This is a genomic window from Algibacter marinivivus (assembly GCF_003143755.1).
Lineage (GTDB): Bacteria > Bacteroidota > Bacteroidia > Flavobacteriales > Flavobacteriaceae > Algibacter_B > Algibacter_B marinivivus.
In genome coordinates this window covers 1-57,671 of the sequence record NZ_QFRI01000003.1, presented here as the reverse complement: position 1 = coordinate 57,671, position 57,671 = coordinate 1, and the positions used below count along the sequence as shown (strand labels likewise).

Annotated in this window: 47 protein-coding genes (1 of these 47 running past the window's edge); 28 read left to right on the top strand and 19 right to left on the bottom strand. The window is 31.3% G+C overall.

Features of this window, described 5'->3' with window-relative positions:
* From DIS18_RS11860 to tsaD, 8 genes are all read right to left on the bottom strand, one after another.
* A protein-coding gene (locus tag DIS18_RS11860) for a class I SAM-dependent methyltransferase (protein WP_109353298.1) crosses the window boundary here: on the bottom strand, positions 1 to 241 show its start. 938 nt of this gene lie to the left of the window's left edge; the window shows 241 of its 1,179 coding nt (coding positions 1-241); it begins with the start codon at positions 239 to 241; the stop codon falls past the left edge of the window.
* Between the two features lie 8 nt (positions 242 to 249).
* Entirely contained in the window at positions 250 to 1,338 is a 1,089-nt protein-coding gene (locus DIS18_RS11855) for an AI-2E family transporter (RefSeq protein WP_109353297.1), read from the bottom strand.
* 21 nt (positions 1,339 to 1,359) lie between these two features.
* On the bottom strand, positions 1,360 to 1,860 hold the full coding sequence (locus DIS18_RS11850; protein WP_109353296.1) for a TrmH family RNA methyltransferase: 501 nt from the start codon (positions 1,858 to 1,860) through the stop codon (positions 1,360 to 1,362).
* Between the two features lie 37 nt (positions 1,861 to 1,897).
* On the bottom strand, positions 1,898 to 2,236 hold the full coding sequence (locus DIS18_RS11845; protein ID WP_109353295.1) for a hypothetical protein: 339 nt from the start codon (positions 2,234 to 2,236) through the stop codon (positions 1,898 to 1,900).
* A gap of 6 nt (positions 2,237 to 2,242) precedes the next feature.
* Positions 2,243 to 2,884, bottom strand: coding sequence for a DUF4159 domain-containing protein (locus DIS18_RS11840; RefSeq protein WP_109353515.1), 642 nt, complete (start codon positions 2,882 to 2,884; stop codon positions 2,243 to 2,245).
* A gap of 7 nt (positions 2,885 to 2,891) precedes the next feature.
* Positions 2,892 to 3,596 carry a 16S rRNA (uracil(1498)-N(3))-methyltransferase gene (locus tag DIS18_RS11835; RefSeq protein ID WP_109353294.1) on the bottom strand — a complete coding sequence of 235 codons (705 nt, stop codon included), beginning with the start codon at positions 3,594 to 3,596 and terminating at the stop codon, positions 2,892 to 2,894.
* Positions 3,596 to 4,234, bottom strand: a complete 639-nt coding sequence (locus DIS18_RS11830; protein ID WP_109353293.1) for a peptidylprolyl isomerase — start codon at positions 4,232 to 4,234, stop codon at positions 3,596 to 3,598. Before DIS18_RS11830 ends, DIS18_RS11835 begins: the two co-directional genes overlap by 1 nt.
* A 553-nt stretch (positions 4,235 to 4,787) precedes the next feature.
* Positions 4,788 to 5,810: a tRNA (adenosine(37)-N6)-threonylcarbamoyltransferase complex transferase subunit TsaD gene (gene tsaD, locus DIS18_RS11820; RefSeq protein ID WP_109353291.1), complete on the bottom strand. Its 1,023-nt coding sequence runs from the start codon at positions 5,808 to 5,810 to the stop codon at positions 4,788 to 4,790.
* Between the two features lie 254 nt (positions 5,811 to 6,064).
* Between tsaD and DIS18_RS11815 the strand changes: the two genes are divergently transcribed.
* The 5 genes from DIS18_RS11815 to DIS18_RS11795 all read left to right on the top strand — a co-directional run bounded on the left by DIS18_RS11815 (position 6,065) and on the right by DIS18_RS11795 (position 15,090).
* On the top strand, positions 6,065 to 10,453 hold the full coding sequence (locus DIS18_RS11815) for a translocation/assembly module TamB domain-containing protein (protein ID WP_109353290.1): 4,389 nt from the start codon (positions 6,065 to 6,067) through the stop codon (positions 10,451 to 10,453).
* Positions 10,454 to 10,598: 145 nt separating this feature from the next.
* Entirely contained in the window at positions 10,599 to 11,585 is a 987-nt protein-coding gene (gene pfkA / locus DIS18_RS11810; RefSeq protein ID WP_109353289.1) for a 6-phosphofructokinase, read from the top strand.
* 17 nt (positions 11,586 to 11,602) lie between these two features.
* Positions 11,603 to 12,607, top strand: a complete 1,005-nt coding sequence (gap, locus tag DIS18_RS11805) for a type I glyceraldehyde-3-phosphate dehydrogenase (RefSeq protein WP_109353288.1) — start codon at positions 11,603 to 11,605, stop codon at positions 12,605 to 12,607.
* A 69-nt stretch (positions 12,608 to 12,676) separates the two neighbouring features.
* Positions 12,677 to 13,537, top strand: a complete 861-nt coding sequence (locus tag DIS18_RS11800; protein WP_109353287.1) for an N-acetylglucosamine kinase — start codon at positions 12,677 to 12,679, stop codon at positions 13,535 to 13,537.
* A gap of 176 nt (positions 13,538 to 13,713) precedes the next feature.
* Positions 13,714 to 15,090, top strand: coding sequence for a response regulator (locus DIS18_RS11795; protein WP_181364046.1), 1,377 nt, complete (start codon positions 13,714 to 13,716; stop codon positions 15,088 to 15,090).
* A 14-nt stretch (positions 15,091 to 15,104) separates the two neighbouring features.
* Here the strand turns inward: DIS18_RS11795 and DIS18_RS11790 are convergent, their stop codons facing one another.
* Both DIS18_RS11790 and DIS18_RS11785 read right to left on the bottom strand, forming a co-directional pair.
* On the bottom strand, positions 15,105 to 15,485 hold the full coding sequence (locus DIS18_RS11790; protein ID WP_109353285.1) for a RidA family protein: 381 nt from the start codon (positions 15,483 to 15,485) through the stop codon (positions 15,105 to 15,107).
* Between the two features lie 53 nt (positions 15,486 to 15,538).
* The gene (locus DIS18_RS11785) at positions 15,539 to 18,301 is read right to left on the bottom strand and encodes a putative LPS assembly protein LptD (protein ID WP_109353284.1); all 2,763 of its coding nucleotides are present in this window, start codon (positions 18,299 to 18,301) and stop codon (positions 15,539 to 15,541) included.
* Between the two features lie 170 nt (positions 18,302 to 18,471).
* Between DIS18_RS11785 and DIS18_RS11780 the strand changes: the two genes are divergently transcribed.
* The 8 genes from DIS18_RS11780 to bshA all read left to right on the top strand — a co-directional run bounded on the left by DIS18_RS11780 (position 18,472) and on the right by bshA (position 28,327).
* A complete protein-coding gene (locus DIS18_RS11780; protein ID WP_109353283.1) occupies positions 18,472 to 19,599 on the top strand; it encodes an N-acetylmuramoyl-L-alanine amidase family protein in 1,128 nt (375 codons plus the stop codon).
* A 49-nt stretch (positions 19,600 to 19,648) separates the two neighbouring features.
* The gene (locus tag DIS18_RS11775) at positions 19,649 to 20,590 is read left to right on the top strand and encodes an MlaD family protein (RefSeq protein WP_109353282.1); all 942 of its coding nucleotides are present in this window, start codon (positions 19,649 to 19,651) and stop codon (positions 20,588 to 20,590) included.
* 16 nt (positions 20,591 to 20,606) lie between these two features.
* The gene (locus DIS18_RS11770; protein WP_109353281.1) at positions 20,607 to 21,920 is read left to right on the top strand and encodes a 4Fe-4S dicluster domain-containing protein; all 1,314 of its coding nucleotides are present in this window, start codon (positions 20,607 to 20,609) and stop codon (positions 21,918 to 21,920) included.
* A gap of 151 nt (positions 21,921 to 22,071) precedes the next feature.
* A complete protein-coding gene (locus DIS18_RS11765; protein WP_109353280.1) occupies positions 22,072 to 22,863 on the top strand; it encodes a (Fe-S)-binding protein in 792 nt (263 codons plus the stop codon).
* A gap of 10 nt (positions 22,864 to 22,873) precedes the next feature.
* Positions 22,874 to 23,533 carry a hypothetical protein gene (locus tag DIS18_RS11760; RefSeq protein ID WP_109353279.1) on the top strand — a complete coding sequence of 220 codons (660 nt, stop codon included), beginning with the start codon at positions 22,874 to 22,876 and terminating at the stop codon, positions 23,531 to 23,533.
* Between the two features lie 8 nt (positions 23,534 to 23,541).
* On the top strand, positions 23,542 to 24,027 hold the full coding sequence (locus DIS18_RS11755) for an ABC transporter ATPase (protein ID WP_109353278.1): 486 nt from the start codon (positions 23,542 to 23,544) through the stop codon (positions 24,025 to 24,027).
* Between the two features lie 126 nt (positions 24,028 to 24,153).
* Positions 24,154 to 27,111 (top strand): serine hydrolase domain-containing protein, encoded by a 2,958-nt coding sequence (locus DIS18_RS11750; protein ID WP_109353277.1) that lies wholly within the window; start codon positions 24,154 to 24,156, stop codon positions 27,109 to 27,111.
* Positions 27,112 to 27,190: 79 nt separating this feature from the next.
* Positions 27,191 to 28,327: an N-acetyl-alpha-D-glucosaminyl L-malate synthase BshA gene (gene bshA, locus DIS18_RS11745; RefSeq protein WP_109353276.1), complete on the top strand. Its 1,137-nt coding sequence runs from the start codon at positions 27,191 to 27,193 to the stop codon at positions 28,325 to 28,327.
* A 67-nt stretch (positions 28,328 to 28,394) separates the two neighbouring features.
* On the opposite strand, the gene DIS18_RS11740 is transcribed toward bshA, so the two are convergent.
* The gene (locus tag DIS18_RS11740) at positions 28,395 to 28,886 is read right to left on the bottom strand and encodes a hypothetical protein (protein WP_109353275.1); all 492 of its coding nucleotides are present in this window, start codon (positions 28,884 to 28,886) and stop codon (positions 28,395 to 28,397) included.
* 139 nt (positions 28,887 to 29,025) lie between these two features.
* On the opposite strand from DIS18_RS11740, the gene DIS18_RS11735 reads away from it, so the two are divergent.
* Positions 29,026 to 31,941 (top strand): FAD-binding and (Fe-S)-binding domain-containing protein, encoded by a 2,916-nt coding sequence (locus DIS18_RS11735; RefSeq protein WP_109353274.1) that lies wholly within the window; start codon positions 29,026 to 29,028, stop codon positions 31,939 to 31,941.
* Between the two features lie 243 nt (positions 31,942 to 32,184).
* On the top strand, positions 32,185 to 33,246 hold the full coding sequence (aroC, locus tag DIS18_RS11730; RefSeq protein WP_109353273.1) for a chorismate synthase: 1,062 nt from the start codon (positions 32,185 to 32,187) through the stop codon (positions 33,244 to 33,246).
* 117 nt (positions 33,247 to 33,363) lie between these two features.
* On the opposite strand, the gene DIS18_RS11725 is transcribed toward aroC, so the two are convergent.
* On the bottom strand, positions 33,364 to 34,242 hold the full coding sequence (locus DIS18_RS11725; RefSeq protein WP_109353272.1) for a lysophospholipid acyltransferase family protein: 879 nt from the start codon (positions 34,240 to 34,242) through the stop codon (positions 33,364 to 33,366).
* 107 nt (positions 34,243 to 34,349) lie between these two features.
* Here DIS18_RS11725 and DIS18_RS11720 point away from each other — a divergent pair, with 107 nt between their 5' ends.
* The 5 genes from DIS18_RS11720 to cmk all read left to right on the top strand — a co-directional run bounded on the left by DIS18_RS11720 (position 34,350) and on the right by cmk (position 40,067).
* The gene (locus DIS18_RS11720) at positions 34,350 to 35,000 is read left to right on the top strand and encodes a rhomboid family intramembrane serine protease (RefSeq protein ID WP_109353271.1); all 651 of its coding nucleotides are present in this window, start codon (positions 34,350 to 34,352) and stop codon (positions 34,998 to 35,000) included.
* Positions 35,001 to 35,180: 180 nt separating this feature from the next.
* Positions 35,181 to 37,631 carry an endopeptidase La gene (gene lon, locus DIS18_RS11715; protein ID WP_109353270.1) on the top strand — a complete coding sequence of 817 codons (2,451 nt, stop codon included), beginning with the start codon at positions 35,181 to 35,183 and terminating at the stop codon, positions 37,629 to 37,631.
* Complete coding sequence (locus DIS18_RS11710; RefSeq protein WP_181364045.1) at positions 37,615 to 38,139, top strand: LysM peptidoglycan-binding domain-containing protein; 525 nt, start codon at positions 37,615 to 37,617, stop codon at positions 38,137 to 38,139. The genes lon and DIS18_RS11710 overlap by 17 nt, the downstream gene beginning before the upstream one ends.
* A gap of 74 nt (positions 38,140 to 38,213) precedes the next feature.
* Positions 38,214 to 39,233 carry a type IX secretion system protein PorQ gene (porQ, locus tag DIS18_RS11705; RefSeq protein WP_109353268.1) on the top strand — a complete coding sequence of 340 codons (1,020 nt, stop codon included), beginning with the start codon at positions 38,214 to 38,216 and terminating at the stop codon, positions 39,231 to 39,233.
* 138 nt (positions 39,234 to 39,371) lie between these two features.
* On the top strand, positions 39,372 to 40,067 hold the full coding sequence (gene cmk, locus DIS18_RS11700; protein ID WP_109353267.1) for a (d)CMP kinase: 696 nt from the start codon (positions 39,372 to 39,374) through the stop codon (positions 40,065 to 40,067).
* Between the two features lie 81 nt (positions 40,068 to 40,148).
* Here the strand turns inward: cmk and DIS18_RS11695 are convergent, their stop codons facing one another.
* Positions 40,149 to 40,526: a LysM peptidoglycan-binding domain-containing protein gene (locus DIS18_RS11695; RefSeq protein WP_181364044.1), complete on the bottom strand. Its 378-nt coding sequence runs from the start codon at positions 40,524 to 40,526 to the stop codon at positions 40,149 to 40,151.
* A 331-nt stretch (positions 40,527 to 40,857) separates the two neighbouring features.
* Here DIS18_RS11695 and rpsA point away from each other — a divergent pair, with 331 nt between their 5' ends.
* The 6 genes from rpsA to DIS18_RS11665 all read left to right on the top strand — a co-directional run bounded on the left by rpsA (position 40,858) and on the right by DIS18_RS11665 (position 46,291).
* Positions 40,858 to 42,705 (top strand): 30S ribosomal protein S1, encoded by a 1,848-nt coding sequence (gene rpsA / locus DIS18_RS11690; protein WP_109353265.1) that lies wholly within the window; start codon positions 40,858 to 40,860, stop codon positions 42,703 to 42,705.
* 301 nt (positions 42,706 to 43,006) lie between these two features.
* A complete protein-coding gene (pyrR, locus tag DIS18_RS11685) occupies positions 43,007 to 43,546 on the top strand; it encodes a bifunctional pyr operon transcriptional regulator/uracil phosphoribosyltransferase PyrR (protein WP_109353264.1) in 540 nt (179 codons plus the stop codon).
* 8 nt (positions 43,547 to 43,554) lie between these two features.
* Positions 43,555 to 44,484, top strand: coding sequence for an aspartate carbamoyltransferase catalytic subunit (locus DIS18_RS11680; RefSeq protein WP_109353263.1), 930 nt, complete (start codon positions 43,555 to 43,557; stop codon positions 44,482 to 44,484).
* 3 nt (positions 44,485 to 44,487) lie between these two features.
* A complete protein-coding gene (locus tag DIS18_RS11675) occupies positions 44,488 to 44,820 on the top strand; it encodes a ribonuclease Z (protein ID WP_109353262.1) in 333 nt (110 codons plus the stop codon).
* 2 nt (positions 44,821 to 44,822) lie between these two features.
* A complete protein-coding gene (locus tag DIS18_RS11670) occupies positions 44,823 to 45,293 on the top strand; it encodes a DUF3291 domain-containing protein (RefSeq protein ID WP_109353261.1) in 471 nt (156 codons plus the stop codon).
* Between the two features lie 92 nt (positions 45,294 to 45,385).
* Positions 45,386 to 46,291 carry a ribonuclease Z gene (locus DIS18_RS11665; protein ID WP_109353260.1) on the top strand — a complete coding sequence of 302 codons (906 nt, stop codon included), beginning with the start codon at positions 45,386 to 45,388 and terminating at the stop codon, positions 46,289 to 46,291.
* On the opposite strand, the gene DIS18_RS11660 is transcribed toward DIS18_RS11665, so the two are convergent.
* Both DIS18_RS11660 and DIS18_RS11655 read right to left on the bottom strand, forming a co-directional pair.
* Positions 46,288 to 46,701 carry a hypothetical protein gene (locus tag DIS18_RS11660; RefSeq protein WP_109353259.1) on the bottom strand — a complete coding sequence of 138 codons (414 nt, stop codon included), beginning with the start codon at positions 46,699 to 46,701 and terminating at the stop codon, positions 46,288 to 46,290. The two genes, DIS18_RS11665 and DIS18_RS11660, sit on opposite strands and share 4 nt — an antisense overlap.
* 212 nt (positions 46,702 to 46,913) lie before the next feature.
* On the bottom strand, positions 46,914 to 47,342 hold the full coding sequence (locus DIS18_RS11655) for an SRPBCC family protein (protein ID WP_109353258.1): 429 nt from the start codon (positions 47,340 to 47,342) through the stop codon (positions 46,914 to 46,916).
* Positions 47,343 to 47,416: 74 nt separating this feature from the next.
* Here DIS18_RS11655 and pdxH point away from each other — a divergent pair, with 74 nt between their 5' ends.
* Positions 47,417 to 48,064 carry a pyridoxamine 5'-phosphate oxidase gene (gene pdxH, locus DIS18_RS11650; RefSeq protein WP_109353257.1) on the top strand — a complete coding sequence of 216 codons (648 nt, stop codon included), beginning with the start codon at positions 47,417 to 47,419 and terminating at the stop codon, positions 48,062 to 48,064.
* A gap of 166 nt (positions 48,065 to 48,230) precedes the next feature.
* The gene (locus DIS18_RS11645; RefSeq protein WP_109353256.1) at positions 48,231 to 48,725 is read left to right on the top strand and encodes a CAP domain-containing protein; all 495 of its coding nucleotides are present in this window, start codon (positions 48,231 to 48,233) and stop codon (positions 48,723 to 48,725) included.
* Between the two features lie 1,046 nt (positions 48,726 to 49,771).
* Here the strand turns inward: DIS18_RS11645 and DIS18_RS11635 are convergent.
* The 4 genes from DIS18_RS11635 to DIS18_RS11620 form a co-directional block, all read right to left on the bottom strand.
* Positions 49,772 to 51,709, bottom strand: coding sequence for an OmpA family protein (locus tag DIS18_RS11635; RefSeq protein WP_109353255.1), 1,938 nt, complete (start codon positions 51,707 to 51,709; stop codon positions 49,772 to 49,774).
* A gap of 68 nt (positions 51,710 to 51,777) precedes the next feature.
* Positions 51,778 to 53,745: an OmpA family protein gene (locus tag DIS18_RS11630; RefSeq protein ID WP_245925689.1), complete on the bottom strand. Its 1,968-nt coding sequence runs from the start codon at positions 53,743 to 53,745 to the stop codon at positions 51,778 to 51,780.
* A 13-nt stretch (positions 53,746 to 53,758) separates the two neighbouring features.
* Positions 53,759 to 54,685, bottom strand: a complete 927-nt coding sequence (locus DIS18_RS11625; RefSeq protein WP_109353253.1) for a PorP/SprF family type IX secretion system membrane protein — start codon at positions 54,683 to 54,685, stop codon at positions 53,759 to 53,761.
* An 11-nt stretch (positions 54,686 to 54,696) separates the two neighbouring features.
* Positions 54,697 to 57,671: HYR-like domain-containing protein (locus DIS18_RS11620; protein WP_146191824.1), on the bottom strand; the 2,975-nt coding region annotated here is incomplete at its 5' end.

Genomic DNA, 57,671 nt, shown 5'->3' with positions numbered 1-57,671 from the left:
TTGCTGTTACTTCAGAAGAGGTTTGTTCAATATTTAATTTGTTTGGGTAGTAAATATTTTTAGTTAAAAACCAAGTAGAGAGCTTCGTTTTGCTTCTTTTTTTAGCTTCAATCTGCTCTATAATTGTTTTACTTTCAATGTTTGGAAACGTAAAGCCTTTTAGTAATAATGAATTTAAGTCAGAGTTTATATTTGTGTTTATAAAATCCTGTATTTCAGTATGTAATATGTTTTTATTCAAATTAAAACTTAAAGGTCTTTGGTAAGCTTTTTAACAATCTTGTTTTCAGATAAAAAGGCTTTTAAAATAACTTTTATAGCTGTGTAAGCCGGAACCGCTATAATTAAACCAATAACACCAAATAAAATACCAGTAATTAAAATAACTAAGAAAATTTCTAGAGGATGAGACTTAACACTTTTTGAGAAGATTATAGGCTGACTTCCAAAATTATCAACTAACTGTCCAATCATAAATACTATAAAAACCCAGAAGGTTTTAGGCAAAATAACGTCGCTAAATGACTCTCCTAAGTTACTTGTCATCGTTAATGTTAACATTAAAAAAGCACCAACTAGAGGACCTACATAAGGGATTAGATTTAAAAGAGCACATAAAAATGCTATAACGACTGCATTTTCAACACCAATAATAAGTAACCCAATCATATAAATTATGAATAGAATGAGTATTTGAAATATAAGACCAACAAAATATCTAGATAATAAATCTTTGATTTTTGTAGAAGATGTTTTCCAACGTGATTCTTTATTATCGGGAATAAACGTAAGTACTCCGCTTTCAAATAATTTGCTGTCTTTTAAGAAGAAAAAGGATATAAATAAAACTGAAAATAAAGCAATACTAAAACTTCCTAGACCACTAATAACGGAGTTTAAAAAATCTGGAATTAACGAAAAATCTATTTTTGAAAGTAGGTTAGAGTCTTTTAAAGACTGTTCTACATCAATCTGATGTAAATCAAAATAGGTAATTATTTCTGAGTAGAGGTTTTCAATATTAGTTTGAAGTTCTTCAATATTTAAAAGTGATAAATTTTGTCCTTGTTTAATTATAAGAGGAATAAACAAACCTACCAATCCTATAAAGATCCCCAAAAGCAATACCATAGTAACAATAACTGCAATGGTGTTCTTGAACTTTAATCGGCGTTCTAAGAATAAAACAATCGGTCTTCCGATTAAAGAAATTACAGCAGCAATGGCCACATAACCAATAACTGCTTGAATTTGATATAAAAAGTAAAGCAATACCGCAATCCCGATAATAATACCAAGCGCTTTTAAAATACCGTTTGAAATGGTGTTCGAATTCATAGAGTAAATATATAAAACAGTTTACAAAAGCTGCTTTGTAATTTCATATAAAGCAATATTAGTGGCTTGTACCACATTCATGCTGCTATTTTGTCCAAACATCTCAATGTGGATAATTGCGTTTGAAGTTTTTAAAATGTTTTCAGAAACTCCAAAATTCTCATCACCAATAATTAATGCAAGGGGTTTTTCTTTTGAAAATTGAACCTTGTGAATTGGTTGACTAGAATCAGTGATTTCTAATGAAATAATTTGGTAGTTTTTGCTTTTTAAATCTTCAATAATTTCTGAAGCTTTACGATTCATTTCGTAATCTACAATCTTTTCTGTGGCTCTTGACGTTTTAGCCATTTTTCTGCCTAACTGAATGTTTTCACCACAAAGAATTAATTTTTCAATTCCAAAAGCATCAGAAATTCTAAATAAACTACCAATATTTGGTGCGTTCGTTACATTATCGCAAATTAATGTGATAGGAAATTTTTGTTTATTGAAGTTAGTATTGTAGTGGGTTAATTGCAACTATATTAAATTAATGTTTATTATTGAGTATTTGTATCTAATCTCGAATAAGTACTTTATTAAATGCACTTGCTTTTTTTTCTTCACTCATCCAAATTGCAATAGGTATTGCTCCACTTAATGTAGAAACAAACCCAAAGTCCCAAAGTAGAATAGTTACTATTACTGCTAATGCTAATCCACCCAATATAATAAAGTAATTAGGCGAAGCGTGTAATCTATTTATATGCCTTTTTGTGTGATTTCCACAATGCTTGCATCTTTCGTTAATTTCTAACCCAACCTCCTGTTTTAAATCAAAACGATTATTTGATTCAACTTTTATTGAATTTAGTTTTTTACAAGATGGCGTACTACAATAGTAATTTAGTTTCATATAAGTTTAATTTTCAAAAGCATATTTAACAATATTGGCACCCATTTTCAGTGCTTTTTCTCTAACATCAGCAGGGTCGTTATGCACTTCAGCATCTTCCCAACCATCTCCTAAATCGCTTTCATAAGTAAACAACAATATTAATCTGTCACCATTAAAAACGCCAAAAGCTTGTGGGCGTTTACCATCATGCTCGTGTATTTTTGGTAATCCGTTTGGAAATTTATAAACTGTATTAAAAATTGCGTGACTATTTGGTAGCTCTACTAAATCCTTATCAGGGAATACTTTTTTCAATTCTTTTTTTATATAAGGTTCCATACCGTAATTATCATCTATATGTAAAAAGCCTCCAGACATTAAATAGTTGCGTAAATTTTCAACATCAGTTTCGCTAAAAAAAACATTGCCATGTCCTGTCATGTGTAACATTGGAAACTGAAAAATATCAGAACTTCCCGTTTCAACAGTTTGTGGTTTTCGGTTTATCTTGGTGTTTATATTCTCATTACAATATTTAATAAGGTTTGGAAGGGCAGTAGGGTTTCCGTACCAATCTCCACCACCTTTGTATTTTAAAACTGCCAAATCCTGTGCATATAAGTTAAAAACTAAAAGTGAAAAGATAAAAGTGAAAAATAATTTCATAGAAATTTTACTCATTAGTGTAAGCGACGGAATGACATGCAACAATAGCCGCAGTTTCTGTGCGCAATCTAGTTTCACCCAAAGTTACAGGAATAAAATTGTTTTCAAGTGCTTTAGCTATTTCTTTAACAGAAAAATCACCTTCTGGTCCAATTAAAATGGTAATATCGGTATTGGGTTTTAATTGTTGTTTTAATGATTTCTTATTGGTTTTCTCACAATGTGCTATAAATAATTCACCTTGAAAACCTTTATTGATAAAGTCTTGAAACGATATAGCATCATTTAATTTTGGCAAATAACAGCTTAAAGATTGCTTCATAGCCGATTGCAAAATACGCTCAAAACGTTCTGGTTTAATTACTTTTCGCTCGCTATGATCACAAATAATAGGGGTAATGCTATCTATACCAATTTCGGTAGCCTTTTCTAAAAACCACTCGTAGCGGTCATTCATTTTTGTAGGCGCAACGGCTAAATGTAAGTTGTAGTTTCGCTTAGATTGCAGTTCTTTTGAAATAATTTTTGCTGTACACTTATTGATGTTTGGCACTGAGATTTCAGCAGTAAATAACCAACCTTTACCATTTGTAATGTGTAATGTATCACCAATATTTTTACGAAGTACTTTTACAATGTGTTTACTTTCTTCTCTTTCAAAAGTAAAGTCTGTAGTGTTCTCGTTTATATTTTGATTGTAAAAAAGTTGCATTATTCTTTAGCTTCAACAATTTTCAAGACTTCAATTTCTGAAATTTCTTTTGCTTCATGTGTTTTCAATACCACATAATACCATTTTTCAGACGCGATATCAACTGTAAAGATATCATTCAAACTGTGATTTTCACTTAAAACTTCATTTTCAAAATCAGAATGCATTTCTCCTTTCAAAAACCAACCTAAATCTCCACCTTTATTAGCATTTCCGTCCATAGAATATTGTTTCGCTAAAAAATCAAATGGAGCGCCATTGTTATATTGAGCTATAATTTTGTCTCTCAAATTGTTTATGCTTTCTAAACTTAGTTCTGAACCATCTAAATAGATATAAGCAACTCTATGATACGTTTTTTTAGTTTTGTTTATTACTTTATAAAACGTTTTTTCAAACTCTCTTTCATTTATTTTAGTGCCACCAACACTAAGTTTAAATAGCGCTTTAGCTAAGACCGTTTTATGCTTCTCTTCATTAAAGGTGATTAATTTATTCTTTTTAGATTTTTTAGTTTCTAAATAGGTTTCAACTTGCTCAGAGGTTTCAATGACTAAAAGTTCTTCTTCGGTTGAAGTTTGAGCTGATAAAATAGAGGTTAATCCTAGACATAATAAAGCGAGTAATTTTTTGTGCATATTAAAGTTTTAAATTTAATTTCAAATTTAAAAGGAATAGTGAGCTGTATGAAGAAAGCTGAAATAAGTTTTTAAGAAGGTGTTGTTTATAACTTTGTTTTTTTTGCAAAACATTTTATTGAACTGATAATTGAGTTGAAAAATAAAATCGGTTGAGCCAATAAAGCAGAACAGCCAATAATAAATAGAAAATGATCAATAGAATTTTCATATTCAAATAGAGGAAAGTCTTTGTTTTTTCCAAATAAAAACATAGGACTTAAAAAATATAGTATAACGCAGCTAATAGTTATTAAAGTGTGAATTGTTGTTAAATGTTTAAAAAGCAAAATTCTAAACACATAGTGTATGTAATATATTAAGCCTATAAATGCTAATGCATATGCAATTAAAATATTGAATTCAATATTTGAGATAACAAAATAATCCTTATGTATGTTGAGTACTAAGTTTAAATTATGGATTTTGGTAAATAAGGTGTAACTTACTAAAACAGTTAACACTGCAGCTGCCCAAAAATATAGATAAGTTTTTGTCTGTAATTGATGCATATTTAAATCTTCAATCGTGCACTAGCCACAACATCTTGCTCTGCAAAATCACCTTCTAAATACTTTAAATAGCCAACAATAGCAATCATAGCAGCGTTATCTGTGGTAAATTCAAATTTAGGAATATAGGTAGTCCAACCAAATTTTTGTTCACCATCTTTAAGCGCATTTCTAATACCTGAATTTGCCGAAACACCACCACCAATAGCAATATGCTTAATCCCAGTTTGTTTAGTTGCTAATTTCAGTTTATCAATCAAAATACCAATAATTGTGTATTGAATTGATGCACAAATATCATTCAGATTTTCCTCTATAAAATTTGGGTTAGCTTTCACTTCTCGCTGAATAAAATAAAGTACAGCTGTTTTAAAACCAGAAAAGCTAAAGTTTAAACCATCCACTTTGGGTTTAGTAAATTGAAATGCTTTAGGGTTTCCAAGAGCAGCACGTCTGTCAATTTCAGGTCCTGCAGGATAGCCTAAACCTAAAATCTTTCCACTTTTATCAAAAGCTTCACCAACGGCATCATCGATGGTTTCGCCTATAACAGTCATGTCAAAATAATTTTCGACTTTTACTATTTGTGTGTGTCCACCAGAAATGGTCATAGCTAAAAAAGGAAATGGTGGTTTTTCAAACCCATCTTCATCAATAAAATGTGCTAAAATATGCCCTTGCATGTGGTTCACATCAATTAAAGGAATATTTAAACCATAAGCTAAAGATTTTGCAAAAGATGTTCCTACTAGTAAACTTCCCATTAATCCTGGGCCTTTAGTAAACGCTATGGCATTCAGTTGCTCTTTTTTAATACCAGCTTTTTCTATAGCTTGATGTACCACTGGGACTATGTTTTGCTGATGAGCTCTAGAGGCTAATTCTGGAACAACACCACCATATGCTTCGTGTATTTTTTGGCTAGCTACAACATTGCTTAAAATCCTTCCGTTGTATATTACAGAAGCTGCTGTATCATCGCAAGAAGACTCAATTCCGAGAATGTAAATATTTTGTGAAGACATTAATAAATTTTAGGCACAATAATTGTTAATTTTGAAAACGAATAAACATCTCAAACGTTACTTTTACTCGTAATTACAAAACTACTCATTTATTTTACAATAGAGGAGTAAGAAAGTAAATGTAGTTTACCTTGGACAGATATTTTTAAATAAGTGTCATCTAAGGAAAAGTAGTTTATTCTATTATAAGTTATATCTTTAAGGACATCAAAAAATTTCTAAAAATACTATCAAAAATAGTAGGGATTCTACTATTGTTATTCATCATTTTGGTGTTGGTGCTTTCCATTCCTGCTGTTCAAACAAGTCTTGGTAAATATGCAACTAAGCGACTTAATGAAGATTTTAAAACTAATATTAACATAGATAAAGTTAGTTTGCAGTTTAATGGCGATGTAGAAATTAAGAATATTTACATTGAAGATTATAAAAAAGACACGCTAATTAGTATTCAAGAATTAAATACTTCAATTTTAAGCTTTAGAAATTTATACAATGGAAATTTAGTTTTTGGAGATATAGATATTGAAAATCTCATTTTTAATATTAAAACTTATAAAGGCTCTAAGGATACTAATCTAGATGTTTTTGTTGATAGATTTGAAGATGATAATCCAAGGACAGGGAAAAGTAGTTTTTTATTGTCATCAAGTGATGTCTCGATTTACGATGGATTATTTATGCTTTCTGATGAAAATAAGGAAACAGAAAAAGTACTTCATTTTAACGATTTGAATATTAATGCTACCAACTTTCTTATAAATGGTAGTGATGTAAGTGCAAGAATAAATACACTTTCTTTTAAAGACAGCAGAGGGGTGGAAGTAAAAAATATGATGACAAATTTTGCATATACTTTACAGGATATGACTTTTGCTAACCTTCAAATAAAAACCCCTGGTTCTACTTTAAAGGGGGATTTGAAATTTTCATATGAACGCGAAGATTTACAATATTTTGTTGATAAAGTAAAGGTTGATGCTAGTTTTAGAGATTCTAATGTTTTGCTAGATGAACTTAATACATTTTATAATGAATTTGGTATTAACCAATCTGCAAAATTTAGTGCAGATTTATCAGGAACTTTAAACGATTTACATGCTGAAAACTTAAAATTAAATTCAAATTACAGAACAAGAGTTTACGGCGATATAAATTTTAAAAACTTATTTAGTAAAGCAGCAGATGATTTTTATATGAATGGTGATTTTAGTAATTTATCATCAACATACAAAGATTTAAAAGCCTTATTGCCTAATGTTCTTGGTGCTGCTATTCCAACGTCTTTTGATAGATTAGGTTATTTTACAATAAGAGGTAATTCGCAAGTTACTTCAACTAAAGTATTAGCTGATATTGAAATTGATACGGAGTTAGGTTTTGTAGATTCTAATTTAGAAATCACTAAGATTAATGATATTGATAACGCAGATTATAAGGGTAAAGTTATTTTTGAAACCTTCGATTTTGGTGTCTTTTTGAATGATCCAAAAGTAGGTGTTGCTTCTTTAGATTTTGATGTGAATGGAAAAGGGTTTACAGCTGAAAAAATTAATACCCAAGTTAAAGGTGAAGTTTTTGAATTGGTTTATAATGATTACAATTATAATCATGTAAAAGTAGCTGGTAACGTTAAGAATAGAATTTTTGATGGAAATCTGAATGTTAACGATAAAAACCTTCAACTTAATTTTACGGGACTAATTGACTTTTCTGAAGCTATTAGAAAATATGATTTTGAAGCAGTAGTTGATTATGCAAACCTAAATACACTTAATTTCGTCAAGAAAGACAGTATCTCTATTTTTAAGAGTAAAGTTAAGATGAATATGAATAGTAGTAGTCTTGATGATGCGCACGGTAAAATATCATTTAGGAATACTACCTATAAAAATGAAAACGATACCTATAAGTTTAATAGGTTTGATGTGTCTTCTAGATTTGAAGATGATATTCGTTATGTAGAATTTAATTCTCCAGATATTATTGAAGGTGAATTAAAAGGACGCTTTTTTCTTAAAGATTTAAAGAAATTATTTGAAAATTCTATTGGGCATATCTATACCAATTATATCCCACATGAAGTAGATACAAATCAAAGCATCGATTTTAATTTTAGAATATATAATAAAATTGTAGAAGTTGTTTTTCCTGAAGTTGAGTTAGGGAAAAACACATTTATAAGAGGTCGGGTTGAAAGTGCAGAAGAAAATTTTAAACTCACTTTTAAATCGCCTAAAATTAAATACCTAGAAAACTTTGCAAATAATATAGAGTTGCAAGTTGATAATAGTAACCCACTATTTAATACTTATGTTGAAATAGATAGCTTAAATACCAAATATTACGATGTTTCAAAGTTTAATTTAATAAACGTAACAGTAAATGATACGTTATTTATGCGTTCAGAATTTAATGGAGGCAAGCGTAATAATGATATTTATAATTTAAGTTTTTTTCATACCATAAATAAAGAGAATGAATCAGTTATTGGCTTTAAACAATCTGATATCACAATAAAAGATAATAAATGGTTGATTAATGAAAATCAAGATAAATTTCATAAAATTTCTTTTGATAAAAAACTTACTAAATTTAATATTGATAAGTTTAGAGTAAATCATAAAAATGAAGAGATAAAACTCTCAGGCTTTATAAAAGACTCTACTCAAAAAGATATTAAGTTAAATTTCACAAATGTAGATTTAGCTAAAATATTGCCAGATATAGATAGCTTATCTCTTGCAGGAAATGTAAATGGTAAGCTCGATTTACTTCAAAAAAACGGGAGTTATCTTCCAAATTCAACGATAGTTATAGATGATTTCGAGGTTAATGATTTTCCTTTAGGTTCCTTTGATGCTACTATAACAGGAAACGAATCACTCACAAATTATAAAGTAGATGCTAATATTAAAAATGATATCACAAGATCTTTTAGTGCTAAGGGAGATATCTCAGTTTCTGGAAGGCAATCTAAAATTGATGTGACTTTAGATTTTAATGCGTTTAATTTGTTTCCTTTAAATCCACTATTAGATGGGGTTTTATCTGATATAAGAGGTGAAGCCAATGGGAATGTAAAAGTTGTAGGAGACCTTAATAGGCCCAATATAAATGGGGAATTACTTCTTAAAAGTGGTGGTTTGGGTATTCCATATCTTAATGTAGATTATGATTTTAATACGAATGCATCGGTTACTTTAAAAAATCAAACGTTCATATTTAATAGCATCAGATTAACAGATACAAAATTTAATTCAAAAGGAATATTAGATGGTACTTTAAGTCATGTTAATTTCTCTAATTGGAGTTTAGGATTAAATATTGAAACACCTCGTTTACTAGTTTTAGATACCAAAGAAACTGAAGAATCATTGTATTATGGAACTGGATTTATTGGAGGAAGAGCAAGTATATCAGGACCTACAGAACAGCTTGTTATAAATGTTGTTGGCGAAACTAAAAGGGGTACGGTTTTTAAAATTCCATTAAGCGATGCTGAATCATTTGGTGATAACACCTATATACATTTTATCACCAAAGAAGAAAAAGAGGCTAGAAAAAAAGGAAAAGAAGTTGTATTTGAAGAAATAAAAGGTCTAGAACTAGATTTTGATTTAGATGTTACAGAAGATGCTGAGGTAGAAATTATTATTGACAAAAATACGGGGCATTCATTAAAAGGACGAGGAAGAGGAGGCCTTTTAGTAGAAATAAATACAAATGGTAAGTTTGATATGTGGGGTGATTTTGCTGTATTTGAGGGTGTTTATAATTTTGCTTATGGGGGCTTAATACAAAAACAATTTATTGTACAACCTGGTGGGACAATAGCTTGGGAAGGTGATCCATTAAAAGCACAAATTGATATGTTAGCTATATATAAAACACAAGCTAACCCTTCGCCATTACTTGATAACCCAATAAATAGAAGTATACCTGTTGAATTAAATATTGCTATCACAGGAGATTTAGAACAACCAAAACCTGAATTTAGTTTTGATTTTCCTAATGTGAATTCTACAATTAAGTCTGAGCTTAACTATCGTTTAGAATCTAAAGATGAACGTGATCAACAAGCTTTATTTTTAGTATCCACAGGATCGTTTTCCAGTGGACTTAATGATTTAAATGCCTCTGGAACAATTGCGGAACGACTAAATGGAATAATCAATGGTATTTTCACATCAGGTGATAGTAAAGTCAATGTAGGTTTAAATTATGAAGCAGGTCAAAACAGGCCAGATTATCAGACTGATGATAGGTTTGGTGTAACGTTGCAAACCCAAATAAGCGACCGTGTTTTGATAAATGGAAAAGTTGGGGTTCCTGTTGGAGGAGCAACAGAAACAGTAATAGCTGGTGATGTGGAAATTGATTTTTTATTGAATGAAGAAGGAACGCTTACAGCCAAAGTATTTAATAGAGAAAATAGTATCAGAAATTTTGGTGAAGCTATAGGTTATACACAAGGAATAGGGCTTTCCTATAATGTAGATTTTGATACTTTTAAAGAGCTCATAAATAAACTTTTTAAAAAGAAGGATAAGGAGGAAAAAGTATTAGAAGAAACTACAGAAAATGAAGACGAAAAATCCACTCCAGAATTCATTTCATTTAAGTCTTCATCAAAAAAATAGTCACTTTTTTACTCTGTTTTTCACAGTATTAACTTTTTTTTATCAACTAAAACGTTATAGTTTTAGTAGAGTGATTAATTTACTTCAAATGCTATAGATATATGGGTTTTGTTTAGTAGTTTTACCTTATTAAACTAAGAAATTAATGTCTAAAGCAATAAAAAAAATAGCAGTTTTAACATCTGGAGGAGATTCTCCAGGGATGAATGCCGCTATACGTTCTGTAGTTAGATCGTGTGCTTACCATAACGTTGAATGTGTTGGAGTTTACAGAGGCTATGAAGGCCTTATGGAAGGGGATTTCAAACAAATGGGGGCCAGAAGTGTAAAGGGAATTATAAATAAAGGCGGAACAATACTTAAATCTGCTAGATCCAAAGAATTTAGAACTAAAGAAGGAAGAGTTAAAGCACATCAAGCTTTAGTGGATGCCGGAATTGGAGGTTTAGTTGTTGTAGGTGGAGATGGTTCTTTTACTGGAGCACTTATATTTAATCAGGAGTTTGGCTTCCCAGTAATGGGTATCCCTGGTACTATAGATAACGATATATTTGGTACTTCTCACACACTTGGATTTGATACAGCACTAAATACGGTAGTAGAAGCTATTGATAAAATTAGAGATACAGCAAGTTCACATAATAGATTGTTTTTTATTGAAGTTATGGGGCGTGATGTTGGTCATATTGCATTGAATGCAGGAATAGCTGGTGGTGCTGAAGAGATTTTAATACCTGAAGAAGATTTAGGTCTTGATAGATTAGTTGAATCTTTGCGTAGAAGTAGAAAATCAGGAAAATCTTCGAGTATTGTAATAGTTGCTGAAGGTGATAAAATTGGAAAAAACATTTTTGAATTAAAAGACTATGTCGATCAAAACATGGATGGGTACGATGTAAGAGTATCAGTTCTAGGTCATATGCAACGCGGAGGAGCACCTTCATGTTTTGATAGAGTATTAGCCAGTAGAATGGGTGTAAAAGCTGTTGAATCTATGTTAAATGGTCAAACCAATTATATGGTTGGCTTACTAAACGGAAAAATGGAGCTTACACCATTAGATAATGCAATTAAAGGAAAAACAAAAATAAATTTAGAATTATTGCGTGTCTCAGATATCATGAGCACTTAACATTTATAAACACGATTATGTCAAAATTAAAAATTGGAATTAACGGATTTGGAAGAATAGGTAGAATTGCTTTTAGAGTAGCAGCTTCTAGATCAAATGATATTGAAGTAGTAGGGATTAATGATTTATTAGATGTAGATCATTTAGCATACTTATTAAAGTTCGATTCTGTTCACGGACAGTTTGATGGTACCATTGATACAAAAGATGGGAACTTAATTGTAAACGGAAACACAATAAGAGTAACTGCTGAGCGTAACCCAGAAGATTTAAAATGGGATGCTGTAGGAGCAGATGTTGTTTTAGACTGTACAGGTATCTTTACAACTTTAGACAAAGCACAAGCACATATTACTGCTGGGGCTAAAAAGGTTGCAATTTCTGCACCTTCTGCTGATGCGCCAATGTTTGTAATGGGTGTTAATCATGATAAAATTACAGCAAGCGATACTATTGTTTCTAATGCATCTTGTACTACTAACTGTTTAGCACCATTAGCTAAAGTAATTAATGATAAATTCGGAATTGCTGAAGGTTTAATGACAACAGTTCACGCTGCTACAGCAACTCAATCAACTGTAGATGGTGTTTCCAAAAAAGATTACAGACTAGGAAGAGCTTCTTTAAATAATATTGTACCAGCTTCAACTGGAGCAGCTAAAGCTGTTGGTAAAGTAATTCCTGAATTAAATGGTAAATTAACAGGTATGGCTTTTAGAATACCTACTGTTGATGTATCTGTAGTAGATTTAACTTGTCGTTTAGAGAATCCAGCTTCTTGGGATGAGATTAAAGGCGCTTTAAAAGATGCTTCTGAAAATGAATTAAATGGTGTTTTAGGATATACTGAAGAAGGTGTGGTATCACAGGATTTTGTATCTGAACCAAAAACTAGTACTTTCGATGCTAATGCAAGTATGGCATTAAATGATGGTTTCATCAAATTAGTATCTTGGTATGATAATGAGTTTGGTTATTCAACTAAATTAGTTGATTTAGCTCAACATATTGGTTCATTATAATAAATTATTAATATATTCCACAGTATTATTCTTATAGAGTAATGCTGTGGATTTTTTATATATAAACTTATGATTTTAATTGTTGATAGTGGTTCTACAAAATCAGATTGGTTAGCTGTAGATAATAATGGGAATAAATTAATGGATAAAATCCGAACAAAAGGCCTTAATCCAGCTATTCTATCTGAAAAAAAACTGCATAAAATAATTAAAAAAAGCACAGAATTAAAGGCTCATAAAAACGAAGTAACTCATGTGTTTTTCTATGGTGCTGGTTGTGGTACTGATAATGCCAGAGAGTTGTTAAGTGGGGTTTTAAGTCAGATATTTACTAATGCACATATAGAAGTAAATGAAGATACTTTAGCTGCAGTTTATGCTACAATAAACCATCCTAAAGAAGCCGCTGTAGTTTGTATTTTAGGTACTGGCTCTAACTGTAGTTATTATGATGGTGAAACGTTGCATCAACGTGTTATTTCATTAGGCTATACTTTGATGGATGACGCTTCTGGAAATTATTATGGAAAACAATTAATTAAAGATTACTATTTTAATCATATGCCAGAAAATGTTAGAATTGCTTTTGGAGCAAAATACAATATGGAGGCAGACTTTATAAAATATAATTTATATAAACAACCCAGTCCTAATGCTTATTTAGCAAACTTTGCTGAGTTTATGTTTTTGCATAAAGATTCAGAATATACTATAAACCTTATTAAAGATGGTATTAGAGTTTTTGCAAAAAACATGATTTTTCAATATCGGGAAGAACTTAAAACTGTTCCAGTTCATTTTGCTGGATCTATAGCTTTCTTTGCTCAAAAAGAAATAAAAGAAGTAGCTGATGAAATGGGATTTAAGGTTGGTAATTTTGAAAGACGTCCAATTGACGGATTAGTCCCTTTCCATACCAAAGATTTATAGTTAAAAATTAATATACTGATTATAAAAGTGGGACTTCCCACTTTTTTTGTTTGTAAACAAGTTGTAAGTATAATTTATAAACCTAATACTTTTGTTAATTAATATTATTATAGATAAGTTTGTTAAAAGCTCTCTATAGAATGAAGATCATCCCAAAATCTATTAAAAATATGAAAATGAAGAAGAAATTATCCTTTTTCATTTTTGTATCTATAGCTGCTATATTAATTATTGGATACTTCTTTTTAGAGAAAAAAATATATGCTGAAAGCGCTGCTGTTTTTCTGTTCATATTAGCTATTATTCAAGTTTTTGTTTTACAATTTTTTCTTAAAAACCAGCTAAAGAATGAGCTTATTAAAACTAACTTAAGACTAAGGGTTAACGAATTAAAAGAAAGTCTAGAGACAGCTGAAGAATTTGCAAATCATAATTCTATTTATTTATCTAACATGAGTTATGAAGTTAGAACGCCTTTAAATACCGTTTTAGGTATGCTTAACATGCTAAAACAAACTGAATTAGATAGTGACCAAACTGCTCAAGTTGAAATTGCTGAATATTCTTCAAAACATCTATTACAGTTGGTAAATATGGTTACTGATAATGCAGAAGTAAATAATTCTGATATTAAACTTGATTTAATAACTGTTGATTTGAAATCAGAATTATCTAAACTCTTTAAAGTGTTTGAATATCAAGCTTGGGAAAAAGGTTTAGATTTTGAATATAAATTTATATCTGAAGAAAAAGGTAAATTTTTAGTATTGGGAGACGCGTCTAAGATTCAGCAAGTTTTGATTAATTTAATAAACAACGCTATCAAATTCACTAACGCAGGAAAAATATCAATTATTGTTGATCAATCAGTTGGTATTGATAATGATCAAATTATAACATTTTATATCAAGGACACAGGAGTTGGTATGAAACCTAATGATGCTAAACATATTTTTAATAACCCAGAGCATGCTTATAATAATTCTATTTTGAAACATTATAGAGGTGCAGGCATGGGACTTTCAATTTCTCATAAATTAGTAGATGCCATGGGTGGCGAGTTAAAATTAGAAAGTAAAGAAAATGAAGGCTCTACATTCTATTTTAGTTTGCAGTTAAAAAAGACACTAAATATTAAACCTGTTGAAGAAGTTCAGCAACCTATATTATCTGAAAAATTTAATGTATTAGTGGCTGAGGATAATCGAATGAATCAAAAAGTTATAAAGTTCTTGCTTGAAAGACAAGGCGCCGATTGTACTTTTGCAAAAAATGGTTTAGAAGCTGTTGACCTCTATAAAATTCTAGATTTTGATATGATTTTCATGGATATATACATGCCAGATATGGATGGATATGAAGCCACAAAATTTATTAAAGAAACTGAAAAGTATTTAGCTCAAAAAACACCCATAATTGGGGTTTCAGCAAGTGCTTTTGAAAAAGATATTGAAAAGGCTAAACGTGCTGGTATTGATGGTTTTTTAACTAAACCTCTTGATGTTGAAAAACTAAAAGACTTACTCGTTAAGTTTTCAAAAATAAACTCTTAGGGGTTGGTTTTTTACTAATTCACTGCAATTATACTAATTTCAACATTTACATTTTTTGGTAATCTTGCAACTTGCACAGTTTCTCTAGCAGGAGCATTTTCATCATTAAAATAACTACCATATACTTCATTTATTAAACTAAAATCACCCATATTACTAATAAAAATTGTTGATTTTATTACATGTTCAAAAGTCATGTTAGCAGCTTTTAATACAGCTTGTAGATTCTGCATTACTTGTTTTGTTTCAGATTTAATATTATCTAAAACTAATTCGTTAGTATCAGGGTTTATAGCTATTTGTCCTGAAGTGTATAATGTGTTACCATTTAAAATGGCTTGATTATATGGTCCGATTGGAGCTGGAGCATTCTTGGTAGTTATTACTTTTTTCATTTGATTGAAGTTTAAATGTTTTTATAAAAAGTTGAGAAACAAAAAAATCTATATTATAATTGAATATCTGGTTGTCTACGTTTCTCGTATTTAAGATCCTTAAGTATACTAGATTTTATACCAATAAAGAAATTCCAAGAACTTCTTGTGCTAAATGGAACCCAACTAAAATTCATTCGCCAACTTAACAAGTCGCGTTCAAAACGTAACTGGGTATAGGTGAATCCAGCATTTTTTAAGTCATAACCAGAAGAGCCACCTATAGACCACTTGGGCGATAACTCAATATCTCCAGAAAACATAAGAGAATGAGAAGAAATTTCATTTTGTCTACTACTATTAGAATAATTTACAGCATATGCTACTCTAAAGTTCCAGGGTATTCTATACTTATATAAATCGCTTGGTTTTTCTTCTTCTTTGTCTTTGCCATTAATTTGTTGATTTGCAAAATCTTCTGAAACACCAAATAGATCATCGGCTCGTCCACCACTACGTACATTTTCTTGAATACCAGAATCTTTATCGTTTTTTTTGTTTTTTCCATCACTACTTGAGAAAGCCCAACTTGCATTTAAGTTTGCACTTGTTAACCTGAATAAACTTCCTCCGTTATCAATATTAAACTTATCAATTCTTCTGTTGTTATTATCTAAAGCATAAGGATCTAAGGTAGCTCCAAAGTTTATACTCATTTTATTTTTAAACAATTGAGTACCACCGCTCATCCTAACTGGACTCCATTTTAAAGAGTCTCCAGCAAAATTATATGAAGTTGAGAAGTTTAAATTGTTTAATAAAATAATTTTTTTAGCTTCAGTTGCAGTACTGTCCCGATCTCTAACTTTTGCTTCAAGGTTATTAGACACAGATATCCCCATTGTACTTGAAAAGTTTTTGTTGGGCACTCCAAAAATACCACCTTCAAAACGGCTATATTCTTCTATTTCTCTTCTTGTTGTTCCATCTGCATCTATAATTTCATCACCTTCATAAGTGTCATAATAACGATCAAATGCAGGATTAATATTATAGCTAATGGATGGCCTTATTACATGCCTAATGGCCTTTATTTTCCTGTCTTCACCTTCTTTTTCAAAATTAAACATACCATAAATAGTGGTTCCTATACTGGTACTAAAATTATAAGTTCTAAATGAGTCAAAACCATTAACATCTTCAGTTATAGTCTCATTAGTAGTAGTATCAAAACGTCTATTAATAGTTTTAAATGTCCAAACTTCATTAAAATTTGAACTAGCACTAGCACTAAAATATTTAAATAACTTAAAATTTGTTGTTAGCGGTATTGAGTGTTGGAAACCTGCCTTGGCATCATCAAACATTTCTTTTTTAAAGAATAACGAATCTGTGGTTTGAATTCTATTTTCAGCACGAAGATTATATTGTAAGTTTACGTTTTGTACAATGCCCTTTTTTGTCCCTGTTTTTGATGCAAAAGGATACATTCTACTTATACTTCCTTGAAAAGTAGGAAGCGTCATATTTATACTTTCAGTATTAGTATTTTGAGAGTGTGTAGCCGTTAAACTAAAATTAACCTGTGGTTCTCCTTGAAACGTTTTTGAATATGATACTGATGATGCCAATGTATTATTTAAGAATGCCCCTGTATTTATCTGATTAATGGATTGTCTATAATAGGTGCTACTACCTAGGTTTACAGAAGCTGAGAAACGCGAACTTGGATTAGCTTTAGAATCTTGATTATGAGACCAACGCAAATTATAAATAGTACTTATGGCATAATCAGGAAAACCACGTTCACTAGTAATTAAATTTTCATACCTGAAACCTACATTTCCTCTATATCTATAACGTTTAGCATACGTATTTTCTAAACGCACACCATAACTTCCATTTGTATAATAATCACCTAAAACTGCTAAGTCTAAATAATCACTAATTGCAAAATAATAGCCACCATTTTGTAGAAAATAACCACGATCATTTTGTTCTCCAAAAGTTGGTATAATAACACCCGAGGTTTGTTTTTCACTCTGTGGAAAAAAACCAAATGGTAATCCTAAAGGTGTTGGAACATCATATATGAAGAGATTAGCTAAACCAGTAACAATTTTTTTTCCAGGAACAATTTTGGCTTTACGTAGTTTTATATAATATTCGGGATCATCAAGATTTTTTGAGGTTGTATATTTTGCATCTTTTACGAAGTACACTGAATCGTTTTCCTTTTTTGTAGTCTCAGATATTACGGTACCTTCGCCTTGTTCTGTTTTTGAATTATAAATAAGTGCTTTTTGTGTTTCAGTATTAAAAACAATAGAATCAGGCTCTACAACATTACTTCCTTGGGTAAAAACAGGTTTTTGAGTATAACCACTAACAGTATCAGTAATGCCTCTAGCATAAACAGTGTTTTTGTTATAATCTATAGTAATACTGCCTGCTTGAATATTCATATCGCCATAATCAATCTTGGCTTCATTATATAAATATAGCTTTTGCCTTTTATTACTAAATCTTGTGTAGTCTTTGGCATGATATTTTACTATAGTTTCTAAAAGCTCTTTTTTAGGCTTCACAGAATCGTTAACTATAGTATCTTGAGTTTTTTCTGAAGAAGGTGCAATAGGAAGACTATCAATTTTTGTAACTAAGCTATCCTTTGATGTTCTATCAATTGTTTTTCCTTTATTTGGGATATCTTGAGAGAAGCTTAACGTGTTAATAAACACTGTAAAACTTAATGCAAAAAGTATTTTAAAGTTGTTTGTACGCAACGCTTTTAAATGTATTTTTGTAAAAGTATGGCTCGGTTTTTGAAAAGTCAAAATTACATATATTTTTCTGGGATTAATTTAATATTCAAGTAAAAATTTAAAATTAAAATAAACCGAGTTTTTTAGTCGTTAATTTTACATGAAGCTTCTAATGAAATAGCATCAAAAATGATGCCTTGGTCTGATTTAAAAGACATCGATTAAAAAATATTAATTACCACATGAAAACGAACAACTTATTACTTTTCGTATCCTTTATAATAGTATTAACATTTTTTTCAAGACATAATGTTCATGCTCAATCTAATAGCGACAAGTTTGTTATCATGATAGATCCTGGTCATGGTGGGCGAGATTCGGGGACACCAGGAACAGGTAGATATAAAACAACAGAAAAAGATATCGCTTTAGATGTGTCATTAGCATTGGGGAAAATGTTAGAAGATAATATAGCCTATGTAGATGTAGTTTATACTAGAGATAAAGATGTGTTTCCTACTTTAAATGGTAGAGCGAAAGTAGCTAATAATAAGGATGTTGATTTATTTATTTCTATACATTGTAATGCACAACCAGGAAAAAAGGGAACTGCTTATGGGTCTGAAACATATGTATTGGGGCCTACTAAGAACAAACAAAACCTTGAAGTAGCTAAAAGAGAAAATTCAGTTATTTTCCTTGAAAAAGATTATAAAGAAACTTATAAAAGTTTTGACCCAAATTCTCCAGAATCTCTTTTAGGTCTTACATTAGCTCAAGAAGATTATCTTGATAATAGTATAAGATTAGCTACGTTAATTGAAAAAGAATTTAAAGTAAGCGCAAAGCGAAAAAGTAGGGGAGTTAAACAAAATATATTTTATGTTTTGGCTTATACTTATATGCCAAGTGTGTTAGTTGAATTAGGATTTCTTACTCATAAAAAAGAAGAAGATTTTTTAAATTCAACAAAAGGAAAAAAAATTATGACTAAGGCTCTTTTTAATGCTTTGAAGGATTATTTAGAATTCATAGGAGTAAAAAAAACTGTATTTAGTAATGTAGAGTTGAATAATAATACTGAAGTAAAAAGCATTAGCAACAATGATGTTGTTTTCAAAGTTCAAATTGCGGCAAGTTCAAAAGCACTTGAAACAAAATCCTATAATTTCAAAGGATTAAAAACTATTTCAAGAGTAAAAGAAGGCAGTTTGTATAAATATTTTTACGGTAGTACATCTGATTATGAGGTTACTAAACAGCTTGAAGAAGAAGCTAGAAGTAAAGGTTACAATTCAAGTTTTATAGTAGCATTTAAAGATGGGAAAAAGATTGCATTAATTGATGCTTTAAAATCCACATCTAATTAAAGGTTTCTTCTTATATTTATCTTAAATTTGTTTATCTAAAACAACTAATTTGAAAATATCTAAAGAAGTTAAAACTGGCATACTCGTACTTTTAGGCATTATCCTTTTTATTTTTGGGTTCAATTATCTTAAAGGTCAAAATCTTTTAGACTCCTCCCGTGTTTTTTATACCACTTATGATAATGTTGAAGGTTTAGTACCTTCTACACCAGTAACTATAAATGGTTTATCAGTAGGTAAAGTTGTTGATATAGGCTTTATGGGCGATGGATCTGGTAAACTAAAAATTAAACTTTTAGTAGACAGCGATTTCGAATTCTCAAAAAATAGTAAAGCCGAATTATACGAAACAGGTTTAATAGGAGGAAAAGCCATAGCCATTCTTCCAGCTTTTGATGGCGCAGAAAAAGCCAAAGATGGTGGAACTCTTCAAGGTACAGTAAAAGTAGGATTAACAGCTTTAGTAAATCAACGTTTAACACCATTGCAAGAAAAAATAGAAGTAATGATGGTTGGTGCAGATTCATTACTTACTAACCTAAATGATGTTTTTGATGATAAAACCAAAGCAAACCTTAGAGCTAGTATTGCTGGTTTAAATGATGTTATAAATAATTTTAAAGCAACTTCAAATTCGCTAAATAAGTTAATGACTAATAATGAAGAAAAGTTAAATAGCGCATTATCTAATGTTGATAAAATTTCTTCAAATCTATCTAAAACCACTGAGCAACTTGCAAACGCTAATTTGGAAGAAACGGTTAAAAGTCTCGAAAAAACCATTAAAAACTTCAACAGTATAAGTGATAAAATTAACAAGGGAGAAGGTTCTATTGGGAAACTTTTACATGATGAAGCACTTTATAACAATCTTGAAGCAGCATCAAAAGAAATGGAAGAATTGGTAAGAGATATCAAATTACATCCTGCACGTTACAGACGTATTTTATCTAAAAAAGAAATTCCATACGAAGCGCCAAAAGAAGACTAAAGAACTAAATATCAATATGAACTATTTGTCAAATATAATTTTTGCAATCATACTCATTGTTGGGATTGGTTATTTCGCAAAAAATGTAAAAAAACTATTCCGAAACATAAAACTTGGTCAAGATACCGATGTTAGTGATAACAAATCACAGCGCTGGAAAAATATGGCTATGATTGCTTTGGGGCAGAGTAAAATGGTCCGTCGCCCAATTTCTGGATTCTTACACGTTGTAGTTTACGTAGGTTTCATAATTATTAATATTGAAGTTTTGGAAATTATAATCGACGGTTTATTTGGAACACATCGCATCGGTTTAAAAATATTACCAATATCAGTTTACGGTTTTTTAATAGGCACTTTCGAAGTGTTGGCTGTTTTAGTTTTTATATCAGTAATCATATTTTGGGTACGTAGAAACATATTAAAATTGGCACGTTTTTGGAAATCAGAAATGACAAGCTGGCCAAAAAACGATGGTAATTTCATCCTATATTTCGAGATGGTATTAATGACGTTGTTTTTAGTGATGAATGCAACCGATTTAGATTTTCAAGCTATGAATTCTGGTAACGTTATCAGTCAATACATAGCACCATGGTTTTCAGGATTATCAGAAAGCACACTGCATTTTATTGAAAGAGGCGCATGGTGGCTACACATAGTTGGGATATTAATTTTCCTAAATTATCTGTATTTTTCAAAGCATTTACACATATTATTGGCGTTTCCAAACACCTTCTATGGCAATTTAAAACCAAAGGGGCAATTCAATAACTTGGAAGCAGTAACCAACGAAGTTAAAATGATGATGGACCCAAACATAGATCCATTTGCAGCCACACCAGAAGGCGCAGAAGAAGAAGTCCCTGCAAAATTTGGAGCTAGCGATGTTCAAGATTTAAATTGGGTACAACTCTTAAATGCATACACCTGTACAGAGTGTGGGCGTTGTACTAGCGAATGTCCTGCAAACCAAACAGGTAAAAAATTATCGCCACGAAAAATCATGATGGATACTCGCGACCGCTTAGAGGAAGTTGGTAAAAACATAGATGCTAACAAAGGCGAGTTTAAAGACGATGGAAAACAACTTCTAGACGATTATATAACTAAAGAAGAACTTTGGGCGTGTACATCTTGTAATGCATGCGTAGAGGCGTGTCCCGTAAGTATAGATCCGCTTTCTATCATCCTAGAAATGCGTCGTTATTTAGTTATGGAGCAGTCGGCAGCACCAGTCGAACTCAATAACATGATGACAAATATCGAGAACAATGGCGCACCATGGCCATACAATCAAATGGACAGATTAAATTGGAAAAACGAATAAAAAATAACTTGGGCGTTACCCGAAAAGGGTCGGGCTTTTCGCTATATCTTTTTGCAGAAAAAGCAAAAAGGATGCCGCTGCAGTCCCTAACGCACGTACAACATACATCCTACAAGGTTTTAAAATTTAGTAGGCATTAAACTTTTAAACAATGAGCGAATTACTAAAAGTACCAACCATGGCTGAATTCATGGCACAAGGAAAACAACCAGAAGTATTATTTTGGGTAGGATGTGCTGGAAGTTTTGATGATAGAGCAAAAAAAATAACCAAAGCCTTTGTAAAATTATTGAACAAAGCCAATGTAGAATTTGCAGTTTTAGGTACAGAAGAAAGTTGCACTGGAGATCCAGCAAAACGTGCAGGAAACGAGTTTTTATTTCAAATGCAAGCCGTAACAAATATTGAGGTTTTAAATGCTTATGAAGTAAAAAAGATAGTAACCGCTTGCCCGCATTGTTTCAATACTATTAAAAACGAATATCCTGAATTAGGCGGAAACTATGAAGTTATGCATCATACCACATTTCTAAAAACACTACTTGATGAAGGACGTTTAACTATAGAAGGTGGTAAATACAAAGGTAAACGTATTACATTTCATGACCCTTGTTACCTAGGGAGAGCAAACAATGTGTATGAAGCCCCTAGAGAACTTATTCAAAAACTAGAAGCCGAATTAATTGAAATGAAAAACTGCAAACGCAACGGACTTTGTTGTGGGGCAGGAGGCGCTCAAATGTTTAAAGATGCTGAAAAAGGCGATAAAGAAGTAAATATAGAGCGTACCGAACAAGCTCTAGAGATAAAACCAGAGATTATTGCAGCAGGATGCCCATTTTGCAACACCATGATGACAGATGGTGTAAAGGCTAAAGAAAAAGAAAGCGATGTTGATGTCATGGATGTCGCAGAATTAATTGCTAACGCTCAAGATTTATAATTTTTTATTTATGTTAAAAAACACATTATTATTAGTATGCTTATGTTTTGTTGTAAGCGTTTTTGCCCAAGACAAAACCAGAGATGAAGTTATTCAGCTGATGGCAGAAGACACTTGTGAATGTATTAAAAATGACAAGGCATCTTTCACTCATGATAAAACAATGAATCAAAAGCAAGTTGCTTTAGGTTTATGTTTATTGAAAAGTTATAACAAACGAAAAGCCGACTCTGAAGCTTTGAAAAATGGTGATATGGGAGATTTTGAGGAGCTAGGAGAAGAAGTAGGTGTACAAATGGTGTCTACTTGTGGTGTTGAGTTTATGGCAATTTTTAGTGATGAACAATTAGACGAAATTATTGATGATGCTGAATATGAAGATGCAAACACGCCACCGCCACCTGCTCCTAAAAATGAAGATGACCTACAATTAGAAGCAGAACTAGTATCACTTAATAACGATGCTGTTTCATATTTTCAAGTAAAAGATGCTTTTGATAAAACACACACATTTTTAATAAAAGAGCAATTTGAAGGTTATAAATTGTTGAAAAAATCTAACTATAATAAGTCATTCAATATTTATTATAAAGAAATAAATATGTTTGATTTAAGTGAGCGTAAATATGTTAAAAAGAAGGTAGTAAAATATTTAGAAGCAATTGATTAACTTGTTTTATGTTAGTAGACTTTAATACTTTACCAGAAGAATCAAGAGTTTGGATATACCAAGCCAACCGATCGTTTTCAGAAGTTGAACTTGAAGAAATTCAGTCAAAACTTAAAATATTCATAGAAAACTGGACTGCTCATGGTAGTGATTTACAAGCGGGGTATTCAATTAAATACAAACGTTTTATAATCCTTGGTTTAAATCAAAATTTAAATAAAGCTACAGGTTGCTCAATAGATGCTTCTGTTCATTTTATTCAACAATTAGAAAAAGAATATGATGTTGATTTAATGGATAAAATGAATGTGTCATACAAACAAGGTGAGTATGTTGCTTACAAAACACTTTCAGATTTCAGAAAAATGGCAAAAGACAAAGCCATTTCAAAAAAGACGATTGTATTTAATAATCTTGTAACCAACGTTGCTGAGTTTAATGAAAATTGGGAAGTGCCTGCAAGCGAAAGTTGGCATGCACGCTTTATAAAGTAAAAAACTGTTCACAACCTTCTTTATAAATCTATCTTAAAGTCTTTTCATCTTCTTGTTAAAAGCCTTATTTTGGCATGATTATTAGTATTTAATATATTACTATTAATTCCCCTTAATTTATCTTTTATGCGTCAAATCTATATTATAATAATTTCTCTTTTATTTATATTACCTGTAACAGGTCAATCTAGTAAAAACCCTTTGTTAGCAACAGATGTAGAAGCTCAAAAAAAATGGGTTGATAGTATTTATTCATCAATGACTTTATCTGAAAAAGTAGGGCAATTATATATGATGCAAGTAATGTCTAATCAAGATCAGGCTACTAAAAATAAGGTTGTTGATATTATTAAGAAACATCATATTGGCGGTATTATATATTCAAACGGTGGACCTAATAGACAAGCTCGACTTAATAACGAGTTACAATCGCTATCAAAAATTCCAATGCTAGTTGGTATGGATGCAGAGTGGGGACTAAGTATGCGTTTAGATTCTACTTATGCTTTTCCTTGGAATATGACTCTGGGTGCCATTAAAGATAATAAGTTAGTTGAACAAACTGGAAAACAAATTGGTGAACACTGTAAGCGTTTAGGTGTGCATTTTAATTTTGCACCAGTAGTAGATATTAATACGAATCCAAAAAACCCAATTATTGGAAATCGTTCTTTTGGAGAAGATAGAGATAATGTAACAGAGAAAGCATCGGCATTTATGAAAGGTATGCAAGGTGCAGGTGTACTAGCAAATGCAAAACATTTTCCAGGGCATGGAGATACTGAGTTAGACTCACATAAAACCCTGCCAACGGTAAGCTTTAACGAAAAGCGTATAGATTCAATAGAACTTTACCCTTATAAAAAACTAATTAAAGAAGGTTTGTCTAGTGTTATGGTTGCACATTTAAATATACCTAGTTTAGAAGCACGGTATGGTTATCCTTCATCTTTATCAAAACATATTGTAACAGATATTTTAAAAGAAAAATTAGGATTTAAAGGTCTCATATTTACTGATGCATTAACAATGAAAGGTGCTGCAGATTATGTTGAACCTAACGTTGATGGAAATAATACTAAAAAATTTGCAACTAGTGGAGATATTGATTTAGCAGCTTTTAAAGCAGGTAATGATGTCATGCTTATGTCTGAAGATGTTGGAATAGGTATTTCAAAAATTATTGAGGCTTATGATAATGGTGAAATTACAGAAGCTCGTTTAGAACATTCAGTAAAAAAAATATTACAAGCAAAATATAAAGTTGGCCTTAATAACTATGAACCTGTAGGTCTTTATAATTTATCGAAGGATTTAAATAGGCTTGATGATGATATTTTATATGAAGAATTAATAGAGAATGCTATAACAGTTGTAAAAAATGAAAAAGATTTATTACCACTTAGGCGCTTAGAAACTAAAAGTATTGCTTATGTGAAACTAGGTGATGATTCTGGTTCTGCATTTCTTGATGAATTAAAAAAATATGCTAAGGTGCATACTGTTGAATCAGATAATTTATATTCTTTAGTTAAAAACCTTAAGCCTTACAATACTGTTATTATAGGATTTCATCGTTCTAATGATAATCCATGGAAAAGTTATAAATTCAGCAATAAAGAATTGGTTTGGTTGCATGAAATATCACAAACACATACTGTGATTTTAGATGCTTTTGTTAAACCGTATGCACTTTCTAAATTAAAAACTATTGAAAATATTGAAAGCATCGTAGTTAGTTATCAAAATAGTGAGATTGCTCAACGTAAATCAGCGCAACTTATTTTTGGTGCTATTCCTTCAAAAGGAAGTTTACCAGTTTCTATTGGGAATTATTTTAAAGAAGGAGAAGGTATCTATAATAATGAAATTAAACGCTTAGGTTATGCCATACCAGAACGTGTTGGTATGAGTTCTGAAAAGTTAAAAAAGCTTGATTCTGTAGCAAACATAGCAGTTGATTCCATGATGACTCCAGGAATTCAATTATTAGTTGCTAGAAAAGGAAAAGTTATTTACAATAAAAATTTTGGTAAGCACACGTATAAAGGAAAAGAAAAAGTAGGCTTTGATGATATTTATGATGTTGCTTCACTTACCAAAATATTATCAACTTTACCTTTGTTAATGGAACTTGAAGAGCAAGGCATTGTCTCATTAAATACAAAACTGCCTAATATTTTACCAGAATATAAAGATTCAAATAAATCACATATTACATTAAAGAGTATGTTATCTCATTATGCGCGTTTAAGACCCTGGGAACCTTTTTATTATCATACTTTAGATACTATTACTAAGAAACCAAGTAGAAAATATTATAGGTACGAGCGTAGTGATAAATTCAATATTGAAGTATCTAAAAACTTATTCTTAAGAACTGATTATCAAGATTCTCTTCCAGAAATTATTAGAACCTCTGAGTTGTTAGAACGTAAGCGTTATAGATATAGTGACTTTCCATATTACATTTTAAAGAAATTTATTGAACAACATTACGACAGAACACTTGATGAGTTAGTACAATCTCATTTTTATGAATCGTTAGGGGCTAATTATACTTTGTATAATCCCTATTACAAAATTAGCAGTAAAAAAATTATCCCAACTGAGGTTGATGATTATTATCGTTATCAAAAAATTCATGGATATGTGCATGATATGGGAGCAGCAATGCAAAATGGAGTTGGGGGTCATGCAGGGGTATTTAGTAATGCTAATGATGTAGCAAAAATTATGCAAATGTACTTGCAAAAAGGCTATTATGGTGGAAAACGTTATTTAAAACCAGAAACTATTGATAAGTTTAATACTTGTTATTATTGTGGCGATAACAATAGAAGAGGGATAGGTTTTGATAAACCTCAATTAGGTGATGAAGGACCAACTTGTGGCTGTATATCCATGACAAGTTTTGGGCATTCTGGCTTTACAGGCACCTATACTTGGGCAGATCCAGAAGAAGAAATTGTTTATGTGTTTTTAGCAAATAGAACCTATCCACATGCTGGAAAAAATTTATTGCTAAGACATAATATCAGAACAGATATTCAACGCTTAATTTATGAAGCAATAGAAGATTAAAGCACTTAAAGTCATGAGTTAAGAGTATTTAAAGTTAAACTTTTGGTACTTAAAACTTTAGGCACTTAAAACTTAATAAATGAAAATAGGTATTGTTTGTTATCCAACTTTTGGAGGAAGTGGCGTAGTAGCTACAGAACTAGGTTTAGAGCTTTCTAAACGTGGGCACGAAATACATTTTATTACTTACAATCAGCCAGTACGCTTAGAGTTAATTAGTAATAATGTGCACTATCACGAGGTAAACGTACCAGAATATCCATTGTTTCATTACCAGCCTTATGAGTTAGCTTTATCTAGCAAACTGGTAGATATGGTTAAATTACATGGTATAGAAATATTACATGTACATTATGCCATTCCTCATGCATATGCGGCATATATGGCAAAAAAGATGTTACAAGAAGAAGGTATTTATGTGCCTATTGTTACTACATTACACGGAACGGATATTACATTAGTTGGTAGTCATCCATTTTACAAACCAGCAGTAACATTTAGTATCAATAAATCAGATGCAGTAACTACTGTTTCAAAGAGTTTAAAGGATGATACACTGCGCTTATTTGATATTAAAAAAGAGATCAATGTAGTCCCAAACTTTATAGATTTAGAAAAATATAATCACGGGTTTACAGATTGTCAACGCGGAATGATGGCCAATGATGATGAAAAAATAATTACGCACATTAGTAATTTAAGACCAGTAAAACGTGTTCAAGATGTAATTAGCATCTTTTATAATATTCAAAAAGATATGCCAGCAAAACTCATGTTTATTGGTGAAGGCCCTGAAAAAGAAAGTGTAGAGTTAAGGTGTAAAGAATTAGGCATTTTAGATAAAGTAGTGTTCTTCGGAAGAAGTAATGAAATAGATAAAATATTATGTTTTAGTGATTTATTCTTACTGCCTTCTCAAACAGAAAGTTTTGGTTTAGCAGCTCTAGAAGCCATGGCATCAGGAGTTCCTGTTATTTCTAGTAATAGTGGTGGACTCCCAGAAGTTAATATTAACGGGTCATCTGGTTTTTTAAGTCATGTTGGTGATGTTGACGATATGTCCAAAAACGCCATACATATATTAAGCGATAACACACGTTTAAAAAGCTTTAAAGATAATGCACGTAAAGAAGCTTTAAAGTTCGACTTACATGCTATTGTGCCCCAATATGAAGCTATTTATGAAGATACTTTAGCAAAATGTTTGATTCTTTAATATTAGAGTTCATAAAAAAAGCACCTTTCAAAGGTGCTTTTCTATTTATAAATTTTCAAAAAAAAAATTAAAACTGATAACGAATACCTAATGCGATATCAAAATCTAAATCATTATTGTTAAAGTCATCATCACCAAAACCTATTTCTGGCCTAAAGTCTAATGATAATAATAGTGGAATATCAAAATTATATTCAATACCTATATCACCAGCTGCGAATATAAATGTATCTGAGATGTCTTTTCCACCAGGATTGTTAAAGCTAAAAGAGCCTAATCCTCCACCTACACCAGCATACCAATTAAAACCACCATCTAAATTCCAAACCCATTGGTATAAACCAGCAAGTTTAAAACCATCATAGTTGTTACCGTCTCTCCAGCCTAAATCGACCTCTAAACGATTGTTTTCTCCTAAGGCCCGTTGGTAAGATATTTCAGCTCCAAAACCATCACTGTCTCCTAAACGAAGGCCAATAGCATTTTCTGAAATGTCTTGTGCATTTGAGGTAAAAACAAAACCTAATACTGCAACTGATAATAAAAATAATTTTTTCATAAATAAAATGTTTTTAGTTCAACGTAATCATATACGGTCATTTCTAACAAAAAGACCATTTTTAAATATTCTAAATAACTTTACAAAAATAACGCCATTATTGTCTTTATATTTACATAAATAATAGATTTTCAAATAAATGCTCTTAAATAACTTAAAATCAAAGCTTTCTGGTGATTTGTTTCATGATGATTTAATTAAATCTATTTATGCCACAGATGCTTCAGTATATAGAAAACTGCCATTAGCTGTTGTGTATCCAAAAAATGAAGATGATATTAAGTTATTAATCCAATATTCAAAAGAAAATAAGACGTCTTTAATTCCTAGAACTGCAGGAACATCATTAGCGGGTCAATGTGTTGGTGAGGGTATTATAGTTGATGTTTCAAAATATTTTACAAAAATTATTAATCTTGATGAAAAAGCACAAACTGTTACTGTGCAACCTGGTGTTGTTCGTGATGCTTTAAATAATTATTTAAAACCTTATGGTTTGTTTTTTGGCCCTAATACATCAACATCAAACAGATGTATGATAGGTGGTATGGTGGGTAATAATTCATCAGGTACAACTTCCATTCAATATGGAGTAACACGTGATAAGGTTTTAGAAATGGAGGTTATTTTAAGCGATGGTAGTCAAGCTACTTTTGGTGAAATAACTACTAAAGCGTTTCATGAAAAAATAAAAGATGATTCATTAGAAGGGCAGATTTATAAAACAATATTTGAAGCTTTACAGCCTAAATCAATTCAAAAAGAAGTTATTGAACATTTCCCAAAGCCAGAAATACACAGAAGAAATACAGGTTATGCAATTGATGAGTTAATTAAATCGGATGTTTTTTTAGAGACTCAAGAGGCATTTAATATGTGTAAATTGCTTTCAGGAAGTGAAGGCACATTAGCATTTACAACTCAAATTACCTTAAAATTAGATACGTTGCCACCACAAGAACCTGTTATGGTAGCAGCTCATTTTGATAGTATAGAAAATTGCATGAAAGCTGTTCAACCTGTCATGCAACATAATTTGTACACTTGTGAAATGATGGATAAAACCATTTTAGATTGTACAAAACATAATAAAACTCAGCAAGAAAATAGACAATTTATAGTAGGCGATCCTAAGGCTATTTTAATGTGCGAAGTAAAAGCAGACACTATAGAAGAAGCAAAGGAGTTAGCAAAAAAACTTGAAGAAACCATCAAGAAATCAGAGTTGAGTTATGCATATCCTAAACTTTTTGGCAATGATATAAACAAAGCTATTGAACTAAGAAGTGCAGGTTTAGGTCTTTTAGGAAATATTATTGGCGATAAAAAAGGCGTTGCTTGTATTGAAGATACCGCAGTAGCATTACCAGATTTAGCAAATTATATTTCTGAGTTTGCACAACTCATGAAAAACTACAAGCAAGATGCTATTTATTATGCACATGCTGGTGCTGGTGAAATTCATTTGCGCCCTATTTTAGATTTAAAGAAAAGCGAAGATGTTGAGTTGTTTAGAAAAATAACTACTGACGTTGCTCAATTAGTTAAGAAGTATAAGGGTTCTATGAGTGGGGAACATGGAGATGGACTAGTGCGTTCTGAGTTTATTGCTTCGATGATTGGAGAGGCAAATTATAATATTTTAAAACGTATAAAAAAAGCTTTTGATAGTGATAATATTTTCAATCCTGGTAAAATAGTTGATGCTTTACCAATGGATAAATCACTTCGCTATAAAGCTAATAGAAAAGAGCCAGAAATAGAAACATTGCTTGATTTTTCAAAATCTCAAGGCATTTTGAGAGAAGCTGAAAAATGCAACGGTTCTGGTGATTGCAGAAAACTACCAGAATTTGGAGGAACCATGTGTCCAAGTTATCGAGCTACTAAAAATGAAAAAGATACTACACGAGCAAGAGCAAATGCTTTAAGAGAGTTTTTAACCAACTCTGATAAATCTAATAAGTTTAATCATGCAGCGTTAAAAGATGTTTTCGATTTGTGTTTAAGTTGTAAAGCATGTGCAAGCGAGTGCCCAAGTAGTGTTGATGTAGCAAGTTTGAAAGCAGAATTTCAATACCAATACCAAAAAGAGAATGGTTTTAAGTTTAAAGATAAATTCTTTGCAAAATCTACTAAATATAATAAGATAGCTTCACGAGTCCCGAAGTTTTACAATGCTTTATTTAAAAATAGCTTTTCTGGTGGTATTATCAAGAAAGCTTTGGGTATTCATCCAGAACGTAGTTTGCCCAAAATATCGGAATCTTTTTCTGGTTTCAATAATTTTTCAAATTGTATAGATGGAAATAATCATACACCAAACCCAATAAAAACAGTTTATTTATTTGTAGATGAGTTTATAAATTATTTAGAATCTGAGATAGCCAAGGATGCTTTGATACTTCTGGAAGCTTTAAATTACAAAGTCATTCCTGTTGATAATTTAGAAAGTGGAAGGAGTTATTTATCAAAAGGTTTTTTAGAAGAAGCCAAAAGTCTTGCAAATAAAAATGTTTCAATATTTAAAGATAAAGTTTCAGAAGAAACACCACTTATAGGTATCGAACCTTCAGCGATATTAACTTTTAAAGATGAATATATAAAGTTAGCAGACGATATGACTTCTGCGGGAGCGATAGCAAAACACACCTTTTTAATAGAAGAATTTATCCAACAAGAAATTGAATTAGGACACATAACACGAGAACAATTCACTTCAGAGGCTAAAACAATTAAATTTCATGGGCATTGTCATCAAAAGGCTATGGCTAACCAATTATCAAGTTTTTCGGTATTAAATTTACCAACAAACTATAAGGTAACACTTATTCCAAGTGGATGTTGCGGAATGGCGGGCAGTTTTGGTTACGAAAAAGATAAATATAAAGTGAGTATGAAAATTGGTGAACAAACCTTATTCCCAGCAGTTAGAAAAGCTTCAAATGATACTATAATTTCTGCAAACGGAACAAGTTGTAGGCATCAAATTAAGGATGGAACAGAGCGAAAGGCTAAACATCCTGTAACAATTTTGAAAGAAGCACTTATTTAGCATTGTAATATTTATCTAAATGCAATTTCATTTTCTTATTAATTGGATTAGATTTATTCAAAAAAAAGCGCTCCAAGTTTAAGTCTTGGAGCTGCCTTTGAAATTGTCATTCCTGAGAAATCGGGAATCTAAATAATGCGCAAAACTAAATTTATTTCTAAAAAATCAAGAATTATCATTATAGCAATGTATTTAGGATAGATGAATTCGAAAAAAGCATTATTTTAGCCAAAAATTGAAATTATGGCTGGTAATTCCTTCGGAAAACTATTTAATTTAACGACTTATGGAGAATCTCACGGACCTGCTTTAGGTGGTGTAATTGATGGTTGTCCTTCAGGAATTAAATTAGATTTAGATGAAATTCAAAATGAATTAAACCGAAGAAAACCAGGGCAATCTGCTATTGTAACACAACGTAAAGAGCCAGATACTGTAAAGTTTCATTCTGGAATTTTTGAAGGTGTAACTACAGGAACTTCAATAGGTTTTGTTATAGAAAATACCAATCAAAAATCTCACGATTACTCACATATAAAGGATAGTTACAGACCTAGTCATGCGGATTATACATACGATAAAAAATACGGAATAAGAGATTACAGAGGTGGTGGACGAAGTTCTGCAAGAGAAACTGCATGTCGTGTTGTGGCTGGTGCCATAGCAAAACAGATGCTAAAAGATATCGAGATAACGGCTTATGTTTCTGGTGTTGGCACCATGAAATTAAACACGCCTTATAACGAAATAGATCTTACAAAAGTGGAGTCTAACATTGTGCGCTGTCCAGATACAGAAATGGCAGCAAAAATGGAAGCTTACATTAAGGAAGTTCGCGGAAAAGGAGATACAGTTGGCGGTATTGTAAGTTGTGTTATAAAAAATGTACCAGTAGGTTTAGGTGAGCCGGTGTTTGATAAATTGCATGCAGAATTAGGTAAAGCCATGTTATCCATTAATGCTGTAAAAGGGTTTGAGTATGGTAGTGGTTTTCACGGAAGCACTATGTATGGTAGCGATCATAATGATGCTTTTAATAACGATGGTTCTACAAAAACCAATTATTCTGGTGGTATCCAAGGCGGAATAAGTAATGGTATGGATATCTATTTTAGTGTTGCTTTCAAACCTGTTGCTACGCTAATTCAGAAATACGAAACAATCGATAAATCTGGAAATACAGTAGAAATGCAGGGTAAAGGACGTCACGATCCTTGTGTTGTTCCTCGCGCAGTACCTATTGTAGAAGCTATGGCAGCTCTTGTTTTAGCCGATTTTCATTTAATAAATAAGCTCTATAATTAATTTTAATGCAGATTTGCCCGCGTTAGGGATAGAAGTGAATAGCCCACAGCCTGACGAAGGAAGAGCGAGGACTTGTAACGAATAGCCCGCCCCCTTGTGGGTAACGCCCAAATTTAATTATGGTTTTTTGCCAGCATGTTTCCAACGTTTATGCGTCCAGAAATAGTACTCTGGTGCTTCATGGATTTGAGCTTCAACACGTTTTAAATATAAATCGGTAAGTTCAAAATCTGGGTAATCTATTGCATTTCTAATAATATCAGTAAAACTTGCTTGGTAATACCCGCGTTTAACCTTTTTAACCTTTAAAAATAGTGTAGCCATGTCTAAACGTTTGGCAAGTATTTCGGCTCCAACATGCACAGGAACTTCCTCTCCCATAAAATATTGCCAGTGCACCGCTTTACTTAGTTTGGGAGACTGATCAAAAACAAAACCGTTAAGTGTTAATTCGTTATCTTTTTTTGCTTTAATAAGCACTGCAAAAGTTTCTTTTGTAGTAATTAAGTAACTGTTGTATTTAGCACGTATGCGTTTTACAAGTCTATCAAAATATTTGTTGCTCAATCTTTTATAAACAGCATAGCCCTTATGCTTTACTTGAGTTTGCATAATAAAAACCCATTCCCAACTTGCATAATGCCCCATGAATAAAATAATGCTTCGTTGCTCTTTCTCAAGTTTAATAACGTCATTAATATTAGTAAATACATAACGTTTTTTCATCTCTTCTTCGGAAATGGTAATAGACTTTATAGCCTCAAACATCATATCACATAAATGATGATAAAAACGTTTTCTAATAGTTAATATTTCTTTTTCATTCTTATTAGGAAATGCAATTTTTAAATTATTTAGAACGACTTGTTTTCTATACCCAATTATATAGTAAACTAAAACATAAAAAATATCAGATAAAACATATAATAATCTAAAAGGCAATATAGAAATTACCCATAAAAGTGGATAAACTAGAATATAAGCTAGAAATTGCATGAATTAGTTTTAGATTTGTAGGGACAAAAGTACATGAATTTTTTCATTCAAAAATTTGAAATATTGAATGAAATATATTTTAATTTGAGAATAAACGTTTATACCATATGGGCAAATTAGATTTAGTTACCGTTATTATAATAGCAGCAAACGTTATTATTTCTTATAAAGGTTTTGGTGATTATAGTTTTTTTGATAAATATAAGTTTCATGTTGGTGGTGTTCGACGAGGCGAACAAATAAGAATGGTAAGTTCTGGATTTTTGCATGCAGACACACAGCATCTTCTTTTTAATATGTTATCGCTTTATTTTTTTGCAGATGTTGTTATTGCACTCTTAACTCCAATACAGTTTCTTTTGGTGTATTTTGGGAGTCTTTTAGTTGGTAGTTTATTATCATTATACTTTCATAAAAATGAATATAATTATAGTGCAGTAGGTGCTAGTGGAGCAGTAAGCGGGATAATTTATTCAGCCATACTTTTGCAACCAGGAATGAGCCTTTATATGTTTTTTATTCCTATTCCTATTCCAGCATATATATTCGGTATTGGTTATTTGTTATATTCTATTTATGGTATGAAAAACAGAATAGGAAACATTGGGCATGATGCACATTTTGGTGGTGCAGTTGGTGGTTATTTAATTACATTATTATTATCACCTTGGTTATTTGAAACCAATCTACTCATGATTGTATTACTTGCTATTCCTATTGTTATTTTATTTGCTTTGAAAAAAATGGGAAAGATTTAGAAATGAACTTTCATATTTTAAACCTTTAATTCAATAAATGGCATAAGTATTGAATTTATAATTGTGTTGTGTATCGTGGTTTTATTGAAAGTCCCTTATATTCAACGATTTAATGTTTTTAATATAATTGATAAATAATGATCAATCTTGTTTTAATGACAGATTGACCTGAATAGATATATGAAAAAATCTAAATTTACTACGCTTGACAGTTTGTCATTACAGGAATTTGATGAAAACTCAGAGTTAATTCCTTTAATGACACCTGAAGATGAAGAAGCTATAAATAATGAAGAATTACCAGAAACTTTACCGATTTTATCGTTAAGAAATACTGTTTTGTTTCCAGGTGTGGTTATTCCAATAACAGCTGGAAGAGATGCTTCTATAAAACTAATAAATGATGCCAATAAAGGTGGAAAAGTTATAGGTGTTGTAGCTCAAAAAGATGAAGCTGTTGAGAAGCCAACTGCTAAAGATATTCATGAAACTGGTACAGTTGCTAGAATTTTGCGTGTTTTAAAAATGCCAGATGGTAACGTAACAGTTATTATTCAAGGAAAGAAACGTTTTAAAGTAGCAGAAGTTCTTACAGAAGAGCCTTATATGAATGCTACTATTAGAGACATTCCCGAGGCTAAGCCTGCTAAAAAGAATAAGGAGTTTTCAGCTATTATAGATTCTATAAAAGATTTAGCACTTGAAATTATTAAGGAAAGCCCAAATATTCCAAGTGAAGCCTCTTTCGCTATAAAAAATATTGAAAGCAACTCTTTTTTAGTAAACTTTGTGTCTTCAAACATGAATCTTTCGGTTTCTGAAAAACAGGAGCTTTTAGAAATTAATGATTTAAAGAAACGTGCTTTAGCAACATTAAAGTACATGAATGTTGAATTTCAAAAATTAGAACTTAAGAATGATATACAATCTAAAGTTCAAATGGATATGAATCAGCAGCAGCGTGAATATTTCTTGCATCAACAGATGAAAACTATCCAAGAAGAATTGGGTGGTGTAAGTCATGATGGAGAAATAGAGGAGATGCGTGTAAAGGCAAAAGATAAGCAGTGGGACGAAAAAGTTGCAAAGCATTTTGATAAAGAAATAGCTAAAATGCAACGTATGAATCCTCAGGTGGCTGAATATTCAATCCAAAGAAATTATTTAGAGCTATTTTTAGATTTGCCTTGGAATGAGTTTAGTAAAGATAAATTTGATCTTAAACATGCCATGAAAATTCTGGACAGAGATCATTTTGGTTTAGAAGACGTAAAACGTAGAATTATAGAATATTTAGCTGTTTTAAAACTTCGTAATGATATGAAGTCACCAATTCTCTGCCTTTACGGACCTCCAGGAGTTGGTAAAACATCATTAGGTAAATCGATTGCTGAAGCTTTAGGACGAGAGTATGTTAGAATTTCATTAGGTGGTTTAAGAGATGAAGCTGAAATTCGTGGTCATCGTAAAACCTACATTGGAGCTATGCCGGGGCGTATTATTCAAAGCTTAAAAAAAGCAGGAACTTCAAATCCAGTTTTTGTTTTAGATGAAATTGATAAGCTTTCAAACTCGCATCAAGGAGATCCATCTTCAGCTATGTTAGAAGTTTTAGACCCAGAGCAGAATAGTGAGTTTTATGATAATTTCTTGGAAATGGGCTACGATCTTTCGAAAGTTATGTTCATAGCTACTTCAAATAGTTTATCTACCATTCAACCTGCATTACGCGATAGAATGGAAATAATAAACGTTACAGGTTATACCATAGAAGAGAAGGTAGAAATTGCAAAGCGTCATTTGTTGCCAAAACAATTGAAAGAACATGGTTTAACTGATAAGCATTTAAAAATTGGAAAGCCTCAATTAGAAAAGATTGTTGAAGGTTATACTCGTGAATCTGGAGTAAGAGGGCTTGAAAAGCAGGTAGCAAAAATGGTGCGTTATGCAGCAAAAAACATTGCTATGGAAGAAGATTATAATATAAAGATTTCTAATGAAGATATTATTGAAGTTTTAGGTGGCCCAAAACTAGAGCGTGATAAATACGAAAATAATAATGTTGCTGGAGTTGTAACTGGTTTAGCTTGGACTCGTGTTGGAGGAGATATTTTGTTTATAGAATCTATTCTTTCAAAAGGAAAAGGAACTATGACAATTACCGGAAACCTTGGTAAAGTGATGAAAGAGTCAGCTACAATAGCCATGGAGTATATAAAATCTAACGCTGATGAATTTGGTATAGATACTTCTGTTTTTGATAATTATAATGTACATATTCACGTTCCTGAAGGTGCCACACCAAAAGATGGACCAAGTGCAGGTGTAACAATGTTAACGTCTTTAGTATCACTTTTTACTCAGAAAAAAGTTAAGAAAAGTTTAGCCATGACTGGGGAAATTACACTTCGTGGAAAAGTATTGCCAGTTGGAGGGATAAAAGAAAAGATTTTGGCAGCAAAACGTGCTAGAATAAAAGAGATTTTATTGTGCGAAGATAACAGGAGAGATATTGAAGAAATAAAACCTGAATATTTAAAAGGGTTAACGTTTCACTATGTGTCAGAAATGAGTTCGGTTATTGAGATAGCTGTAACTAACCAAAATGTTAAAAATGGAAAGAAACTTTAAATTTTCATTAATTGTATTAACAATTTTCACAATTTTTAATGTAAATGCCCAAAAACACATTACATATAAAGATGTATTATATAATGGTGAGCCAGCAAGATTAAATTTAGCTACAGGTGAGTTTATTTTAATTGGATCAAATGGAAAAGATTCTATTATTAATACAAAAATGGCAGATGAAGATACTTCTATTGAAAGATTAAATTTTCATATTGTTGAATCTGGTGAAGATTTAGAGAGTGTTTCAAAACAATACGGTCTTACTGTAAATGAATTAAAAAGCGCAAATTATTTAAAATCGAATATGCTTAGAGTAGGGCAGAAACTTCGTGTTAGAAATTTTGATAAAATTGAAGAAACCCATTCGGATTCTATTTGGATTGTTCAAAAAGGGCATTCACTTTATCACATCTCAAGAATAACTGGTGTTTCTATTACCACTTTAAAACGATTAAATGGATTAAAAAACAATAATTTAGCTATAGGACAAAAGCTGTTTTTAAAATAGAAATACACACTACAAAAAAATAAATAATGTATGCTAACGTTTTAGTATAGATTCATTTACTTTGTGTCGTAAATATGCTAAGAAAAATTATCACTTTTTTTTGTTTAACAATAGTTTCTCTCTCTGCGGCACAAGTTGGTGGTGAGACTACATACCGCTTTCTTAATCTTATAGCATCTCCTAGGCAAGCAGCATTGGGTGGTAAAGTGTTAACTAATGTAGACTACGATGTTACACAAGCTATATTTAATCCAGCAACTATAAATCCTGAAATGGATAATCAACTGGCTGTAAATTATACAAGTTATTTAGGTGATATTGGTTATGGTACAGCGTCATATGCATATACTGTTGATAGGCGCACGCAAACATTTCATGCTGGCATTACTTATATAAATTATGGTTCTTTTGATGGTTATGATGAGGCTGGTAACTCAACTGGAGCGTTTACAGGAAACGAAGCAGCGTTATCTTTTGGTTATGCAACTCAAATTGGTTATTCTGATTTTTATTTTGGTGCTAATGCAAAATTAATAACGTCAAAGTTAGAACAATATAACTCGCTAGGTGCTGCCGTAGATTTAGGACTTATTTATATTGATGATTATTTAGATTTTAATGCAGCTTTAGTAGTAAGGAATTTAGGATCACAATTAACAACCTATGCAGGACTAAATGAAAAGCTCCCTTTTGAAGTCTCATTTGGAATGTCTCAACGTTTAGAGAATGTGCCAATTAGATGGCATGTTACACTAGAAAACCTCCAGGAATGGCCAATTTCAAGACCAAACCCAGCACGAACCACAAGTGATTTGTCGGGGAATCAATCTTCAGAAAAAGTTGGCTTCATTGGTCAAGTAATTAGACATACTATAGTTGGTGCAGAATTATTTCCAGAAGGCGGTTTTAATATTCGTTTAGGTTATAACTTTAGAAGAGGAGAGGAGTTACGAATTGTTGATCAAAGAAACTTCTCTGGTTTATCTGCTGGTATTTCGATTAAAATGAACAAAATGCGTTTTAGTTATACGCATGCAAAATATACTAGTGCTGCAAATTCAAACTTTTTTGGGTTACAAATTGATTTGCAATAAATAAGTGTTCAGTTAACAGTCTTAGTATTCAGTTTCACTCAAATTAATATTTGTCTTTTAGTGATAATTAAAGTAATTAGTGTTTTTTCACTTTAGGCATTTTAAGTACTTTAGTCACTTGTAACTTTTAAAATTAATATGAATAAAATAACCATTGCTATAGATGGCTTTTCATCTACAGGGAAAAGTACAGTTGCTAAACAATTAGCTAAAGCATTAGGATATGTATATGTTGATTCTGGCGCTATGTATAGAGCAGTTACCTTTTATGCGATGGAAAATGGGCTTATTAATGATGATGATTTTAATTCTGAAGCTTTGATTTATCAATTACAGGATATAAACATTAGTTTTAAATTTAATGCTAATCTGGGTTTTGCAGAAGTTTACTTAAATGAGGTTAATATTGAAAAGCAAATAAGAACTTTAGAAGTGTCAAGTTTTGTTAGTCAAGTTGCAGCTATCTCTGAAGTTCGACAAAAGTTAGTAGAACAGCAACAAAAAATGGGAAAGAATAAAGGTGTTGTTATGGATGGAAGAGATATTGGTACAATTGTTTTTCCTGATGCTGAACTTAAATTATTTATGACAGCTTCAGCTGAAACAAGGGCAGAACGTCGTTATCAAGAACTTATTGAACGAGGAGACAAGGTGGAATACAACGCTGTTTTAAATAATGTTCAAGAGCGAGACTACATTGATTCTAATCGAAAAGACTCTCCATTAGTTAAAGCAAAAGATGCCATTGAAATTGATAATTCTAATTTAACATTAGAGGAGCAATTCAATAAAATTTTACAACTTGCAAAAATGACAATTGAGGGTTTTGAATAGATTAATATTTTTATGTAAATAAAAAAGCGAATCTATTAAACTTAAAAGATTCGCTTATAATTTTATAAAATTAAAGTATTTCTACAATTTAGGAATAATTAACTCTTGATCTGGGTGAATTAAATCAGGATTTTTTAAGATATCAGAATTAGCTTTAAAAATATCATTATATTTTGAAGCATTACCATAGTATTGCTTAGCTATTTTTCCTAATGTTTCTCCACTTTTAACAGTATGTCTAGCATAAACGCTATCATCTGCTACAGATATATTAGCCATAATATCTGATGGATTATCACCACCTATTGATTTTATTTTATCCCAAAGAATATCTTTTTCATATTGTGTGTTAGCTGTTCCTTTAATTTTAAGAACTCCGTTTTCTTCTGTTACATTGCCGTCTTGAATGTTTAGTTCCTCTCCTAAACTTAGTACTTCTTGATACTTTGCTTTAACCATGATTTTGTTATTTTTAAAGTGTTAATATGTAATGAACAATATACTAAAATATTCGAATGTTTTTATCAAATGTTAATTAAGTTATTGATTCTATTTTTCAGACACATTTTTCAGATAAAAGTCACAAGTATTTTATTTCTCATTTTTAGGTAATTATATCAATATTATGTATTTTTGCACTCCTTTTAGCGAATCGTCAGAAATATAAAAGGAATGAAACTAAAAATTATATAACACTTCTGTGTGTTAATCGCTTAAAATTTCTGAAGCATAACAGAATACAAAAAGTAGTGTCATTGCATACTGTAAAGGCATTACCAAATTATCTTAAATGGCTGAAAAAGCAAAACAAGCTGAAGTTGAAGCAACAGATGCTCCAGCAGTAGAAGCTCCAGTAGTATCTGAAGCACAAGCAAATCCTGAAAAGTTTTTAAAAGAATTTAACTGGCACAATTACCAAGAAGGTATTGATGAGGTTGATGACAAACAACTTAAAGAATTTGAAAAATTAGTAGCAGAAAATTTCGTTGATACTTTAGATGACGAAGTAGTTGAAGGAACCGTAGTACACATTTCTGATAGAGATGCTATTATTGACATCAACGCTAAATCTGAAGGTGTTATTTCTTTAAACGAATTTCGTTACAATCCAGATTTAAAAGTAGGAGACAAAGTAGAAGTATTAATTGATGTTCGTGAAGACGCAACAGGACAATTAGTATTATCTCACAGAAAAGCTCGTGTAATCAAAGCATGGGATCGTGTGAATAAAGCACACGAAACTGGTGAAATCGTTAATGGTTTTGTTAAGTGTAGAACTAAAGGTGGTATGATTGTAGATGTTTTCGGAATTGAAGCATTCTTACCAGGTTCTCAAATTGATGTTAAACCAATTAGAGATTACGATCAGTATGTAAATAAAACTATGGAATTTAAAGTTGTGAAAATCAACCACGAATTCAAAAACGTAGTAGTATCTCATAAAGCGCTTATTGAAGCTGATATTGAGGAACAAAAGAAAGAAATTATTGGTCAATTAGAAAAAGGTCAAGTATTAGAAGGTGTTGTTAAAAACATTACTTCTTACGGTGTATTCATCGATCTTGGAGGTGTTGACGGATTAGTTCACATTACAGATTTATCTTGGTCTAGAATCAACCATCCAAACGAGATTGTTGAGTTAGATCAAAAATTAAATGTTGTAATTCTTGATTTTGATGAAAACAAATCTAGAATCCAATTAGGTCTTAAACAATTATCTAAACACCCATGGGAAGCTCTTGCAGAAGAGGTGAAAGTTGGTGATAAAGTAAAAGGTAAAGTAGTTGTAATTGCTGATTACGGTGCATTTATTGAAGTTGCAGATGGTGTTGAAGGATTAATTCACGTTTCAGAAATGTCTTGGTCTACACACTTGCGTTCGGCACAAGATTTCGTTACTGTAGGTGATGAAGTTGATGCAGTAATCTTAACTTTAGATAGAGAAGATAGAAAAATGTCTTTAGGTATTAAACAATTAACACCAGATCCATGGACAGATATTACAGGTAAATACCCAGTTGGTTCTAAGCACACTGGTATTGTACGTAACTTTACAAACTTTGGTGTTTTTGTTGAATTAGAAGAAGGTATTGATGGATTAATTTACATCTCTGATTTATCTTGGACTAAGAAAATCAAGCATCCATCTGAGTTCTGTAACGTAGGTGATAAGTTAGATGTTGTTGTACTTGAATTAGACGTTGAAGGACGTAAACTATCTTTAGGACACAAACAAACTACTGAAAATCCTTGGGATAAGTATGAAACTGAGTTTGCTTTAGGAACAACGCATACTGCTGAACTTTCTGAGATTGTTGACAAAGGAGCAACTGTTACATTTAATGAAGATATCGTTGCATTTATTCCTTCTCGTCATTTAGAGAAAGAAGATGGTAGCAAAGTGAAAAAAGGTGAATCTGCAGAGTTTAAAATCATTGAGTTTAACAAAGAATTTAAGCGTGTAGTAGCTTCTCATACAGCTATCTTTAAAGAAGAGGAAATTAAGAATGTAAAAGCAGCTGTTAAGAAAGCGGCAAGTGCTGCTGCTGAAGCTAAACCAACTTTAGGTGATGCTAATGATGCTTTACAAGCTCTTAAAGATAAAATGGACGGAAAAACTACTAAAGCTAAAAAATAGTAGTATTTCAAAATTCATTTAATAATATATTAAAGCCTTACATTTATGTAAGGCTTTTTTATTTTATAAACTCTAGGTAGCAAAATAAATTTAGATATATGTTATTTCAGTTGCGGTTGTGCGCAAGGGATAGTAGTGGATAGCCCACAGCCCGATCCCGATAGCTATCGGGAGAGGTGCGAGGACTAGTAACGTATAGCCCGACCCTTTTTGGGTTGCGCCCAAATAAAGATTATTAGTTATGGTTTTTACTTCTAAATTTTTGCATTACCTTTGTACACCAACGACGTTTGGATAGTATATGAGTCAAAAAGTTTTACTTAACGCAAAAGAGGTAAACATCATTCTTCACCGATTGGCTTGTCAACTTATTGAAAAACACAACGATTTCTCGAATACGGTACTCATTGGTTTACAGCCTCGTGGGGTTTTTTTAGCAGATAGATTAGCTAAAATTTTAACTGACGATTATAAGGTTAAAAACATTCAATTGGGACATCTTGATATTACGTTTTATAGGGATGATTTTAGGAGAGGTGATAAACCTTTAGAAGCTAATGCTACTAAAATTAATTTTTTAGTAGAAAATAAAAACATTGTGTTTGTTGATGATGTTTTGTATACAGGCCGTAGTATTAGAGCAGCTTTAACTGCTATACAGTCCTTTGGTAGACCTAACGAAATTGAATTGCTAACACTTATTGATAGACGATTTAGCAGACATTTACCAATTCAACCAGATTATAGAGGTAGACAGGTAGATGTTATAAATGAAGAAAAAGTAAAAGTAAATTGGAAGGAATATGATAATGAGGATTCCGTTTACTTAATTGAAAAATAAATATAATAATGAGCGAATTAAGTGTAAATCACTTATTAGGAATTAAATATCTTAACAAACAAGATATTCAACTTATTTTTGAAACTGCTGATCATTTTAAAGAGGTGATTAATAGACCGATTAAAAAAGTACCGTCGCTTAGAGATATTACTATTGCCAATTTATTTTTTGAGAATTCTACTAGAACTAAATTATCTTTTGAGCTTGCTGAAAAACGTTTGTCTGCTGATGTTATTAATTTTTCATCTGCACAATCTTCAGTAAAAAAGGGAGAAACTTTAATAGATACCGTAAATAACATATTATCTATGAAAGTAGATATGGTTGTGATGCGCCACCCAAATCCTGGTGCTGGTGTGTTTTTATCTAAGCATGTAAATGCGAGTATAATTAATGCAGGAGATGGCGCACATGAGCACCCTACACAAGCATTACTTGATTCGTATTCTATTAGAGAAAAACTTGGAGACGTAAAAGGAAAAAAGGTTGTTATTGTTGGAGATATTTTGCATAGTAGAGTAGCGCTTTCAAATGTGTTTGCATTGCAACTTCAAGGCGCAGAAGTTATGGTTTGTGGACCAAAAACCTTGATTCCTAAGTATATAAATAAGCTTGGAGTTAAAGTTGAAACTAATTTACGTAAAGCATTGAATTGGTGTGATGTAGCAAATATGCTTCGTGTGCAAAATGAGAGAATGGAAATAAGCTATTTCCCATCTACAAGAGAATACACGCAGCAGTTTGGGGTTAATAAAGATTTACTCGATTCTTTGGATAAAGAAATTACTATTATGCACCCTGGTCCAATAAATAGAGGTGTAGAAATTACGAGTGATGTTGCAGATTCAAAACAATCTATTATATTAGATCAAGTTCAGAATGGAGTTGCAGTAAGAATGGCAGTTATTTACTTGCTAGCATCAAAAATAAAACAATAGATTATGATTTTTAACCAAAACGGTAATACATCTATAATAACACAGGAAAAGGTTTCAATTATTGAGTTGGTAAAAAAACTTCAAGCACTTTATCCTAAATTTAAAAACAATAATATTATTGTTGCTCTAACAAGTTTGGATATGATTACAGAAGCTGAAATTGTTGAGTTTTTGGATTTATCAAAAACACACAAGGCAACTAAACATTCTTTTGTAATTGTTTCTAGCAAAATAGATTTAGATACAGTTCCTGATGAGCTTATTGTAGTTCCTACTCTACAAGAGGCTTATGATGTTATTGAAATGGAAGATATGGAACGTGATTTAGGTTTTTAAAAATGCATACACTACATCTTGCTGAAGTAAATATTGCAAAACGGTTAGCACCAATGGATGATCCCATAATGCAAGATTTTGTGAATAATGTTGATAAAATGAATGCTATTGCTGATGCTGCAGAGGGTTTTATTTGGAGAATGAAAGATGAAGATAAAGAGCTAGGAGCTAAAATTTTTAAAGATGATTCATTACTTATTAATATGTCTGTATGGACAAGCTTAAATGCTCTTTTTAATTATACATATAAATCAGATCATATAGAAGTTTTTAAGCGTAAAAAAGAATGGTTCAGTAAAATGAAAATGATGCATATGGCTTTTTGGTATGTTCCAGAAGGCTATGAACCTACATTTCAAGACGCAAAAGACAGGCTAGATTATTTAAATAAACATGGAGATACACCTTATGCATTCTCTTTTAAAAGTAAATTTTCTGCTAAAGATGCTATAAATTATAAAATTCAAGAATAGTATATAATGAGCCATAAAAGTTATTTTGAATTAAAAGAAAACATACAATGGCAAATTACATCTGACCAATTAAAAACAATAAACATTTACAGATGAAACTTTCTATTCTAGGTTGTTACAGTGCAACACCACGTACTTTAAACAACACAACTTCGCAGGTTTTAGAAATTAATAACCACATGTTTTTAATTGATTGTGGAGAAGGTACGCAAGTGCAATTACGAAAGCACAAAATTAAGTTTAACCGAATTAAACATATCTTTATTTCACACTTACATGGGGATCATTTTTTTGGTTTGGTGGGTCTAGTTTCAACGTTTAGATTGCTTACTCGTGAAACCGATTTGCATATTTATGGACCCAAGGGTATTAAGGAAATAATTACTTTGCAAATGAAACTTGCTGATTCTTGGACCAATTACAGATTGATTTTCCATGAATTAAATTCAAAAAATTCCGAATTAATTTTTGAGGATGATAAAGTAGAAGTGTATACCATTCCTTTAAATCATAGGGTTTACACTAACGGTTTTTTGTTTAAAGAAAAAGAAGGTTTGCGAAAATTAAAAATACATGCTGTTGAAGATGCCAATATAAATGTTGCATATTATAGAAAATTAACCCAAGGGTTTGATGTAGAAAATGAAGACGGAATTACTATAAAAAATGAAACAGTTACTAAGCCTGCAGAGAAGCCAAAAAGCTATGCCTTTTGTAGTGATACTATGTATAAGGAAGATATTATTCCTATTATAAGAGACACAGATGTGTTGTATCATGAGTCTACATTTTTAGAGCAGCATGCGCATTTAGCTGTAAAAACAAAACATTCTACAGCCAAAGAAGCTGCAAGTATTGCAAAACAAGCTAATATAGAAACTCTAATTTTAGGTCATTATTCAACCCGTTATGGGGATATTGAAGAATTTAAAACAGAAGCTAAAACTGTTTTCGAGAATGTTAAATTAGCAGAGGATGGTAAAACATTTGAGTTTTAATGAAATTCTTTTAAACTTAACATCCAATCAAGAGCTTCTTGTAAAGACATGCATCTTTTTATACTTCTCTTGGCAAACTGTTTTTCTATGGAAGCATTCATATAAGTTGAGTTATTATACATAACAATGGCACTGGCAATAATTAAATTATATTTTTCTTCAATTTTAGTCCAGTTACTTGGGTCAATAGAGTAGTGATTGATTCTGTTGGAAATGAAACCAATTTTAGCTTTTTCACCGTAGTGTTCAATCAATTTTTGAACAACCAGCTCCGTTTTTTTCCAATCAAAGTGTATACCTTCGTTCAACTCGCCAATAAAAAATTTTTCACATAAATAATAAGTGCCAAAGGGCATTTTTAATGTTTTATAATCTATTGTTTTGCTATATGAGTAATTCTCAAAAGTCATAATATACTTAAGGGTTGGTTATACTAAGGTAAGGATAATATTACGGATGAAAGATTAAAACAAGTTAATTATGCGTTACAAATAATTTTATAAATGCGAAATGCTCTGGTTGAGGACCTTAGAATTTGATTATTTTTAATATACTAATGCATGTTGTATTTGAGTTAAAAATAGATTTAACCTTATTAAGTTTTTAAATAAAACTTAGTGTACTATTTATTTTCACAGTAGGCTTTAAATTTTATAAGCCACTTATCAACCTGTTTCTTAAACATATTCGGAAAAAATTTGGCTATAAGTTTTATAAAAAAACCTTTAAACTCAGTATACTCAATTTCTGTAGTTAATTTTGTTTCGTTTTTACCTAAAGCGTTAAAATTAGAGCGCATGGTATTTATCATGCTTTTATGCTCATATTTAGCATAAAACTCGTTAGGTAAAGTATTATGAATTATAGTTTCAATTAAATCAAACTTCTTGTAAACTAATTTAGATTTTGCTCCAGCTTCACCTTCATTTCCGCTCAAATGTTCCATCCTTATAAAACCCTCTTGCGATTGCTTTAAAGCTTCTGGGTCTTCAAAATGTTTTACTACTTCATTAATTGGCTTATTGATGCTAATACTACAAACAAATTTCATGATATAAAGTTTGCCAATAAGATAATAAAAAATTGTGTTTAGATTATTTTAAAAAACACGTAAATTGCAATGCTATGGATAAAGACTTAGGCAATTATAGAAAATCTTACGAAAAAGGGGAGCTACTTTTAAATGAGGTGCCAGAAAATCCGATGGAGTTATTCCAAAAATGGTTTTTTGAAGTTGATACTCATTTTGCAGAAGATGAAACCAACGCCATGACAATTTCTACTCTAGGTTTAGATGGTTTTCCTAAGAATAGAGTAGTGCTTTTAAAGAAGTATACATATGAAGGATTTATTTTTTATACAAACTATAATAGTGAGAAAGGTAAAGCAATAGATGCTAACCCAAATGTTTGTTTATCTTTTTTTTGGCATGGCGCTGAAAGACAAATTATTATCAAAGGTAAAGCTGAAAAGATAGCTAAAAACTTAAGCGATGGTTATTTTGAATCAAGACCCCGTGGTAGTCAATTAGGAGCTGTAGTTTCTAACCAAAGTGACATTGTAAAAGATAGAGAAGCTCTTGAAAATAAACTTTCTGAAATTGAAAGCGAGTTTGAAGGAAAAGAAATTTCTAGACCAGAATATTGGGGTGGTTATATTATAAAACCAGCAGAAATAGAATTTTGGCAAGGGAGACCAAATAGACTCCATGATCGCATACGCTATAGACTCCAAGAGGATTATAAATGGCAAATTCATCGATTATCTCCTTAAATCATCGTTTAAATACAATTTTGCTTACATAATTATTGTATTTCATCGATTAAAAACAATTAAAATCGATGAAATACATGTTTTTAATCGATTTTAACATTTCATTAACAATTACTTCACGTTAGGCGGTTAATTTTACTGAACCAAATCTAAATTAACTTAACCTATGAAGTTATTAACGAAGCTACCTTTATTGGTATTGCTAGCAGTTTTTACATTTTCATGTTCTACAGATAGTATTGATGACAAAGCAGAAGCTATGGAATTAAGTCTTGTAACTCCACAAGTAAAAACTATAGAAGTAGAAATTCTTGAGCTAATAAATAATCACCGATTATCTTTAGGTTTAAATCCTTTAGCAGAAATGAATATCGTAAAATCTGTTGCTTACAGTCATACAGATTATATGGTTGATAACGATGAAGTATCTCACCATAATTTTTATACAAGAAGTGAATATTTGAAATCTAATGCTGACGCTAAAAGAGTATCAGAGAATGTAGCATTTGGTTATAGTTCTGCAGAATCTGTAGTTAGAGCTTGGATTAAAAGTGAAGCTCATAAACAAAATTTAGAAGGAGATTTTACTAACTTCGATGTTTCTGCAGAGAAAAATGCAGAAGGAAGATGGTATTATACTAATATATTTATAAAAAAATAATGCTTACAGCACAAAAAATAGCCATTTTAATTTACTGATTAATAGCTAATAAGAAGAAATTAAACAGGTTGTAAATTAATAACTTGATTGTTATTAAATTTAACTATAGGTTAAAGTCTCTCAATTTTTGAGGGGCTTTTTTATTAAATTTTAATTGTTTCTTTTCTATAAAGGTCTAAGCATTATTTATAGTAACTCTAAAGTTTTATTGGAATGTCTTTTGTTGTGTTAACTCTAAATATTTTCATAGGCTTTGGCGAACCAGTTTCTATCTTTAGGTAATTTAAATATTTCCCTTCAACAAGAAGTAAACACGGTTCTTATGTTTGATAATAATATATCTAAGTGTTAATAAGCAGCTTTTGTTTGGCTCATTTTTACTTAAATAAAAATTATCGTTTTGAATTATAATTATAAGTACTAATTAAATTTAAAAACATCATTAATCTGCCCAATTCTGTAACCTAGATTAGTAACAATTTTAGCTTCATCACTATTTGAGTTTATTACTGGGTTGGTGGGTTAAAATGAATAAAAGTAATTTTGCTCTTTTCTTGAGCACTTAAATCTTTAAATGCCTCTGCGCATGAGTTAAGAATATACCATCAGCAACTTTATTATTACTACTTCTTTCAAGTTTGGTTAGCCTTTTCATTTGTCTTACTATATCTAGGGTAGCTTCAAATTAATATGTTTTGTTATTTGAAGACTCAATTAAGCCCAAAGAGACTATTTGTCTGTTTTTATAAGGATTATTAAACAGGTCTTTAAAACACGTTTTTATAACCAATCTGAGGAGAACCAGCATCTTGAATAGTACCAAGTATATCTATAGAGGTTTTGTCTATAAATTAATTCTTTATTACTGTTTATCTCAATGTCTTTTTAGAATTTTATTTGTTAGAACAAGAAAAACAAAATATGAATACTATTAATAGACTAATTTAGCAATTAATTATTCGTAGTTGTAAAATCTTTTTCAATAAATAACCATCAAAAGAATTTCCCTTGATGGTTAAAGTATGATTTAATTAAAATTATTATTGCTACTTCATTTTAACAATAACAAATTGTGTACGTCTGTTTAATTTATGTTCTGCTTCAGTACAATTAGAGTTATTATTACAATTGTTAATTAAGTTTTCTTCACCAAAACCGTTATTCTCTATAATTCTATTAGGGCTTATGCCGTTATTAATAAGGTAATTATATGCTGCATTGGCTCTTTTGTTTGAAAGCTTAAGATTGTATTCTTCAGAGCCTCTAGAATCAGAATAAGACTCAATTTTTATTGTCATAGTTGGGTAAAGATTTTTCATTGTATTCAAAATATCATCTAATACCTTAATATTTTCATTTATAATTTTAGAGCTATTGTAGTTATAGTAAATAGGGGATAGAGTAATTGATTCTTCAACAACTTCTTTCATTTCCATTTCTTTAGCATTAGGACTCATCGAAATGTCTGTAGTAATGCTTTTTATATTTTTATCAATACTTTTTGAGGAAATAGAATTTGTATAATTTATGTAATCATCTTTACTAACTTCAACACTATAATTTTCATCTCTATTAAGATTAATAGAATATTGCCCTTTGGCATTGGTAGTAAGTTTTGCAATTACTTTATTATTTGAGTCTAATAAGACTACCGAAGCGTTATCAATTGGATTATTTTCAATGCTATCATAAACAGTTCCGTTTAAATTAAGTTGTGGAATTCTATCATATGCATAAATATCATCACTACCAATGCCACCTTTTCTATTGGATGCAAAGTATCCTGATAAGCCGTCTTCACTCATGAAAAATGAAAAATCGTCTTTACTAGAATTTACAGGCGTACCTAAATTTATTACACTAAGAATGTTATCGTTTTTATCTGAAACTGTTCCATAAATATCTAATAAGCCCAATCCTGGATGCCCATCAGAAGAGAAGAATAAAGCCCCTTCGCTATTTATAAAAGGAAACCTTTCATTTTTATTAGTGTTTACTATGCTTCCAAGGTTTTGTGGTTTTCCGTAATTACCATTATTAATATCAACATAATAGATATCAGATCCACCTTTTCCACCAGATCTATCTGAAGCAAAATAGAGTTTTGTTTCATCAGCACTTAAGGCAGGATGACCATTAGAGAAATGATTACTGTTAAAAGGAAGCTCTTTAATATTTTTCCATTTGCCATCTACTAGACTTGCTTTGTAGATTTTTAAATTTGAAATACCCTCACCGTTTCTTCCTAATACATTTTTTATAAAATCTGTTCTGGAAAAATACATGGTTTTGCCATCTTTGGTAATTGTAAGTGGGCCATCATGATATACTGAATTAACTTTGCCTTTTAGCCTAGACTTACTAGTTACAATACTATCGTTACCATTTTTATCTATGGCATAAATATTTAAGAAGGGTTCTTCATCCCATCCATTTATATGTTTTTTTAAATCACCTTTATCTCTTGATGAAGTGAAGTAAATTTTTCCGTCATGCTCATAAGCTCCAAAATCACTAAACTTAGAATTGAATTTAATGTCCTTTAAAAAGTATTGCTTTTTCGCATTAAAAATAGAGTTTAAAAAATCTGCATCTTTTAGAAATAATTGTTCTTTGATGTCACCTCCAGCATCTTTAAATTGTTTCATCCATTTACGAGATGCTTCATAATTTTTAACCCCTCTTAATGCTTGAGAATAATTATAATAGTATTCTATTGGAACACTATTTTGATTAACGGCTTTTTGATAGTAAACAACAGCACTATCAGGGTTTCTCATGTAGGCATAACTATCTGCCAGTTGTCTGGTTGCATAATTAGTATTAATGCCTTCGTTGATTAAATCATGATAAGCATTTGAAGCTTGAACAAAAGCAAAATTATTGAATAAATTGTCTGCTTTTTTCTGCATATCATTTTGAGCAAAGGCGCAAAATGTAGTAAGCAGAACTATACTAGTTATTATGTAGTTTTTTAATTTCATTTGGGGTAATATTTAATTAAAAAATCCTATACTATATGTATTATTTTTGCAATTAGGTTTTGTGTTATCTATTCCATTTTTACTACAATAAATTGTGTACGTCTGTTTAATTGATGTTGTTCTTCAGTACATTTTTGCCCATCTTCACAATCATTAATTAACTTACGTTCACCATAACCTTTGTATTCAATAATGCTTGATGGGTTAACGCCTTTCGAAATTAAATAGTCGTAGGTTGACTTTGCTCTATTGGTTGATAAAATGTCGTTAAATTCAAAAGTTCCGCGAGAATCTGTATGTGCTTCAATTCTAATGGCCATTTCAGGGTAATCAACAGTCATTAATTTTACAATTTTATCTAATTCGATAGCGTATTCTTCAAGAATATTATATTTTTCAAAATCGAAATAGATAGGTTTAAGTTGTGTGTTTTTTATTAACGTTGAATCATTTTCTTTATATACATTCAATTCCGCAAGTTTTACAACGTCTTGAACTGGGTTTAATAATAAATTACCAGTAATAGTTATTAACTCTGTTTGAATATTTTTAGAAGTAAACTCTCTATAATCCTCAATATATTTATCCTGATTTGCTACTATTTTATAATCTTTATTTCTATCAATATTTATTTGATAATAACCATTTTCATCAGTTTCCATATAAGCTACTTGGTTTCCATTATCATCAAATAGTGTGATTTTAGCCCCAGCAATTGGATTAGTATTTATGGCATCAGTTACAACACCTTCTACATGTAGTACAGGCTCTCTGTGGAATGCATAAATATCATCACTTCCACGACCACCTTGACGATTTGATGCAAAATATCCAGTAATACCATTAGCATTCATGGAAAAAGCAAAATCATCTTTATTTGAATTTACCGGTACACCAAGGTTTATTACATCAACAATGCTTTCTTCATCATCACCCTTAATGGTTGCAAAAATATCAAGTAAGCCTAAGCCTGTATGTCCATCAGAAGAAAAGAATAATACACCTTCATTATTTATAAAAGGAAAACCTTCAGCACTTTCAGTATTTATTATATCTCCAGCATTCTGAAGATTCACTAGCGATCCATCAGGAGCAATATCAACAGTCCAAATGTCTGAACCACCTCTGGTTCCAGGCCTGTCAGAAGAAAAATATAATTTGGTATCATCTACATTTAATGCTGCATGTTGTGTTGAAAATTCGTCTCCATTTATTGAAAGATCTTCAACATTAGTCCATAAACTATCAACAAGAGTCGCTCGATATATTTTCATATTAGTAAGACCATTTTTATCTTTCAACTCAATATCATCTTTAAAGTTATTTCGTGAAAAATACATGGTTTTACCGTCTTTAGTAATAGTAACAGGACCATCATGGTAAATAGAGTTTATATCTCCTTTTACTTTTGCGGTATAATCTACATTTCTTTTTGATCCAGCTTCAGTAACGTAAACATCTAAGAAAGGTTGTTCATTCCATCCGTATAAACGTTTAATAGCAACGCCTTCATCACGAGCAGAAGCAAAGTATACTTTTCCATCATGTTCAAAAGCACCAAAATCACTATACTTAGAATTAAAGCGAACTCTATCTAAAAAGTATTGCTGTTTAGCACCAAATACACTAGTTATAAAATTTATATCTTTTGAAAAATCATTGGCATTTACTATACCTCCTGAATCTTTGTAGCGTTTAAGCCAAATTTGAGATTCATCATATTTTTTCATTCCACGTAATGATTGTGCATATTTATAATAATATTCAATAGGCACATCTTTTTGTTTAACAACACTTTTATAATAGCGTGAAGCATTTCTAGGATCTCTTAAAAAAGCATAACTATCTGCTAATTTACGTGTAGCATAATTTCTATTATAGTTATCTTGAACAAGTTCTCTATAAAGCTTAGCAGCTTTTACAAATGAAAACTTATTGAATAGTGTATCTGCTCTTTTTTGTTTCCCTTGTTGTGGAAACATTGAAAAACTGAGCATTAACGCTATACAAACTAATATGTATTTTTTAGTATTCATAGGGAAATTAGTCTTAGAAATATCTAGGTGATTTTAATTTAGAACTTAAGAATTTAAACTCGTACATAAGAAGTACTTCATGGGTTCCTGTGGTATAATCTGCAATTTCAGATATTGGTTTTTCATAAGCATAACCAATTCGTAATTGTCTAGATACTTGAAAATCTACAATACCACCGATAGCTGCAGTTTGTTCGTTAATTCTATATGAGGCTCCTAACCAAAGCTTTTCATTAAATAAAAAGTTACCAGTTAAGTCATAAGAAATCGGTGCACCATTTGTGGCTTTAATTAAAGCTGCAGGCTTAAACTTAATTGTTTTTGTTAAATCAATAACACCACCAGCTGTAAAATAATAACTGATACGATCTAAAGCTTCAAAGTCATTTTGGTTATTGGCATCGTTGTTTAAGATTCTTGGAGCAGATAAACTCGCATACACTCTGTTTGTACTCCAATATACACCAGCACCAATATTTGGTGCCCATCTATCAGCTGTTCCATAAATTAATGGGTCGTTTGCATTATCTTCATCTAAACGAAAATTTGAATCAAAACTAAACTGAGTAAATCCACCTTTTAAACCAAAGGCTAGTTTTCCATCTTTTCCAGTTGGAATACTATAAGAAAAATCACCATATAAATAAGTGAAATTTTGTGGACCTAAATCATCTTCAATAAAAGATAAACCTACACCAACTCTATCGTTTCTTAACGGTGTATGTATAGATAGCGTTTGTGTGATAGGACCACCTCTAAAGCCAACCCATTGACTTCTATGCAAGCCTACTACACTTAAAGCCTCTCTACTTCCTGCATAAGCAGGATTTATTGAGATTGTGTTATACATATACTGTGTGAATTGCGGTAATTGTTGCGCAACACCAACCGTACAGCTTAACAACGCAATAACGATTATATTATGTTTTAAAAATTTCATAGGTTAAGATGTTATTTGGTTCCTAAGTAAACTGGACCAGTAATTGGATCCAATCCGCTATTTCTTAAATTAATGATATAATAATATGTACCGTTTGGTAATTTTCCATTATTTCCGATAGCTGATTTTGGTGATGTACCGTCCCATTTACCAAATCCTGAATCTGTACCAAATCCATCGCCATCTCTTTCACTTCCTAAAGTATAGTCATTAGATTCATATACTAATGCTCCCCAACGGTTGAAAATCTTTACTTCAGCAACAAAACCACACAAAGTAATACCTTCAATGTCAAATGTTTTATTAAAATCATCTCCATTAGGTGTGATTGCTGTAGAAATACTAATATCTTTTTTACCACATGGTAATACTCTACATTTTGCATCTATTACCATTATTACATCAGTAATATTTATACATCCATCTTGAAAACCTGTATATCTTAATACATATTCAATTCCGTCTGTATTTGGATTGAAAGATTCAGAATAATCAGATCCTAGATTAGTAGGGTCAAAAATGCTACCGGTTACTGTTGCTACAGGGTTACCTTCGATAAGTTCCCATGTTCCACCAAATGTTCCGTCAGCTAAGTAGTTATCTAAGTTTACAACACCATCTTCAAAACATCTGTCTTCAGCAACAACCTCATTTAATATTTCATCAAGTGCTACATTTAGTGTTTGCGTGTAAACTTCTTCATTATTACAAGCATCTCTTACTGTCCATGTTCTAATTATTTGATAATCTGCAATAACGTTTTCATCAAAAGTATTTGTTTCATTAAATACTACAATCACGTTTGCAGAGCAATTATCAGTAAATTCAACTTCAGGAGCTTCAGGTATATCTGTACAACTTACATCAAGTGTTTCTTCAAATGCTGAAACTGGAACTGGAGCAGTAGTATCCCGCACAGTAATTAGTTGAGTGTGTGTTGTTGTTAAACCACATCCATCAGTAGCAATCCATGTACGAGCAATTGTATAGTTTGATGGACAGTCATCGTCAGTTCTTGAATCACTAACTGCTACTGTAGCATTACCACAATTATCAACCGCTGTTAATGTTGTTGCATTAGGAATATCATCACACTCAACAGTTGTATCTCTTGGCAAAGTTTCAACAAAAGTTGGAGCTGTTGTATCTCGAACTATAATGATTTGGGTGTGCGTTGTTGTTAAACCACAAGCGTCTGTAGCTGTCCAAGTACGTGCCAAAGTATAATTATTAGGGCAATTGTCATCGGTTCTTGCATCACTAACTGTTACTATGGCAGAACCACAAGTATCAGTTGCAGTTAAAGTTTCTGCAACAGGAATATTATCACATTCCGCAACTATTCTAGCAGTTGGAAGTGTTTCAACAAAAGCAGGAGGTGTGCTGTCTTGTACAGTAATTGTTTGTACATGAGTATTCGTTACACCACAATCATCAGTTGCAGTATAAGAACGTTTTATAACGTAATTATTTGGACAATTTCTATCAATTCTTTCGTCACTTACAGTCACAATAGCATTGCCACAATTATCAGTAGCTGTTAAAGTTTCTTCTCCTGGGATGCCATCACATTCAACAACAATGTCTCCAGGAAGATCTGTTTGATCAAACTCTGGTGCGGTTGTATCAGAAGTAGATATGATTTGATTTGCGCTAGCAGCATTTCCACAAGCATCAGTTGCAGTCCAAGTACGAGTAATTGTAAACGAACCTGGGCAATTACCATTTGTTGTTACATCGTTAAAAGTAATAACTGGATTAGGATCACAATTATCAGTAGCTGTTGCTTCTCCAAATGAAATAGGTGTTAAATCATCACTACATTCGGCAGTTACATTATCTGGTAATGTAAGAACTGGGGCAGTGGTATCTTTCACAGTATAAGTATAATTATAAACCGATATATTACCAGCACAATCCGTATATGTGAACGTATATATTTTATCCCCTTCACAAACAGGATCAGTATTTTCAGTAATTACAGGTGTAATAGCATTACCACAAACATCTGTAACTACAGGTGCTGTTGGTTGCGTAGCATCTGCAATACATTCTACAGTAGAACCATCATTAGTTGGTACTACAGGTGCAGTAGACACATCAATAGTATAAGTATACACATAAACTGATTCGTTTCCAGCACAATCTGTATATGTGAATGTATATATTTTATCACCTTCACAGGTAGGATCAGTATTTTCAGTAATTACAGGTGTAATAGCATTACCACATACATCTGTAACTACAGGTGCAGTAGGTTGCGTAGCATCTGCAATACATTCTACAGTAGAACCATCATTAGTTGGTACCACAGGAGCAGTAGACACATCAATAGTATAAGTATATACATAAACTGATTCATTTCCAGCACAATCTGTATATGTGAATGTATATATTTTATCACCTTCACAGGTAGGGTCAGTATTTTCAGTAATTACAGGTGTAATAGCATTACCACAAACATCTGTAACTACAGGCGCTGTTGGTTGCGTAGCATCTGCAATACATTCTACAGTAGAACCATCATTAGTTGGTACTACAGGTGCAGTAGACACATCAATAGTATAAGTATATACATAAACTGATTCGTTTCCAGCACAATCTGTATATGTGAATGTATATATTTTATCACCTTCACAGGTAGGATCAGTATTTTCAGTAATTACAGGCGTAATAGCATTACCACATACATCTGTAACTACAGGTGCTGTTGGTTGCGTAGCATCTGCAATACATTCTACAGTAGAACCATCATTAGTTGGTACCACAGGGTTAGTAACGACATCAATAGTATAGGTGTATACCCAAACTCCAGTATTACCCGCACAATCTGTATAAGTGAATGTGTAAATTTTATCACCTTCACATGCAGGGTCTGCATTCTCAGTCATCACAGGAATCACATCATCTCCATTAGCATCTACAATAGTAGGTGGTGTAGGAGGTGTAGCATCTGCAATACATTCTACAGTAGAACCATCATTAG

Bases quoted from the DNA above. Each gene is read 5' to 3' on its own strand.
- DIS18_RS11695 (WP_181364044.1), bottom strand. From the start codon at position 40,526: ATGGTTAAAGCAAAGTATCAAGAAGTACTAAGTTTAGGAGAGGAACTA.
- porQ (WP_109353268.1), top strand. From the start codon at position 38,214: ATGCTAAGAAAAATTATCACTTTTTTTTGTTTAACAATAGTTTCTCTC.
- DIS18_RS11795 (WP_181364046.1), top strand. From the start codon at position 13,714: ATGAAGAAGAAATTATCCTTTTTCATTTTTGTATCTATAGCTGCTATA.
- DIS18_RS11755 (WP_109353278.1), top strand. From the start codon at position 23,542: ATGTTAGTAGACTTTAATACTTTACCAGAAGAATCAAGAGTTTGGATA.
- pdxH (WP_109353257.1), top strand. From the start codon at position 47,417: ATGGATAAAGACTTAGGCAATTATAGAAAATCTTACGAAAAAGGGGAG.
- lon (WP_109353270.1), top strand. From the start codon at position 35,181: ATGAAAAAATCTAAATTTACTACGCTTGACAGTTTGTCATTACAGGAA.
- DIS18_RS11760 (WP_109353279.1), top strand. From the start codon at position 22,874: ATGTTAAAAAACACATTATTATTAGTATGCTTATGTTTTGTTGTAAGC.
- DIS18_RS11735 (WP_109353274.1), top strand. From the start codon at position 29,026: ATGCTCTTAAATAACTTAAAATCAAAGCTTTCTGGTGATTTGTTTCAT.
- DIS18_RS11630 (WP_245925689.1), bottom strand. From the start codon at position 53,745: ATGAATACTAAAAAATACATATTAGTTTGTATAGCGTTAATGCTCAGT.
- DIS18_RS11790 (WP_109353285.1), bottom strand. From the start codon at position 15,485: ATGAAAAAAGTAATAACTACCAAGAATGCTCCAGCTCCAATCGGACCA.
- DIS18_RS11800 (WP_109353287.1), top strand. From the start codon at position 12,677: ATGATTTTAATTGTTGATAGTGGTTCTACAAAATCAGATTGGTTAGCT.
- DIS18_RS11720 (WP_109353271.1), top strand. From the start codon at position 34,350: ATGGGCAAATTAGATTTAGTTACCGTTATTATAATAGCAGCAAACGTT.
- DIS18_RS11830 (WP_109353293.1), bottom strand. From the start codon at position 4,234: ATGCACAAAAAATTACTCGCTTTATTATGTCTAGGATTAACCTCTATT.
- cmk (WP_109353267.1), top strand. From the start codon at position 39,372: ATGAATAAAATAACCATTGCTATAGATGGCTTTTCATCTACAGGGAAA.
- DIS18_RS11670 (WP_109353261.1), top strand. From the start codon at position 44,823: ATGCATACACTACATCTTGCTGAAGTAAATATTGCAAAACGGTTAGCA.
- gap (WP_109353288.1), top strand. From the start codon at position 11,603: ATGTCAAAATTAAAAATTGGAATTAACGGATTTGGAAGAATAGGTAGA.
- tsaD (WP_109353291.1), bottom strand. From the start codon at position 5,810: ATGTCTTCACAAAATATTTACATTCTCGGAATTGAGTCTTCTTGCGAT.
- DIS18_RS11840 (WP_109353515.1), bottom strand. From the start codon at position 2,884: ATGAAATTATTTTTCACTTTTATCTTTTCACTTTTAGTTTTTAACTTA.
- DIS18_RS11635 (WP_109353255.1), bottom strand. From the start codon at position 51,709: ATGAAATTAAAAAACTACATAATAACTAGTATAGTTCTGCTTACTACA.
- bshA (WP_109353276.1), top strand. From the start codon at position 27,191: ATGAAAATAGGTATTGTTTGTTATCCAACTTTTGGAGGAAGTGGCGTA.
- DIS18_RS11835 (WP_109353294.1), bottom strand. From the start codon at position 3,596: ATGCAACTTTTTTACAATCAAAATATAAACGAGAACACTACAGACTTT.
- DIS18_RS11765 (WP_109353280.1), top strand. From the start codon at position 22,072: ATGAGCGAATTACTAAAAGTACCAACCATGGCTGAATTCATGGCACAA.
- DIS18_RS11780 (WP_109353283.1), top strand. From the start codon at position 18,472: ATGAAAACGAACAACTTATTACTTTTCGTATCCTTTATAATAGTATTA.
- pyrR (WP_109353264.1), top strand. From the start codon at position 43,007: ATGAGTCAAAAAGTTTTACTTAACGCAAAAGAGGTAAACATCATTCTT.
- DIS18_RS11675 (WP_109353262.1), top strand. From the start codon at position 44,488: ATGATTTTTAACCAAAACGGTAATACATCTATAATAACACAGGAAAAG.
- rpsA (WP_109353265.1), top strand. From the start codon at position 40,858: ATGGCTGAAAAAGCAAAACAAGCTGAAGTTGAAGCAACAGATGCTCCA.
- DIS18_RS11770 (WP_109353281.1), top strand. From the start codon at position 20,607: ATGAACTATTTGTCAAATATAATTTTTGCAATCATACTCATTGTTGGG.
- aroC (WP_109353273.1), top strand. From the start codon at position 32,185: ATGGCTGGTAATTCCTTCGGAAAACTATTTAATTTAACGACTTATGGA.
- pfkA (WP_109353289.1), top strand. From the start codon at position 10,599: ATGTCTAAAGCAATAAAAAAAATAGCAGTTTTAACATCTGGAGGAGAT.
- DIS18_RS11655 (WP_109353258.1), bottom strand. From the start codon at position 47,342: ATGAAATTTGTTTGTAGTATTAGCATCAATAAGCCAATTAATGAAGTA.
- DIS18_RS11845 (WP_109353295.1), bottom strand. From the start codon at position 2,236: ATGAAACTAAATTACTATTGTAGTACGCCATCTTGTAAAAAACTAAAT.
- DIS18_RS11750 (WP_109353277.1), top strand. From the start codon at position 24,154: ATGCGTCAAATCTATATTATAATAATTTCTCTTTTATTTATATTACCT.
- DIS18_RS11740 (WP_109353275.1), bottom strand. From the start codon at position 28,886: ATGAAAAAATTATTTTTATTATCAGTTGCAGTATTAGGTTTTGTTTTT.
- DIS18_RS11725 (WP_109353272.1), bottom strand. From the start codon at position 34,242: ATGCAATTTCTAGCTTATATTCTAGTTTATCCACTTTTATGGGTAATT.
- DIS18_RS11665 (WP_109353260.1), top strand. From the start codon at position 45,386: ATGAAACTTTCTATTCTAGGTTGTTACAGTGCAACACCACGTACTTTA.
- DIS18_RS11625 (WP_109353253.1), bottom strand. From the start codon at position 54,685: ATGAAATTTTTAAAACATAATATAATCGTTATTGCGTTGTTAAGCTGT.
- DIS18_RS11710 (WP_181364045.1), top strand. From the start codon at position 37,615: ATGGAAAGAAACTTTAAATTTTCATTAATTGTATTAACAATTTTCACA.
- DIS18_RS11660 (WP_109353259.1), bottom strand. From the start codon at position 46,701: ATGACTTTTGAGAATTACTCATATAGCAAAACAATAGATTATAAAACA.
- DIS18_RS11855 (WP_109353297.1), bottom strand. From the start codon at position 1,338: ATGAATTCGAACACCATTTCAAACGGTATTTTAAAAGCGCTTGGTATT.
- DIS18_RS11645 (WP_109353256.1), top strand. From the start codon at position 48,231: ATGAAGTTATTAACGAAGCTACCTTTATTGGTATTGCTAGCAGTTTTT.
- DIS18_RS11680 (WP_109353263.1), top strand. From the start codon at position 43,555: ATGAGCGAATTAAGTGTAAATCACTTATTAGGAATTAAATATCTTAAC.